Source organism: Micromonospora sp. LOL_014 (genome assembly GCF_048060245.1).
In the GTDB taxonomy this organism is placed as follows: domain Bacteria; phylum Actinomycetota; class Actinomycetes; order Mycobacteriales; family Micromonosporaceae; genus Micromonospora_E.
This window is the reverse complement of the sequence record NZ_JBHMIP010000011.1, coordinates 1-57,671: the sequence shown is the minus strand read 5'-3', so window position 1 is coordinate 57,671 and position 57,671 is coordinate 1. Positions and strand designations below refer to the sequence as shown.

48 protein-coding genes, 1 tRNA gene and 2 pseudogenes (1 of these 51 running past the window's edge) are annotated in these 57,671 nt (G+C 71.0%); 21 read left to right on the top strand and 30 right to left on the bottom strand.

What is annotated here, in order from left to right; translation table 11 throughout:
• The 4 genes in view from ACFHW1_RS11965 to ACFHW1_RS11950 are tightly spaced (at most 3 nt apart) and all read right to left on the bottom strand, a layout consistent with a single transcriptional unit that may run on beyond the window.
• Positions 1-921, bottom strand: the 5' end (the start) of a protein-coding gene (locus ACFHW1_RS11965) for a glycoside hydrolase family 13 protein (protein ID WP_416615400.1). The gene continues 963 nt to the left of window position 1, outside the view; 921 of the gene's 1,884 nt are visible here — the first part of the coding sequence; its start codon is at positions 919-921; its stop codon lies beyond the left edge, outside the window.
• Positions 922-924: 3 nt separating this feature from the next.
• Positions 925-1,785 carry a sugar ABC transporter permease gene (locus ACFHW1_RS11960; protein ID WP_416615398.1) on the bottom strand — a complete coding sequence of 287 codons (861 nt, stop codon included), beginning with the start codon at positions 1,783-1,785 and terminating at the stop codon, positions 925-927.
• Entirely contained in the window at positions 1,782-3,323 is a 1,542-nt protein-coding gene (locus ACFHW1_RS11955; protein WP_416615397.1) for an ABC transporter permease subunit, read from the bottom strand. The genes ACFHW1_RS11960 and ACFHW1_RS11955 overlap by 4 nt, the downstream gene beginning before the upstream one ends.
• Positions 3,323-4,582: a sugar ABC transporter substrate-binding protein gene (locus tag ACFHW1_RS11950; RefSeq protein WP_416615396.1), complete on the bottom strand. Its 1,260-nt coding sequence runs from the start codon at positions 4,580-4,582 to the stop codon at positions 3,323-3,325. Before ACFHW1_RS11950 ends, ACFHW1_RS11955 begins: the two co-directional genes overlap by 1 nt.
• A 153-nt stretch (positions 4,583-4,735) precedes the next feature.
• Between ACFHW1_RS11950 and ACFHW1_RS11945 the strand changes: the two genes are divergently transcribed.
• Entirely contained in the window at positions 4,736-5,788 is a 1,053-nt protein-coding gene (locus tag ACFHW1_RS11945) for a LacI family DNA-binding transcriptional regulator (protein ID WP_416615395.1), read from the top strand.
• 131 nt (positions 5,789-5,919) lie between these two features.
• Entirely contained in the window at positions 5,920-7,563 is a 1,644-nt protein-coding gene (locus ACFHW1_RS11940; RefSeq protein WP_416556922.1) for a glycoside hydrolase family 13 protein, read from the top strand.
• A gap of 204 nt (positions 7,564-7,767) precedes the next feature.
• Here the strand turns inward: ACFHW1_RS11940 and ACFHW1_RS11935 are convergent, their stop codons facing one another.
• The 4 genes and pseudogenes from ACFHW1_RS11935 to trpS all read right to left on the bottom strand — a co-directional run bounded on the left by ACFHW1_RS11935 (position 7,768) and on the right by trpS (position 10,800).
• A complete protein-coding gene (locus ACFHW1_RS11935) occupies positions 7,768-8,187 on the bottom strand; it encodes a hypothetical protein (RefSeq protein ID WP_416556921.1) in 420 nt (139 codons plus the stop codon).
• A 108-nt stretch (positions 8,188-8,295) separates the two neighbouring features.
• Positions 8,296-9,153, bottom strand: a pseudogene (locus ACFHW1_RS11930) (YihY/virulence factor BrkB family protein); the annotation flags it as partial.
• Positions 9,154-9,223: 70 nt separating this feature from the next.
• Positions 9,224-9,772 (bottom strand): 2'-5' RNA ligase family protein, encoded by a 549-nt coding sequence (locus ACFHW1_RS11925; RefSeq protein ID WP_416556909.1) that lies wholly within the window; start codon positions 9,770-9,772, stop codon positions 9,224-9,226.
• 2 nt (positions 9,773-9,774) lie between these two features.
• The gene (trpS, locus tag ACFHW1_RS11920; protein WP_416569001.1) at positions 9,775-10,800 is read right to left on the bottom strand and encodes a tryptophan--tRNA ligase; all 1,026 of its coding nucleotides are present in this window, start codon (positions 10,798-10,800) and stop codon (positions 9,775-9,777) included.
• A gap of 169 nt (positions 10,801-10,969) precedes the next feature.
• On the opposite strand from trpS, the gene galK reads away from it, so the two are divergent.
• Complete coding sequence (gene galK, locus ACFHW1_RS11915; RefSeq protein ID WP_416569000.1) at positions 10,970-12,202, top strand: galactokinase; 1,233 nt, start codon at positions 10,970-10,972, stop codon at positions 12,200-12,202.
• Between the two features lie 23 nt (positions 12,203-12,225).
• Complete coding sequence (locus ACFHW1_RS11910) at positions 12,226-12,795, top strand: hypothetical protein (RefSeq protein ID WP_416556906.1); 570 nt, start codon at positions 12,226-12,228, stop codon at positions 12,793-12,795.
• A gap of 58 nt (positions 12,796-12,853) precedes the next feature.
• On the opposite strand, the gene ACFHW1_RS11905 is transcribed toward ACFHW1_RS11910, so the two are convergent.
• The 8 genes from ACFHW1_RS11905 to ACFHW1_RS11870 all read right to left on the bottom strand — a co-directional run bounded on the left by ACFHW1_RS11905 (position 12,854) and on the right by ACFHW1_RS11870 (position 20,421).
• Positions 12,854-14,143 (bottom strand): sulfate adenylyltransferase subunit 1, encoded by a 1,290-nt coding sequence (locus ACFHW1_RS11905; RefSeq protein ID WP_416556905.1) that lies wholly within the window; start codon positions 14,141-14,143, stop codon positions 12,854-12,856.
• On the bottom strand, positions 14,143-15,054 hold the full coding sequence (cysD, locus tag ACFHW1_RS11900) for a sulfate adenylyltransferase subunit CysD (RefSeq protein ID WP_416556904.1): 912 nt from the start codon (positions 15,052-15,054) through the stop codon (positions 14,143-14,145). The genes ACFHW1_RS11905 and cysD overlap by 1 nt, the downstream gene beginning before the upstream one ends.
• 84 nt (positions 15,055-15,138) lie before the next feature.
• Positions 15,139-15,981, bottom strand: a complete 843-nt coding sequence (locus ACFHW1_RS11895; protein WP_416556903.1) for a 3'(2'),5'-bisphosphate nucleotidase CysQ — start codon at positions 15,979-15,981, stop codon at positions 15,139-15,141.
• A 113-nt stretch (positions 15,982-16,094) separates the two neighbouring features.
• On the bottom strand, positions 16,095-16,682 hold the full coding sequence (pth, locus tag ACFHW1_RS11890; protein WP_416556902.1) for an aminoacyl-tRNA hydrolase: 588 nt from the start codon (positions 16,680-16,682) through the stop codon (positions 16,095-16,097).
• Positions 16,683-16,756: 74 nt separating this feature from the next.
• On the bottom strand, positions 16,757-17,371 hold the full coding sequence (locus ACFHW1_RS11885) for a 50S ribosomal protein L25/general stress protein Ctc (RefSeq protein WP_416556901.1): 615 nt from the start codon (positions 17,369-17,371) through the stop codon (positions 16,757-16,759).
• A gap of 295 nt (positions 17,372-17,666) precedes the next feature.
• A complete protein-coding gene (locus ACFHW1_RS11880; protein ID WP_416556900.1) occupies positions 17,667-18,647 on the bottom strand; it encodes a ribose-phosphate diphosphokinase in 981 nt (326 codons plus the stop codon).
• 64 nt (positions 18,648-18,711) lie between these two features.
• Positions 18,712-20,202, bottom strand: a complete 1,491-nt coding sequence (gene glmU / locus ACFHW1_RS11875) for a bifunctional UDP-N-acetylglucosamine diphosphorylase/glucosamine-1-phosphate N-acetyltransferase GlmU (RefSeq protein WP_416556920.1) — start codon at positions 20,200-20,202, stop codon at positions 18,712-18,714.
• A 147-nt stretch (positions 20,203-20,349) separates the two neighbouring features.
• Positions 20,350-20,421: transfer RNA gene (locus ACFHW1_RS11870), tRNA-Gln, on the bottom strand.
• A 237-nt stretch (positions 20,422-20,658) separates the two neighbouring features.
• Here ACFHW1_RS11870 and ACFHW1_RS11865 point away from each other — a divergent pair.
• Both ACFHW1_RS11865 and ACFHW1_RS11860 read left to right on the top strand, forming a co-directional pair.
• The gene (locus ACFHW1_RS11865) at positions 20,659-21,624 is read left to right on the top strand and encodes an acyl-CoA desaturase (protein ID WP_416556899.1); all 966 of its coding nucleotides are present in this window, start codon (positions 20,659-20,661) and stop codon (positions 21,622-21,624) included.
• Positions 21,625-21,807: 183 nt separating this feature from the next.
• Positions 21,808-22,413 carry a TetR/AcrR family transcriptional regulator gene (locus ACFHW1_RS11860; protein WP_281555416.1) on the top strand — a complete coding sequence of 202 codons (606 nt, stop codon included), beginning with the start codon at positions 21,808-21,810 and terminating at the stop codon, positions 22,411-22,413.
• Positions 22,414-22,442: 29 nt separating this feature from the next.
• On the opposite strand, the gene ACFHW1_RS11855 is transcribed toward ACFHW1_RS11860, so the two are convergent.
• From ACFHW1_RS11855 to metG, 8 genes are all read right to left on the bottom strand, one after another.
• Complete coding sequence (locus tag ACFHW1_RS11855; protein WP_416556898.1) at positions 22,443-22,925, bottom strand: DUF4383 domain-containing protein; 483 nt, start codon at positions 22,923-22,925, stop codon at positions 22,443-22,445.
• 125 nt (positions 22,926-23,050) lie between these two features.
• Entirely contained in the window at positions 23,051-23,503 is a 453-nt protein-coding gene (locus tag ACFHW1_RS11850; RefSeq protein WP_416556897.1) for a DUF4383 domain-containing protein, read from the bottom strand.
• 91 nt (positions 23,504-23,594) lie between these two features.
• Positions 23,595-25,457 carry an ABC-F family ATP-binding cassette domain-containing protein gene (locus tag ACFHW1_RS11845; protein WP_416615394.1) on the bottom strand — a complete coding sequence of 621 codons (1,863 nt, stop codon included), beginning with the start codon at positions 25,455-25,457 and terminating at the stop codon, positions 23,595-23,597.
• On the bottom strand, positions 25,457-26,413 hold the full coding sequence (locus ACFHW1_RS11840) for a 4-(cytidine 5'-diphospho)-2-C-methyl-D-erythritol kinase (protein WP_416556895.1): 957 nt from the start codon (positions 26,411-26,413) through the stop codon (positions 25,457-25,459). Before ACFHW1_RS11840 ends, ACFHW1_RS11845 begins: the two co-directional genes overlap by 1 nt.
• 63 nt (positions 26,414-26,476) lie before the next feature.
• A complete protein-coding gene (gene rsmA / locus ACFHW1_RS11835) occupies positions 26,477-27,361 on the bottom strand; it encodes a 16S rRNA (adenine(1518)-N(6)/adenine(1519)-N(6))-dimethyltransferase RsmA (protein WP_416556894.1) in 885 nt (294 codons plus the stop codon).
• 4 nt (positions 27,362-27,365) lie between these two features.
• On the bottom strand, positions 27,366-28,250 hold the full coding sequence (locus ACFHW1_RS11830) for a TatD family hydrolase (RefSeq protein ID WP_416556893.1): 885 nt from the start codon (positions 28,248-28,250) through the stop codon (positions 27,366-27,368).
• A gap of 103 nt (positions 28,251-28,353) precedes the next feature.
• Positions 28,354-28,629: a hypothetical protein gene (locus tag ACFHW1_RS11825; RefSeq protein WP_416556892.1), complete on the bottom strand. Its 276-nt coding sequence runs from the start codon at positions 28,627-28,629 to the stop codon at positions 28,354-28,356.
• Between the two features lie 3 nt (positions 28,630-28,632).
• A complete protein-coding gene (gene metG, locus ACFHW1_RS11820; protein ID WP_416615393.1) occupies positions 28,633-30,435 on the bottom strand; it encodes a methionine--tRNA ligase in 1,803 nt (600 codons plus the stop codon).
• Between the two features lie 120 nt (positions 30,436-30,555).
• Here metG and ACFHW1_RS11815 point away from each other — a divergent pair, with 120 nt between their 5' ends.
• The gene (locus tag ACFHW1_RS11815) at positions 30,556-31,437 is read left to right on the top strand and encodes a hypothetical protein (RefSeq protein ID WP_416556890.1); all 882 of its coding nucleotides are present in this window, start codon (positions 30,556-30,558) and stop codon (positions 31,435-31,437) included.
• Positions 31,438-31,553: 116 nt separating this feature from the next.
• The gene (locus tag ACFHW1_RS11810; protein ID WP_416556889.1) at positions 31,554-33,218 is read left to right on the top strand and encodes a dolichyl-phosphate-mannose--protein mannosyltransferase; all 1,665 of its coding nucleotides are present in this window, start codon (positions 31,554-31,556) and stop codon (positions 33,216-33,218) included.
• Positions 33,219-33,546: 328 nt separating this feature from the next.
• Here the strand turns inward: ACFHW1_RS11810 and ACFHW1_RS11805 are convergent, their stop codons facing one another.
• Genes ACFHW1_RS11805 through ACFHW1_RS11795 form a run of 3 tightly spaced genes read right to left on the bottom strand, consistent with a single transcriptional unit; the run spans position 33,547 to position 37,839 of the window.
• Positions 33,547-35,424, bottom strand: coding sequence for a PAS domain-containing protein (locus ACFHW1_RS11805; protein ID WP_416556888.1), 1,878 nt, complete (start codon positions 35,422-35,424; stop codon positions 33,547-33,549).
• A 58-nt stretch (positions 35,425-35,482) separates the two neighbouring features.
• Positions 35,483-37,075 carry an ATP-binding protein gene (locus ACFHW1_RS11800; protein WP_416556919.1) on the bottom strand — a complete coding sequence of 531 codons (1,593 nt, stop codon included), beginning with the start codon at positions 37,073-37,075 and terminating at the stop codon, positions 35,483-35,485.
• An 8-nt stretch (positions 37,076-37,083) separates the two neighbouring features.
• Positions 37,084-37,839 carry a response regulator transcription factor gene (locus ACFHW1_RS11795; protein ID WP_416556887.1) on the bottom strand — a complete coding sequence of 252 codons (756 nt, stop codon included), beginning with the start codon at positions 37,837-37,839 and terminating at the stop codon, positions 37,084-37,086.
• 188 nt (positions 37,840-38,027) lie between these two features.
• Here ACFHW1_RS11795 and ACFHW1_RS11790 point away from each other — a divergent pair, with 188 nt between their 5' ends.
• The 10 genes and pseudogenes from ACFHW1_RS11790 to ACFHW1_RS11745 form a co-directional block, all read left to right on the top strand.
• Positions 38,028-38,921: a polyphosphate polymerase domain-containing protein gene (locus ACFHW1_RS11790; RefSeq protein ID WP_416556886.1), complete on the top strand. Its 894-nt coding sequence runs from the start codon at positions 38,028-38,030 to the stop codon at positions 38,919-38,921.
• A 1-nt stretch (position 38,922) separates the two neighbouring features.
• Positions 38,923-39,600: a DUF4956 domain-containing protein gene (locus ACFHW1_RS11785; protein WP_416556885.1), complete on the top strand. Its 678-nt coding sequence runs from the start codon at positions 38,923-38,925 to the stop codon at positions 39,598-39,600.
• The gene (locus ACFHW1_RS11780) at positions 39,600-41,243 is read left to right on the top strand and encodes a CotH kinase family protein (protein WP_416556884.1); all 1,644 of its coding nucleotides are present in this window, start codon (positions 39,600-39,602) and stop codon (positions 41,241-41,243) included. The genes ACFHW1_RS11785 and ACFHW1_RS11780 overlap by 1 nt, the downstream gene beginning before the upstream one ends.
• A gap of 160 nt (positions 41,244-41,403) precedes the next feature.
• The gene (locus ACFHW1_RS11775) at positions 41,404-44,382 is read left to right on the top strand and encodes a glycine--tRNA ligase (RefSeq protein ID WP_416556918.1); all 2,979 of its coding nucleotides are present in this window, start codon (positions 41,404-41,406) and stop codon (positions 44,380-44,382) included.
• Between the two features lie 147 nt (positions 44,383-44,529).
• Positions 44,530-45,126 carry a CDP-alcohol phosphatidyltransferase family protein gene (locus ACFHW1_RS11770; RefSeq protein ID WP_416556883.1) on the top strand — a complete coding sequence of 199 codons (597 nt, stop codon included), beginning with the start codon at positions 44,530-44,532 and terminating at the stop codon, positions 45,124-45,126.
• Complete coding sequence (locus ACFHW1_RS11765) at positions 45,123-45,740, top strand: hypothetical protein (protein WP_416556882.1); 618 nt, start codon at positions 45,123-45,125, stop codon at positions 45,738-45,740. Before ACFHW1_RS11770 ends, ACFHW1_RS11765 begins: the two co-directional genes overlap by 4 nt.
• A gap of 249 nt (positions 45,741-45,989) precedes the next feature.
• A complete protein-coding gene (locus ACFHW1_RS11760) occupies positions 45,990-51,800 on the top strand; it encodes a ThuA domain-containing protein (RefSeq protein ID WP_416615392.1) in 5,811 nt (1,936 codons plus the stop codon).
• 94 nt (positions 51,801-51,894) lie between these two features.
• Entirely contained in the window at positions 51,895-52,428 is a 534-nt protein-coding gene (locus tag ACFHW1_RS11755) for a hypothetical protein (RefSeq protein ID WP_416615391.1), read from the top strand.
• 201 nt (positions 52,429-52,629) lie between these two features.
• Positions 52,630-53,529: a sulfotransferase domain-containing protein gene (locus ACFHW1_RS11750; RefSeq protein ID WP_416556879.1), complete on the top strand. Its 900-nt coding sequence runs from the start codon at positions 52,630-52,632 to the stop codon at positions 53,527-53,529.
• Between the two features lie 274 nt (positions 53,530-53,803).
• Positions 53,804-54,107 (top strand): annotated as a pseudogene (locus ACFHW1_RS11745) (non-reducing end alpha-L-arabinofuranosidase family hydrolase); the annotation flags it as partial.
• 148 nt (positions 54,108-54,255) lie between these two features.
• On the opposite strand, the gene ACFHW1_RS11740 reads toward ACFHW1_RS11745, so the two are convergent.
• Positions 54,256-54,663, bottom strand: coding sequence for a hypothetical protein (locus ACFHW1_RS11740; RefSeq protein WP_416556878.1), 408 nt, complete (start codon positions 54,661-54,663; stop codon positions 54,256-54,258).
• 172 nt (positions 54,664-54,835) lie between these two features.
• Positions 54,836-55,009 (bottom strand): hypothetical protein, encoded by a 174-nt coding sequence (locus tag ACFHW1_RS11735; protein WP_416615390.1) that lies wholly within the window; start codon positions 55,007-55,009, stop codon positions 54,836-54,838.
• Between the two features lie 109 nt (positions 55,010-55,118).
• Between ACFHW1_RS11735 and ACFHW1_RS11730 the strand changes: the two genes are divergently transcribed.
• Together ACFHW1_RS11730 and ACFHW1_RS11725 are read left to right on the top strand one after the other, a co-directional pair.
• Positions 55,119-55,415: an alpha/beta fold hydrolase gene (locus ACFHW1_RS11730; protein WP_416615389.1), complete on the top strand. Its 297-nt coding sequence runs from the start codon at positions 55,119-55,121 to the stop codon at positions 55,413-55,415.
• A 2-nt stretch (positions 55,416-55,417) separates the two neighbouring features.
• Positions 55,418-55,987 carry an alpha/beta hydrolase gene (locus ACFHW1_RS11725; RefSeq protein WP_416615388.1) on the top strand — a complete coding sequence of 190 codons (570 nt, stop codon included), beginning with the start codon at positions 55,418-55,420 and terminating at the stop codon, positions 55,985-55,987.
• Between the two features lie 183 nt (positions 55,988-56,170).
• Here the strand turns inward: ACFHW1_RS11725 and ACFHW1_RS11720 are convergent, their stop codons facing one another.
• Positions 56,171-56,905, bottom strand: a complete 735-nt coding sequence (locus ACFHW1_RS11720; protein WP_416569010.1) for a helix-turn-helix domain-containing protein — start codon at positions 56,903-56,905, stop codon at positions 56,171-56,173.
• A 147-nt stretch (positions 56,906-57,052) separates the two neighbouring features.
• Between ACFHW1_RS11720 and ACFHW1_RS11715 the strand changes: the two genes are divergently transcribed.
• The gene (locus ACFHW1_RS11715; protein WP_416615387.1) at positions 57,053-57,550 is read left to right on the top strand and encodes a VOC family protein; all 498 of its coding nucleotides are present in this window, start codon (positions 57,053-57,055) and stop codon (positions 57,548-57,550) included.
• The last annotated feature ends 121 nt before the right edge of the window (positions 57,551-57,671 follow it).

Sequence of the window (57,671 nt, the reverse complement as noted above, 5' to 3'; positions counted from 1 at the left end):
GTTGAGTTTCGGCAGCGACTTCACGCCCAGCCACGACTCGTAGTCGCCGTCGTCGCCGAAGTAGTACAGCTCCCGCTCCGGCGACGTTACGTCCGACACGGCGGCGGTGAACCACGGGTGGGCGTCGCCGGTGTGGTTGCTGGTGATGTCGCCGAGCAGCCGCCACCCGCGAGCGTGCACCGCCGCCGACAGCCGCGCCAACGCCTCGTCCCCGCCGAGCAGCGGGTCGACGTGGTCGAACGCGGCGGCGTCGTACCGGTGATTGGACCGGGCCGGGAAGATCGGCGTCAGGTAGACGGTGTTGACGCCGAGCCGCTCCAGGTGGTCGAGCCGCTCCCGGATGCCGTCCAGGTCACCGCCGTAGAACTGGTACGGCGTCTCCGGCCCGCGCCCGACGACCGGGGTGTCCCAGTCGCACCGGATCGCCCACTCCGGCAGCTCCCGCCCGTCAGCGGCAGCCGACCGGGCGAACCGGTCCGGGAAGATCTGGTAGATCACCGCGTCGGCGGCCCAGGCCGGCGGCGCATCATGGGTGACGAGCCGGAAGTCGGTGGCGTCCGGCACGTCGTGGTCGACCTCGCCGACCCCGGTCAACCAGCGCCGCCCGCCGCCGCCACCAGCAGACCCGCCACCAGCAGACCCGCCGCCGGCCAGCAGGAAACGGTACGGCGTGACCGGGTTACGGGCCTGCACCTCGCCCCGCCACCACACGTCCCCGTTCGGGTCCTGCCAGTCGACCACCGCCTCGGTGAAGCGCGGCTCACCGTCGGCTGTGGAGCGTACCCACAGCTTGTCGACCGGCCGCGCACCCGCCGGCACCCGGACGAAGACCGACACCCGATCACCCAGGTTTACCCCGGCGGCGGCACCCGGCGCATACAACGATGATCCGTCGTGATGCGCCTCGAACAGCTGACCCACAAGCTAACCCTTCACAGACCCGGAGGTGAGACCGGAAACGATGTAACGGCTGAGCAGCTGGAACACCAGCACCGTCGGGACCGCCGTCAGCAGCGTGCCGGCGGCGAAGATCCCGAAGTTGTTGTTCCGCTCCCCCGCCACCAGGCCGTACATGCCGACCGCCAGCGTCTTCGCCTCCGGGTTGGTGAGGAAGACGTTGGCGATCAGGAACTCGTTGATCGTGTTGATGAACGCCAGCAGCCCGGTGACCGCCAAGATCGGCGCCACCAGCGGCAGCATGATCCGGAAGAACACCTGGGCGTGCGACGCCCCGTCCATGGTGGCCGACTCGTCCAACTCCCTCGGCAGGGTGTCGAAGAAGCCTTTCATCAGCCACGTGTTCACCCCGAGCGCGCCACCGAGGTAGAGCAGCATCAGCCCCCACGGGGTGTTGAAGCCGATGGTCGGCCACAGGTCGGTGATCGTCGAGAAGATCAGGAAGATCGCGACGATCGCCAGGAACTGCGGAAACATCTGGATCAGCAGCAGCGACAGCAGCCCGACCCGGCGGCCCCGGAACCGCATCCGGGAGAAGGCGTACGCCGCCAGCGACGACAGGAACACCGACGCGAACGACGCCAGCCCGGCGATCAGCAGCGAGTTGCCGAACCACCGGCCGAACGCCGTGTCGGCGAACAGCCGCCGGAAGTTGTTGCCCGACGCCCCGGTCGGAAACAGGTCGGTCGACGACAGGGTGCCCAGCGGGTTCACCGCCGCCGACAACACGAACACGATCGGGAACAGCGAGAACGCCACGGCCAGCAGCGCCACCAGGTGCCGCCAGCCGACCCGACCCAGCCAACGGGTGAACGTGCGCCGGTTCACGCGTACACCTCTTCCTGTTGCCGGGTGCGCCGGAAGCTGACCGCGGAGATCACCGCGACGAGCGTGAAGATGAAGATCGAGATCGCGGCGGCGAAGCCGTAGTCAGCGCCGGCCGCGCCGAACGCCAACCGGTACGTGTAGGTGATCAGCAGGTCCGTCGCGCCGACGCTCGGGTTGTCCGCCGGAAACGGCCCACCCTCGGTCGTCAGATAGATCGCGTTGAAGTTGTTGAAGTTGAACGCGAACGAGGCGATCAGCAGCGGCGTCAACGCCACCAGCAGCAGCGGCAGCGTCACCCGTCGGAACGCCTGCCACGGGTTCGCGCCGTCGATCGAGCTGGCCTCGGTCAGCTCCTTCGGGATGGCCTGCAACGCGCCGGTGGCGACCAGGAACATGTACGGGTACCCGAGCCACAGCTGTACGCCGATCACCGCCAGCCGGGCCGACCAGTCCTGCCCGAACCAGTCCACAGTCAACCCGAAGAACTGGTTGATCAGCCCGAAGTCGGTGTTGAACATGTCCCGCCAGACCAGCAGCATCGCGAACGACGGCATCGCGTACGGCAGGATCAGCAGCACGCGGTAGAGGTTGCGCCCGCGCACCCGGTCGGAGTGCAGGGCGATGGCGCAGAGCAGTCCAAGGGCGAAGGTGCCGCCGGTGGAGCCGATCGCGAAGGCGAAGTTCCAGACCAGGGTGCCGAGGAACGGCCCGGAGATGCTCCGGTCGGTCAGCACGCGGGTGAAGTTGTCCAGGCCGACGCCGACCCGCCAGCCCTGCAGCAGCCGGTCGCCGTCGGCGGAGACGAACGAGCCGGCGTCGTCGTCGGCCGTCCACACCGTGCCCGTCACGGTGTCGGTGACACAGTCACAATCGTTGTCGTACGCCCGGACGGCGACCCCTTCGTACGCCCGCGACAGCCCGATGGAGCGGATCGCCCCGTCGTCGGTCGGCACCGCCAGGTCGGTGATCTCCTGGCTGCGGGCGCTGGCCTGGCCGGCGTTGAGCAGCGTGTACCCGTCGGCCGACGTCACCTTGCCTGCGTCGGTGACGGTGACGTCGCCGGCCGGCAGCTCCCGCAATCCGGAACCGTCACCGGCATGGACGACCGCGTCGGCCGGGTCGACGACCAGCAGCACCAGGTCACCGGTGGCCGGGTCGCCGACCGTGGCGACGGTCATCGCGTACTCGATGGATCCTGGCACCTGGACCACCGACGTGGCCTGGATGGCCGCGATCGCCTCGGTTTTGCTGCCCCGGTGTCCGTCGCCGAAGTTGGTGAACGCGGTGGAGGCGGTGTAGAGCACCGGGAAGATCTGGAAGGCGATCAGGAACAGGGTGCCGGGGATCAGGTACTTCGCCGGCACGTGTCGCCGACCCAGGTAGAGGTAGCCGATGCCGGCGGTCGTGGCGACCAGGATGCCGAGCCCGACCCACGCCTCGGCGGCGATCAGCGGGAACGCCGCCCAGATCGCGATCGCCGCGACCAGGCCGAGCAGCAGCGCCTTGGCCAGCAGAGCGCCGGCTCCGGTGTCGCGCATTACTTGATCTGTTCGGCGATCGTCTGACCGGCGGCGGTCATCGTGCTCGCCACGTCGGCACCGCCGACGATCGCGGCCTCGGCCTTGCCGAACGGGTCCCAGATGGCGGCCATCTCGGGGATCGCCGGCAGCACCGCGCCGCCCTGCCCGGCCTGCTGGAACTTCGCCAGGTCCGGGTCGGCACCGGCGACCTGGTCGAGGGCGGCGGTCAGCGCCGGCGGGCGCGGCTCGGCCTCGTAGAGGGCGACGGCCAGGTCGGTCCCGGTGGTGTAGTTGGCGACGAACTCCTGCGCCAGCGCCTTGTTCTCACCCTTGGCGGCGACGTAGAAGGTTTGCACGCCGACGAACGGCTGCGCGGGCGCGCCACCGGCGAAGCCGGGGACCGGGCTGATGTCGTACGCGATGTTCGCGCCCTTGGCGTCGGTGATCGCCCACGGCCCGGAGACCAGGAAGGCGCATTTGCCGCTGGTGAAGGTGGCGATGGAGTTCTCCGGGGTGATGGACCGCTTCAGCGCGCCTGCGCCCTTCTCGCCCAGCGTGGCGATCTTCTCGAACGCGGCGATCGACTCGGGCGTGCCGACGCCGAGCTGCGCCGGGTCGTAGTCGCCTTCGGCGGTGGTGCCGAAGAGGCTGCCACCGGCCGAGGTGTAGAGCGGGTACAGGTGGTAGGCGTCGCCGTTCTGCCCGACCTGCAGGCAGAGGATCTCCGAGACCTTGCCGTCGGCTTTGAGCTGCTGGCCGGTGGCGATGAGCTCCTCGATGGTGGCGGGGGCGTCGGGGGCGAACGCGGTGTTGCGGATCAGGGCGAGGTTCTCCATGGCGTACGGGACGCCGTAGAGCTGGCCGTTGAAGGTGACGGCCTGGATGGCGACGTCGGCGAAGCCGGCGGTCTGGTCGGCGGTGAGCTGGACCGGCTCGATGGCACCGTTCTGCACCAGGTTGCCGATCCAGTCGTGCGCGCCGACCATCACGTCCGGGCCGCTGCCCTGCTGCGACGCGGTGACGAAGGTGGTCTGCTGGTCCTTGGAGATGGCCTGGACCTCGACGGTGACGCCGTTGTCGGCGCCGAACTTCTCGGCGAACGGGGCGAGGGCGGCGCTGCGCTTGTCGTCGGCCCAGATCACCAGGGTGCCGCCGGTGGCGGCGGCGTCGGGGCTGTCGGTGCTGGCGGGTTCGCCGTCGCTGCTGCCGCAGCCGGCGGCGGCCAGCGCGAGCACGGCGGCCAGCCCGGCGGCCACCGTCGTGGTACGGACGCGCATCGGGACTCCTGTCCTGGAAGTTATTGCAGTACGGTGCCGTGTTTCAGCACGCAGCCTGTCTTGTGTTGCCGGGACGTTAGCAAGACGTTGCAAGCAATGGAAGGGCTTGCAGGCGCAACCGCAAGAACTTGCCGGTGCGCTACCGTGAACGCCATGCGCGCACGACTGTCCGACATCGCCCGCCAGGCCGAGGTCAGCGAGGCCACGGTGTCCCGGGTGCTCAACGACCGCCCCGGGGTGGCCACCGAGACCCGCCAGGCGGTGCTGACCGCGCTCGACGTCCTCGGCTACGAACGCCCGGCCCGGCTGCGCAAACGCAGCGCCGGCCTGGTCGGCCTGGTCGTGCCGGAGCTGGACAACCCGATCTTCCCGGCGTTCGCGCAGACCATCGAGTCGGCGCTGGCCCAGTCCGGCTACACCCCGGTGCTCTGCACCCAGACCCCCGGCGGGGTCACCGAGGACGAGTACGTGGAGATGCTGTTGGACCGCCAGGTCGCCGGCATCGTCTTCGTCTCCGGCCTGCACGCCGACACCACCGCCGACCACGACCGCTACCGCAAGCTGATCGTCCGGCCGCTGCCGATCGTGCTGATCAACGGGTACGCCGACGGCATCGAAGCCCCGTTCGTCTCCTGCGACGACCGGGAGGCCGGCGAGCTGGCCGTGGAGCATCTCGTCGCCCTCGGCCACCGGCGGATCGGGCTGATCACCGGGCCGGACCGGTTCCTGCCGGTGCAGCGCAAGCTTGCCGGCTTCCGCGCGGCGATGCAGCGGCTGGTCGGCGCCAGCGACGCCGAGATCGACGAGCTGACCGCCCTGTCACTGTTCGGTGTGGAGGGTGGAAAGGCGGCGGCGAACCGGTTGCTGGACAAGGGGGTCACCGGGATCACCTGCGGCTCCGACCTGATGGCGCTCGGCGCGATCCGGGCCGCCCGGCAGCGCGGCCTGTCGGTGCCCGGCGATGTGTCGGTGGTCGGCTACGACGACTCGCCGCTGATGGCGTTCACCGATCCGCCGCTGACCACGCTGCGCCAGCCGGTGATCGCGATGGCGGTGGCGGCGGTCCGGGCCCTGGTCGACGAGATCAACGGGCACGCCGCCCCGAACTCGGAGTACGTGTTCCGCCCCGAGCTGGTGGCCCGTGGCTCCACCGGGATCGCTCCACAGGTCACCCACCTCGCCGCCGCCGCTGCCACCACCGGCTGATTGCCTTGCGCAAGGCTTGCTTGACGCTTGCAGCAACTGCCGGGCATCCTCGATAGGGAGCCCAGCACCCGCAGCGCGCTGACTCAACGGCGAGGCCAGCATCGCACCGACAGGACGGGGAACCCGTGACGATCGATCCTGCCCAGGCCCACCCGCGCACCGCCCGGGACGACTGGTGGCGCACCGCCGCCGTCTACCAGGTGTACGTGCGCAGCTTCGCCGACTCCGACGGCGACGGCATCGGCGACCTGCAGGGCATCCGCAGCCGCCTGCCGTACCTGCGAGACCTTGGCGTCGACGCGCTCTGGCTGACCCCGTTCTACCGCTCCCCGATGATCGACGGCGGCTACGACGTCGCCGACTACCGCGAGGTCGACCCGATGTTCGGCGACCTCACCGACTTCGACGAGATGATCGCCGACGCGCACGCGCTCGGCCTGCGGATCATCGTCGACATCGTGCCGAACCACACCTCCGACGTACACCCGTGGTTTGTCGCGGCGCTCGCCGCCGCGCCCGGGTCGGCGGAGCGTGACCGGTACATGTTCCGCGACGGCCGCGGCGACAATGGCGACGAGCCGCCCAACGACTGGGAGTCGATCTTCGGCGGGCCGGCCTGGACCCGGCTGCCCGACGGCCAGTGGTACCTGCACCTGTTCGACCCGGCGCAGCCCGACCTCAACTGGCGCCACCCCGAGGTCCGGGCCGAGTTCGAGCAGATCCTGCGCTTCTGGCTGGACCGGGGCGTCGACGGGTTCCGGATCGACGTCGCCCACGGGATGATCAAGGCCGACGGGCTGCCGGACATCGGCTGGACCTCGGCCACCACCGGCCGCCGGCAGATCGAACTGCTCGGCAAGGGCCGGCTGCCCTACTTCGACCAGGACGAGGTGCACGACATCTACCGCACCTGGCGGCCGATCCTGGACAGCTACCCCGGCGGGCGGATGGCGATCGCCGAAGCGTGGGCGGAGACCCCGCAGCGGCTGGCCCGCTACATCGGCCCGGACGAGCTGCACCAGGCGTTCAACTTCGACTTCCTCGACGCCACCTGGTCGGCCGACTCGTTCCACAAGGTGATCGACACCGCGCTCGCCGAAGCGACGATCGTCGGCGCGCCGACCACCTGGGTGCTGTCCAACCACGACAAGCAGCGGCACGTCACCCGGTACGGCGACGGCGAGGTCGGGCTGCGGCGGGCCCGCGCCGCCGCGCTGCTGATGTTCGCCCTGCCCGGCAGCACCTACCTCTACCAGGGTGAGGAGCTGGGCCTGCCGGAGGTCCTCGACCTGCCCGACCACCTGCGGCAGGACCCGGCGTTCGGCCGTACCGGGGCCAGCCGCGACGGCTGCCGGGTGCCGCTGCCGTGGCGCGGCGACACCCCGCCGTACGGCTTCGGGCCGGCCGGCTCGGTCGAATCCTGGCTGCCGGCCCCGGCCGACTGGGCGCCGCTGACCGCACAGGCCCAGGCCGGCGACCCGGACTCGACGCTGCAGCTGTACCGACAGGCCCTGGCCGTCCGGGCCGAGCATCCGGCGCTGCGCGACGCCCCGGCCGGCGACGGCACCGGGCTGACCTGGGTGGAGGCCGGGCCGGGCGTGTTGGCGTTCCGCCGTACCGGCGAGGCGACGCTGGTCTGCGTGGTCAACCTCAGTGGTGCGCCGGTGGCGGTCGACGGGTACGGCGTACCGCTGATCACCAGCGCGCCGCTGGACGGACCGCCCGGTCGCCGACTGCTGCCGGTCGACGCCGCCGCCTGGTTCCAGCCGGCCTGACACCCGTTTCGCCCCGGCCGGCTGGCAGGGTGCGGCCAGGTTTACGACAGCCTGCCGCCGGGTATGGCTCGGGCAGGAAACACCGGTCGTTCGTCGAGCCGGAAGCGCCGCCGGGCGGCTGGGCAAGGACCCCTTGTGGTGGGGGGCGAAGGTGGTGACGGTGCCCCGGGACCAGAAATGGTCCCGGGGCACCACCACTGACGGTCAGCTTTTGGCGGTCAGCATGTTGGCGATGCGGACCATGCCGGCGCGTACCTCGTCCGGTGACGGCGGCGGCGACGGCTCGACATGCCGCTCCTGCGGTTCGGCGTCGTTGCCGCCGACCAGGTCCTCGAAGTCGTCGTACTCGGCGACGTCCTCGTCGGCGGAGGCCTGGGCGGCGGCCAGTTCGCCGCGGATCTCTTCGACGGTGACCAGGGTCAGCAGCGGCTCGACCACCGCCATCAACTCCTCGTCGGCGACCACCGTCTCGGCCAGGGCCAGCGCGTGCGCCCGTTCGTACGGCCCGCACACCACCGGTTCCCACTCGCCGTCCTGGTCGCCGAGCGGCCCGAAGGTGATGATCCATGGCATCGTGTGCGCCGGCGAGTCGTCCGGCAGCTCAAGCGTGACTAGTGCCCCCACCTGACCGATCATCGTCGTACGCCGGAGACCGTCGACGGCTTTTGCGGCTTTTACTGCTTTTGGCGGTGCCGATCCGGCCGTCCATGGCGTACGCCCCGCCGCCCGCCGGGCTGTCAGGTCGACCACCCGGCCGTGCCGGCTGGTTGCGGCCAGCGCCGCGCCGAACAGCAGCAGCTGGTTGAGCAGGTAGAGATAGATCAGCAGACCGACCGCGCCGGCCACCACGGTGTACGCGGGATTGCGCTCGAACCGGCCGACGTAGAACCGCCCGGCGGTGTTCAGCACGGTCAGCCCGAGCGCCACCACGAGAATCGGGGCGACCAGCCGCCGGGCGGACATCCGTAGCCGGGGCACCGCGACCAGCAGCGCCGAGGCGAGCACCAGGTTGATCACGAAGGCGAGCAGCACGCTCGCGACGGCCGCAGCGGCCGATCCTTCGCCGAGCAGCCAGCCGAGTAGCGACCGCAGCGCGTCGACCGCACCGACCGAGATGCCGATCAGCAGGAACGCCCCGACGAGTACGGCGAGGTCGACGATCTGCCGTACCCCGAAGTAGCCGGGCTGCTGGTCGAGCCGGTAGACGAACCGCTGCGAGGACCGGATCGCCTCCACCCAGCCGATGCCGGTCAACGCGAGCAGCACCAGGCCGACGACGCCGACCTGGCCACTGTTGCGCTGGATCTGGGCCAGGTCCAGAAACGGCAGGTTCTGCAGCAGGAAGTCGGCGACCGCCGCGCTGACCTCGGCGTTGGCCTCCACCAGGGCACCGAACACCCAGTACGCGACCAGACCGAGGGCGAAGACGGCGAAGAACCCGTAGTACGCGATCGCCGCAGCCAGCCGCCCGCCCAGCACCTGGTTGTAGCGTTCCACCGCCCGCCAGAGGTGATCCAGGCGCGGGTACCGCCGCCGGGACCGGTCCAGCGCCCGCTGGGTGCCGGACCAGGCCCGGCCGAAAACGTTCACCCCGTCATCCTGGTGCACCGGTCATCCCGGTGCACCCTTCATCCTGGTGCGCCGGGACGCCGCCGGGTGGTCAGCCGCCGAGTGGGAAATCCCGGCGCGGACGCCACCGCCCCTCACCGCTGTGCGAGAAGAGCGTGAACGAGTCGACCTCGAACTGCGCCTCGAAGCCGGCGAGGTCGTCGTACACCTTGTCCATCGCGTCGGTCGGCACGTCCTGGGCGACGGTCACGTGCGGGTGGTACGCGAACCGGCTCTCCCGGATGAGCTGGTCGGCGGTGCCGATCGCCGAGGCGAGCAGCTCACACTCGCTGATCCCGGCCGCCACCGCGACGAAGACCACCTCGGTGATCGGCCGGAACGTGCCGGTCCCGCGCAGGTGCAACGGGTACGGCGGATGCGCGGCGGCCACCGCCGCCAGGTGCGCCTCCACCTCGGCCAGCTGATCTTCGACGATGTCGGTCGGGCCGAGCAGGGTGATGTGCGCGGGCACGTACTCGGCGGCCGGGTCGCCGGCCTCGGCCCGGCGGCGGGTCAGCTCCTCGCCCCAGGGCTGCGGGATGTCGATGGCGACGCCGATCCGCACCTGACCGGGAGCTGGTCGCGCGCCGATGACGGACACTGTCAGACAGTCCCCGCGGGTGCCAGGAAGCCGACCCGGTCGTACACGGCGGCGAGCGTCGCGGCCGCCACCGCCTCGGCCTTCCCGGCGCCGATCGCCAGGATCTTGTCCAGCTGGGCCGGGTCGTCGAGGTAGCCGCGGGTGCGCTCCTGGATCGGCCGGACGAACTCCACCGCCACCTCCGCCAGGTCCTTCTTCAGGTCACCGTAGCCCTTGCCCTGGTACGCGGCGGTCAGCTCGTCGAGCGTCCGGCCGCTGAGCGCGGCGTAGATGGTGAGCAGGTTGCTGATACCGGGCTTGCTCTCCGGATCGTAGATGATCTCGCGGCCGGTGTCGGTGACCGCCGAGCGGATCTTCTTCGCCGATTTGGCCGGGTCGGCCAGCAGGTCGATGATGCCGGCCGGGGAGGACGACGACTTGGACATCTTGGCAGTCGGGTCCTGCAGGTCGAGGATCTTGGCGGTGTCCCGGACGATGTACGGGGCCGGCACGGTGAAGGTGGCGCCGAACCGGGTGTTGAACCGCTGGGCCAGGTCCCGGGTGAGCTCCAGGTGCTGCCGCTGGTCCTCGCCGACCGGGACCGCGTCGGCCTGGTAGAGCAGGATGTCGGCGGCCTGCAGCACCGGGTACGTGAACAGCCCCACGCTGGCCCGCTCGGCGCCCTGCTTGGCAGACTTGTCCTTGAACTGGGTCATCCGGCTCGCCTCGCCGAACCCGGTGATGCAGCCCATGACCCAGGCGAGCTGGGCGTGCTGCGGAACCTGGGACTGGACGAACAGGGTGCACCGGCCCGGGTCGAGGCCGGCGGCGAGCAGCTGGGCGGCGGCCACCCGGGTCCGCTGACGCAGCACCTGCGGGTCGTGCCCGGCGGTGATCGCGTGCAGGTCGACCACGCAGTAGAAGGTGTCGTGGGTGTCCTGCATCGCCACCCAGTTGCGCACCGCGCCGAGGTAGTTGCCGAGGTGAAACGAGTCGGCGGTGGGCTGGATGCCGGAGAGCACCCGGGGGCGGGAGGCGGGCTCGGACATGTCGACAATTCTGACAGCACCGGTGGATCGATGTCTCGCCGGTATCCGACCGGCGGCCGCCGGTCGGCAATGTTCGGCTCTGTTGGATTTACCCGTAGCCACTGTTGATTCCTGGCCGGATGTGGTGGAATCTTCACCGGACGACCGGCGGAGTGAAGGGACACCGATCGTGACACTCCCGGTAGCCGGCGGCGGCGCAGGCGACAGCGACGCGGGGCCGGTCACCCGCCGCGCTCACGACGGCTTCCAGCAGCGGTACGGCGTACCGCCAGCCGGTTCGTGGGCGGCACCTGGACGGGTCAACCTGATCGGCGAGCACACCGACTACAACGACGGCTTCGTGCTGCCGTTCGCCCTGCCGCACCGCACCGTCGTCGCGGCGAGCCTGGCAGAGGCAGCCGGAGAGGCCGGCCCGGCAGAGCCCGGCTGGACCGTCTGGTCGGAGCAGTCCGGCGAGGAGATCGCGTTCAGCGCCGCCGACGCGGACCGGCCCGGCGCGGTCGACGGCTGGGGCGGCTACGTCGCCGGCGTGGTGTGGGCGCTGCGCGAGGCCGGGTACCCCGTACCGGCCGTCCGGATGGCGATCGCGTCCGACGTACCGCTCGGCGCCGGTCTGTCGTCGTCGGCCGCGCTGGAGGCCGCGGTGCTGACCGCCCTGGCCGACCTCGGCGGCATCGGCACCGACCAGCTGCCGGTGGCCCGGCGGCCGGCGCTGGCCCAGCGGGCGGAGAACGGCTACGCCGGGGTGCCCTGCGGGATCATGGACCAGTCGGCGTCGATCCGTTGCCGGGCCGGGCATGCGCTGTTCCTGGACTGCCGGTCACTCGACGTCGACCACGTCCCGTTCGACCTGGCCGCCGCCGGGCTGGCCGTCCTGGTGGTCGACACCCGGGCCCCGCACCGGCACGTCTCCGGCGAGTACGCCGCCCGGCGGGCCGCCTGCGAACGGGCGGCCGGGCTGCTCGGCGTGCCGGCGCTGCGCGACGTGCCGGTCGATGGTCTGCCAGCCGCCCTGGACCGGCTGCCGGACGACCCGATACGACGCCGGGTCCGGCACGTGGTCACCGAGAACCACCGGGTCCGGGAAACGGTCACGCTGCTGCGGGCCGGCCGGATCCGCGAGATCGGTCCACTGCTGACCGCCTCGCACGCGTCGATGCGTGACGACTTCGAGATCACCGTGCCGGAGGTGGACGTCGCGGTGACCGCGGCGTTGGCCGGCGGCGCGTACGGTGCCCGGATGACCGGCGGCGGCTTCGGCGGCTGCGTGTTGGCGCTGGTCGATGCGGATGCCGCCGACCGGGTGGCGGCCACAGTGGGCGCGGCGTACGCCGAGCACGGCTTCCCGCCACCGACGTTCTTCACCGCCCTGCCCTGCGCGGGAGCCAAACGGATCCACTAACCTCGCCGCGACACATTAGACCAGTGGCGGCGGAGGTGCCCGTGGTGCAGGAGATGACCGACCGGCCGGCGGAGGACACCCCGTTCCTGGTCCGGATCGACGGACGCCGGTTCCTGATCTGGGCCGGCGGGCTGGCCGCCGTCTGCTGGTTGCTGGCCGGTGGGCTGCTCGGCGGGGTGGCGTACCTGGCCGCGAGGGAGGCGGCGGCCGGCCGCACGGCGACAATGGCGTTGGCCGGTCTGCCGGTGCTGCTGCTCGGCGGGTTGCTGGCCGCGACGGTTGTCATGTGGCACGGCCGGTTCACCGGCCGGGGCCCGGTGCTGGCCGCCGACCGGACCGGGGTCTGGGTGGCGAACGGAAGTTTCCGCGCCAACCCGGTCTGGCTGCCGTGGGACGCGGTGTCGGCGGTGCAGGTCCGCCGGACCGGGATCGAGGACTTGATCTTCATCGACGCGCAGACGCCGCACCCGGCGGTGCCGCCGGGTGCCCGGCTGATGGTGCCGACCATGCTGCTGGACTGCGGCAGCACCCAGATCGTCGCGGCGCTCGGTGCGCTGGCCGCCGGCCGGGCCCCGGTCTACGGACGCTGGTGAAACTCAGCCACCGGGTCGGGCCCGCCGGTGACAGCGGACCCGACCCGTCGACCCTGGGTCAGCCGGCTTCGATGATCATGCCAGCGGCGGCGGTCCGGTTCGTCGACTCGTCGATCAGGATGAAACCGCCGGTGGTCCGGTTACGCCGGTACTCGTCGGTGAGCAGCGGGACCGTGGTCCGGAAGGTGACCCGACCGATGTCGTTGAGGCCGAGCTGGCTGGCCGCCTCGTCGCGGTGCAACGTGTTGACGTCCAGCCGGTACTGCACGCCACGGACCACGGCGCGGGCGCTGCGGGTGGTGTGCTTGATGGCGTACTTGCCGCCCAACTGCAGCGGCCGCGTCTCGTCCATCCAGCAGATCATCGCCTCGACGTCCTGAGCCGGGGTGGGCGCGTTGTGCGGCCGGCAGATCAGGTCGCCCCGGGAGATGTCCAGCTCGTCGGTGAGCCGTACGGTCACCGACATCGGCGGGAACGCCTCGTCGACCGGGCCGTCGGCGGTCTCGATGCTGGCGATCGTGCTGGTCAGCCCGGACGGCAGCACCATCACCTCGTCGCCGGGCTTGAGCACCCCGGAGGCGACCTGGCCGGCGTAGCCACGGTAGTCGGTGACGGTGGTCGACTGCGGCCGGATCACGTACTGCACCGGGAACCGTACGTCGACCAGGTTGCGGTCGGAGGCGATGTGCACGTGCTCCAGGTGGTGCAGCAGCGACGGTCCTTCGTACCAGGGGCTGCGCTCGGACCGGGTGGCGATGTTGTCACCGTTCAACGCCGAGATCGGGATGACCGACAGATCGGGCACCTCCAGCTTGGCGGCGAACGTGGTGAACTCGTCGGCGATCGCCTCGAAAATCGACTGGTCCCAGTCGACCAGGTCCATCTTGTTGACGCAGAGCACCAGGTGCGGCACCCGCAGCAGCGAGCAGAGGAAGGCATGCCGGCGGGACTGCTCGACCAGACCCTTGCGGGCGTCGACCAGGATCAGCGCCAGGTCGGCAGTGGAGGCACCGGTGACCATGTTGCGGGTGTACTGAGTGTGCCCGGGGGTGTCGGCGATGATGAACTTTCGCCGCGGGGTGGCGAAGTAGCGGTACGCCACGTCGATGGTGATGCCCTGCTCCCGCTCGGCGCGCAGGCCGTCGGTGAGCAGCGCCAGGTTGGTGTACTCGTCGCCCCGGGCCGCACTGACCGCCTCGACCGCTTCCAGCTGGTCGGTGAAGAGCGACTTGGTGTCGTAGAGCAGCCGACCGATGAGGGTCGACTTGCCGTCGTCGACGCTGCCGGCGGTGGCGAACCGCAGCAGGTCCATGGTCCGGGTGGTGGGGGCGTCAGCCGTCACCGTCATCAGAAGTAGCCCTCCCGCTTGCGGTCTTCCATGGCGGCCTCACTGACCCGGTCGTCGCCCCGGGTGGCCCCGCGTTCGGTGATCCGGGTCGCGGCGACCTCGTCGATCACCTTCTCGACGGTGTCCGCCGGGGAGCGGACCGCCGCTGTGCAGGAGGCGTCGCCGACGGTACGGTACCGAACCTTCTCGACGAACGGCGTCTCGCCGGAGCGGGGCTGGATGAACTCGTTGACCGCGTACAGCATGCCGTCGCGCTCGATCACCTCGCGCTCGTGGGCGAAGTAGATCGGTGGCAGCTCGATCCGCTCCCGCGCGATGTAGTGCCAGACGTCCAGCTCGGTCCAGTTGGACAGCGGGAAGACCCGGATCGACTCGCTTGGGTGGTGCCGGCCGTTGTACAGCGACCACAGCTCGGGGCGCTGGTTCTTCGGGTCCCACTGGCCGAACTCGTCGCGGAACGAGAAGACCCGCTCCTTGGCCCGGGCCTTCTCCTCGTCCCGGCGGGCCCCGCCGAACAGGGCGTCGAACCGGTACTTTTCGACCGCGGCCAGCAGCACCGGGGTCTGGATGCGGTTGCGCATCCCGTCCGGCGACTCGCGGACCAGCCCCGATTCCAGGGCTTCCGGCACGCTGGCGACGACCAGCTGCAGGCCGAGCTCGTCGACCCGGCGGTCCCGGTAGTCGAGCACCTCTTGGAAGTTGTGCCCAGTGTCGACGTGCATCACCGGGAACGGGATCCGGGCCGGGGCGAACGCCTTCTGCGCCAGTCGCAGCATGACGATCGAGTCCTTGCCGCCGGAGAAGAGCAGCACCGGCCGCTCCAGCTCGGCGACGACCTCGCGCATGACGAAGATGCTCTCCGCCTCCAGCGCGTCGAGGTGGGAGACGCGGTACGCGGTCGCGTTGGTCATCACACCCACCCCTGGTTGTGGGTCATCCGAAGCTTGGTCATCCGAATACCAGACCTTTCCGGTTGGCAAGCTGGAGATAGAGGGTCAGGATACCTGCAGATGCTGTCGCAACGCTGCGAGCAGTTTGCTGGCAAGATCCCGTCGGCAGACCACCAAATCTGGCAGCCGCGGGTTGGCCTCGTTGTATTGCAGCGCAGATCCGTCGATCCGGGAAGCGTGCAGACCGGTGGCGGTCGCCACGGCGACCGGCGCGGCCGAGTCCCACTCGTACTGGCCGCCGGCGTGCACGTAGGCGTCGGCGTCGCCGGCGATCACCGCGGCGATCTTGGCACCGGCTGAGCCCATCGGCACCAGCTCGGCACCGAGCTGCTCGGCGAGGGCGGTGACGAAGGCCGGTGGCCGGCTGCGGCTGGCGGCCAGCCGGATCGCGCCGCCGGCCGACGCCGCCGCCGGCATCGGCGGGTACGGCGGCGGGTGCTCGGTGCTGATCGTGCGGTGCTGGGCGGGCAGTCCCACCGCGCCGGCGACCAGCCGGTGCGGGGTGGAGCCGCTGCGGGACCAGAGCGCCACGTGCACCGCCCAGTCGGCGCGGCCCTCCTCGGAGAACTCCCGGGTGCCGTCGAGCGGGTCGATGATCCACACCCGGTCGGCGGTGAGCCGGGACGGCCCGGCGTCCGTCGAGATCTCGGCGTCCGGGTCCGGCAGCGCCTGGCGGGCGCCGTCGTCCTCCTCCGACAGCACCGCGTCCGCCGGCCGCCAGCGGGCCAGCTCGGTACGGAGCAGGTCGTGGGAGACCTTGTCACCGGCTGCCTTGAGCGCGGTCGGGTCGGCGTACCCCAGCTCCTCACGGACCTGGAGCAGCGACTCGCCGGCGCGCCCGGCGAGCCATCGGGCGAATGCGGCATCGGTTACCGGCGGCGTGCTCATCTGGCTCCTCTCGTACCTGCCCGGCGGACGCCGGGCCGTCCACCGGAATCCACGGGCGGTGTGCTGCCCGGTTCACGATCCAGCTGTCCCAGATGTAACGCCACAGCCGCCGCTCAGCTGCTGTGGTACGTGTTCTGGGCCCACTCGAGCCCCCGGACGACCACCGCTTCCACCAGGTCAGCGGCCCGATCGACGAGAAAGTCGAGTTCCTTGCGTTCAGTTGTCGAGAAATCTGACAAAACATAATCTGCTGGATCCTGTCGACCGGGCGGACGCCCGATCCCGAACCTGACCCGCAGGTACTCCTTGCTGCCGAGCGACCGGGACATGGAGCGCAGCCCGTTGTGGCCGCCCTCTCCACCGCCCTGCTTCACCCGCAGTCGACCGTAGTCGATATCCAGCTCGTCGTGCACTGTGACGATCTGCTCGACCGGCACCTTGTAGAACTTCGCCAACGCGGCCACCGGGCCGCCGGAGAGGTTCATGTACGTCAGCGGCTTCGCCAGCACCAGCTTCGGGCCGCCCAGGCCGAGTCGCCCCTCGCCGGACTCGGCCGCCGCCCTACGGTGCCGGCTCAACCGGACACCCAGCCGACCGGCGAGCAGGTCCGCGACCATGAACCCGACGTTGTGCCGGTTGCGGGCGTACTCCCGGCCCGGGTTACCCAGCCCCACGACCAGCCACGGCGCCGTCTCCACCACACCTCCTGAAACGGATCAAGGCGTCACGCCGCGGCAGGGCCGGCAGCGGGACGCCCGGATCGTCGAACGGCAGGTCAGACCGGCTGCTCCGCGGCGCCCTCGGCGACGGGCTCCTCGGCCGTCTCCTCGCCGGTCTGGGCGGCGGTCGGTGCGGCGGAGATCACCACGAGCACGGTCGTCGGGTCGACGGCCAGCTCGACCCCGCCCGGCAGCTGAACGTCGCCAGCGGTGACGTGCGAACCGGGCTCCAAGCCCTCGATCGAGACCTCCAGCGACTCCGGCACCCGGGTCGCCTCGGCGCTGACCGACAGCGTGTCGTGCTCGTGCATCACCAGGGTGCCCTTGGCCGGCTCGCCGGCCAGTTGCACCGGGATGTCCACGGTGACCTTCTCACCACGGCGGACCAGCAGCAGGTCGACGTGCTCGAAGGTGTCCTTGACCGGGTCACGCTGGATCGCCTTGGTCAACGCCAGCGCCTGGGTGCCGTCGGTGATGTCGATGGCGAACAGCTGGTTGGCGCCACCGTGCCGGATCGCGGCGGCGAACTCACGGGCGGGCAGCGCGATGTGCTTGGGCTTCTCGCCGTGGCCGTACAGCACGGCGGGCACCTTGCCGGCCCGGCGGGTACGGCGGGCACCACCCTTACCGAACTCGGTGCGGGGCTCGGCGCTGATCTTTACCTCGGACACGGGAGTACTCCTGGAGTTTCGGCAGTGCGTGCGGGGGAACCTGATCCGGCTCCGGAGAGACGGACGCGATGTCGGCGGTGCCGGGCGAAGGGGCACGCTGGGCGCTCGTCCAACTGGGCAGTGCCCGGAGCACCGCGTCGATCACGGTGCTCCGGGCGGCAGCGCTTCGTCAGCAGCGGCCCGCAGGGCACCCTCGCCGTGGCAACCGCACCAGTCTACCCGAGGCTGGTGAACAGATTCAGGCAGTACCCCTGTCCCTGTGCGGGCGGCCCAGCCCGCGGGCGCGGGCCATGAATCAGCTCAGCCCGCCGAACAGCGTCGTCACCGAGCCGTCGTCGAAGACCTCGCGGATCGCCCGGGCCAACAGCGGCGCGATGGACAGTACGGTGAGTTTGTCCAACTGCTTCTCCGCGGGCAACGGCAGGGTGTTGGTCACCACCACCTCGCTGATCCGGCTGTTCTTCAACCGCTCGGTCGCCGGGTCGGACAGCAACGCGTGGGTGGCCGCCACCGCGATGTCCGACGCACCCGCGTCGTAGAGGATCTCCGCCGCCTTGGTGATCGTCCCACCGGTGTCGATCATGTCGTCGACGATCAGGCAGACCCGGCCCTCGACGTCGCCGACCACCCGGTTCGCCACCACCTGGTTCGGCTTGAGCGGGTCCCGGGTCTTGTGAATGAAGGCCAGCGGGCAGCCGCCGAGCCGGTCGGTCCAGCGCTCGGCCACCCGGACCCGGCCGGAGTCCGGCGCGACCACGGTCATCGGCCGCCCGGCGAACCGGCTCTCGACGTAGCCGGCCAGGATGTCCATCGCGAAGAGGTGGTCGACCGGGCCGTCGAAGAAGCCCTGGATCTGCGCGGTGTGTAGATCGACGGTGAGGATCCGGTCCGCGCCGGCGGTGCGCAGCAGGTCGGCGATCAGCCGGGCGGAGATCGGCTCCCGGCCGCGGTGCTTCTTGTCCTGACGCGAGTACGGGTAGAACGGCAGCACCACGGTGATCCGCTTGGCCGAGCCACGTTTCAGCGCGTCGATCATGATCAGGGTCTCCATCACCCAGCGGTTGACACCGTGGGTGACCGACTGGACGACGAACGCGTCCGAGCCGCGGACCGACTCCTTGTACCGGACGAAGATCTCGCCGTTGGAGAACTCGTACGAGTCGGCCGGGGTGGGTGCGATGCCGAGCACTTCACCGATCTCCTCGGCAAGCTCGGGGAAACCCCGGCCGGTGAAAAGCATCAGGCTCTTGCGGTTCTCGGCGACGATGCTGCCCATCGAGACGTCTGCTCCCGTCAGGGTGGTTGCGGACGCCGACCTGGCTGGGCCGTGCGCCGCTGGACTAGTCAGACGCAGTATCTCCCGGAACCGGGTCAGTGGCACCGTGATGGTGGGCCGCTTCACCGTTCCCAGCCCCGACCTGCCCGTTCCCGGCGTCGGCCGGCCCGTTCCCGGCACCGACCGTACCGGCCGTGGCGCGTTCGGCGGCCGTCGCGGCGGCGGTGCCCGGCCGGCGGGACCGCACCCAGCCGTCGACCGTGCGCTGCTGGGCCCGGGTGACGGCGAGCGCGCCGGGCGGCACGTCCCGGTTCACCACGCTGCCTGCTCCGACGTACGCACCGGCGCCGATCTCGACCGGGGCGATCAGGCTGCTGTCACAGCCGACGAAGGCGGACTCCCCCACTGTGGTGTGGCTCTTGTGCACCCCGTCGTAGTTGACGAAGATCGTCGCCGCACCAATGTTGGCCCGGGCGCCGATCGTGGCGTCCCCGACGTAACTCAGATGCGGCACCTTGGCGCCCGCGCCAATCTGCGACTTCTTCACCTCGACGAAGGTGCCGACCTTGGCCCGCTCGTCGAGCTGGGCGTCCGGGCGCAGATAGGCGTACGGCCCGACGCTCGCGCCGGCGCCGATCCGGGCCTGCACGGCGTGCGACCGCAGCACGGTCGCGCCCGCGCCGACGGCGGTGTCGATCAGCGTGACGTCCGGCCCGACGGTGGCCTCGGCACCGACCGTGCTGGTGCCGTACAGCTGGGTGTTCTGCTCGACGACGGCGTCGCGTTCCAGGTGCACTGTCACGTCGATCCAGGTGGTGGCCGGGTCGAGGATGCTCACCCCGGCGCGCATCCAGCCCTCGTTGACCCGGTCGGCGAGCAGCCGGCGCAGCCGGGCCAGCTCCACCCGGTCGTTGCAGCCCAGGGTCTCGGTCACGTCGGTGGCGATGTGCACGCCGACCGGTGCTCCGGCGGCGGCGAGCAGGCCGACGGCGTCGGTCAGGTACTCCTCGCCCTGGTCGTTGTCGGTGGTGAGCTTGCCGAGCGCGTCGCGCAGTCCGGCCGCGTCGAAGGCGTAGATCCCGGCGTTGATCTCGCGGATCCGGCGCTGCTCCGGGCTGGCGTCGCGCTCCTCGACGATGCGTTCCAGGCCGCCGGTTGGGTCGCGGACGATCCGGCCCAGCCCGGTTGGGTCGGCGACCTCGGCGGTCAGGACGGTGGCGGCCGCCCCGGCCGACTCGTGCGCCTCGATCAGCTCGGCCACCGTCTCCGGGCGCAGCAGCGGCACGTCGCCGTTGAGCACCACGACCGTGCCGGTGGCGTCGGGCGCGGCCGCCATCGCCAGCCGGACCGCGTGCCCGGTGCCGTGCTGCTCGGCCTGCAGCACCGGTACGGCCGCCGGGGCGATCTCCGACAGGTGGGCGGTGACCTGCTCGGCGCGGTGTCCGACGACGACCAGGGTGCGCTCGGCGGCGGCGGCCGTGGCGGCGGCGAGGACGTGCCCGACCAGGGTCCGGCCGAGCAGCGGGTGCAGCACCTTGGGTAGCGCCGATTTCATCCGCTTGCCTTCGCCGGCAGCGAGGACGACCACGGTACGGGACCGGGGCTGGATCACGAGAAATGCTCCCGTCAGGGCGGCGGCACGTTCTACTTGACCAGACGAGACATTCAGCGTCACGACAGCGAGGCTGAGTGCCACGGGAAGCTCGGCCGCTAGGACTCGAACCTAGAATATCGGGACCAAAACCCGAGGTGTTGCCAATTACACCACGGCCGATCGTGCTACGGAGACAGCCTAGCGTGCCGGGCGGAGTCCGGCGTACTCCCGTCGCCCGGCACGGGCGGGCCGGGTGGACACGCACGCCGACCCGGCTCCGGAACTCGACCGTAGAAAACTACGGCTCCGTAGGTTACGGTGACGTAGGCGTAAGTTCCCGTTCTTTCACCGCTGGCCGCCGCACCGGCTGGAACGCCCCGGCGCACCGCGGTCGAACCGTCACCGCTGCGAGGTGCCATGTCAACCGCCCTACTCGAGCCACCACAGACCAACCCCGGACCCGCCCCCAAGCCGCTGACCGTCGGCAAACAGTCGATCGGTGTGCTGATCGTCCTCGGTGCCTTCGTGACCGTCCCGTTCCTGGCGCTGATCGCCGCCGTACCGGTCGCCTGGGGCGGCTGGCTGGGCTGGACCGACGTCGCCATCGGGCTGGTCTTCTACGTGGTGGCCGGACTGGGCATCACCGTCGGGTTCCACCGGTACTTCACCCACGGCTCGTTCAAGGCGAAGCGGTGGCTGCGGATCACCCTGGCGCTCGCCGGCTCGCTGGCGATCGAGGGCAACGTGATCCAGTGGGTCGCCGACCACCGCCGCCACCACGCCTTCAGCGACATCGAAGGTGACCCGCACTCCCCCTGGCGGTTCGGCACCAGCGTCTGGGGGCTGACCAAGGGCCTGCTCTACGCCCACGTCGGCTGGTTGTTCCACCGGGACCTGACCAACCAGAAGCGGTTCACCCCCGACCTGCTCGCCGACAAGGACATCCGTCGCATCGACCAGTTCTTCCCGGCGCTGGTCGTGTTCACCATGCTCGCCCCGGCCGCGATCGGCGGCCTGGTCACCTGGTCCTGGCAGGGTGCGCTGACCGCGTTCTTCTGGGCCGGCCTGGTCCGGGTGGCGATGCTGCACCACATCACCTGGTCGATCAACTCGGTCTGCCACGTCTACGGGGAACGGCCGTTCGAGGTGCGGCAGGGCGACAAGGCGTCGAACTTCTGGCCGCTGGCCATCCTGTCCTTCGGCGAGAGCTGGCACAACCTGCACCACGCCGACCCTACCTGCGCACGGCACGGCGTACTGCGCGGGCAGATCGACATCTCCGCGCGGGTGATCTGGCTGCTGGAGAAGACCGGCGCGGTCTCCAACGTCCGCTGGCCGAAGCCCGATCGGATCGCGGCCAAGCTGGTCAAGCCGGCCGGCTGAGCCGGTCCGCGGCCGGTACGGTTACCCACCGGGTCGGTGCGGGCACCGACCCGGTGGCCCGGCACTGGCAGGATGAGCCAAGTGACGGACAACCCAACCACCAACGGTGACCCTTCACCGGGCGGCACACCGGCACCGCCACCACCACCGGCGGTGCCGGCCAAATCGAACTCCCGGGTCCGCATGTCGGCCGCGCAGCGGCGGGAACAGCTGATCACCATCGGGCGGCAGCTCTTCGCCGAACGGGGGTTCGACGCCACCTCCATCGAGGAGGTCGCCTCCCGGGCGAAGGTATCCAAGCCGGTGGTGTACGAACACTTCGGCGGCAAGGAAGGGCTGTACGCGGTCGTGGTGGACCGGGAGGTCCGCGCCCTGCTCGACCGGATCACCAACGCGCTGACCGCCGGGCACCCACGGGAGCTGCTGGAGCAGGCCGCGCTGGCGCTACTGGACTATATCGAGGCGGAGACGAACGGCTTCCGGGTGCTGGTGCGCGAATCGCCGCTGCTGTCGGCCGCCGGCAACTTCTCCAGCGTGATGAACGACGTGGCGCACCAGGTGGAGCACATCCTCGGTGCCGAGTTCAAGAGCCGGGGGTACGACCCGAAGCTCGCCGAGCTGTACTCCCAGGCGCTGGTCGGGATGGTCGCGCTGACCGGGCGCTGGTGGCTGGAGGTACGCAAGCCGCGCAAGGAGACGGTCGCCGCGCACCTGGTCAACCTGGCCTGGAACGGCCTGTCCCACCTGGAAGCGAAACCCACCCTGCTGACCCGACGCCGCAACCACTGACCGCCGGGTCAGGTCGGGTCTGGGTACGCTCACCGCCGGGCCCGCTCGGCCGGTCGGTGCGCGCCGCGCCGGTAGCGTTCCTCGTCGCCGGCCGCCTCGACCGGCCCCACCTTGTCGTACAGGCCGGTGGCCAGGAAGACCAGCCCGAAGATCAGCGACACGATCACCGTCGACATCGAGAAGTTCAGGAAGTTGGCGTCGGTCTGCAGCAGGGCCATCATCAGCAGGCCGGTGACCATGAAGACCACCGCGATGGTGAGGTTGGCAAGGTGCCCGGCCCGGCCGCCGATGATCGCCCCGATCAGGATCAGCCCGCCGTAGACGATCGAGGAGATTGAGAACGCGAGGTTGGTGCGCAGCCCGAGCACCCAGACGTCGTCCCGGGCAAAAAGCGGATCACCCCAGGTCGCCACCGTTCCGACGATGCCGAAGATCAGCACGTAGAGGCCGGTCAGCCCGGCGATCGTCCGGTAGACCGGCCGCAGCGGGTGATTGACCGGGATGTGCGCCATGGCTGCCGCTCCTGTCGCCGACCAGGGGCCCGCGTCGCGGCGACGCGGGCGTCTTTCCCCGGATTCTCCCGCCGGGAGTGGGCTGCGCGCAGCAGAACCGACCGGTAGGCGGCCGCAGGACCAGGTCAGAGCACCAGCCGGCCGTCCCGCCACGCCTGGGCCTCCTGCTCGGTGCCGGTCCGGCCGTACATGGCGGCCATCAGCAGCACCAGGCCGATGACCATCACGACCAGGCAGGTGCTCACCGTGAAGTTGAGGAAGTTGGCGTCGGTGCGCAGCACCGCCAACTCGGCCAGGCTCAACGCCATCAGACCGTACGCCAGCACCTTGTTGATCGCCGTGTCGATGTTGCGGCCGAGCCCCACGCCGGCCAGTACGGCCACGCCCAGCACCAGACACAGCCCGGAAAAGCCGAGGTTGGCGCCCTGACCGAGCACCCGGCTGTCGTTCTGCGCGAAGAGGGCGTCACCGCTGGTGACGATGATCCCGACGACACCGAAGATCACCAGGTAGAGGCCGGTCAGCGCAGCGACCGCCCGGTAGATCGGCCGGGCGGGGTGGTTGACGGGGGTGTGCATGGGGTCTGCTCCAACGCCGACGGGGGGTGGTCGCCGACGATTGTCGCTCATCGCCCGCGACCAGCGGGGGGTGGCCCCGGCCACCTGCCGTCTAACTCACCTGCTCGGCCAGGGCAAGCCACTGCTCCTCGGTGCGGCTGCGCTGCGCCTGTACCTCACGTAGTCGGGCATCCAGCTCGGCGAGCCGGTTGAAGTCGGTGGCATGCCGGGCCAGCTCTTCGTGCAGCGCTGCCTCTTGCTGCTCCAGCTTGCCGACCTGGCGCTCCAGCCGGGCCAGCTCCTTGCGGGCCGCCCGCAGGTCACCGGCGGACAGCCCGCCACCGGCGGCGTCACCCACCGACCGATCGCCGGCCCCCGCCGGGCCGGCCGTACCCGAACCGGCCGGCCGAGCCGCCCCGGAGCCGGCACCGGCGGCCCGCGCCGCCCCGGCACCGGCGGCGCCGCCGGCTCGGGCCAGGTACTCGTCGACTCCGCCCGGCAGGTGCACCAGCCGGCCGTCGCCGAACATGCCGTACGCCTCGTCGGTGACCCGCTCGATCAGGTACCGGTCGTGGCTGGCCACGATCAGCGTGCCCGGCCACGAGTCGAGCAGGTCCTCAAGCGCCGCCAGGGTGTCGGTGTCCAGGTCGTTGGTGGGCTCGTCGAGCAGCAGCACGTTCGGCTCGGCGGCCAGCAGTCGCAGCAGCTGCAGCCGGCGACGCTCGCCACCGGACAGATCTCCGACCGGGGTCCACAGCCGTCGGTCGGTGAAGCCGAACATCTCCGCGAACTGGGTGGCGGCCAACTCCCGGTCGCCGAACACCACCCGGCGCGCGACCTCCTCCACCGCCTCCAGCACCCGCAGCTCGCTGGGCAGTTCGGCCAGCTCCTGGGACAGGAACGCCGGCCGGACCGTCGCCCCGGTGATCACCCGGCCCTGCTGCGGGGCGCGGACCCCGGCCAGCAGCCGCAGCAGTGTGGTCTTGCCGGCCCCGTTGGCGCCGACGATCGCGCACCGGTCCCCCGGACCGATCTGCCAGGTCAGCCCGTCGAGGATCAGCTTGTCCCCGGCGTACGCGGTGACCTCGTCCAGCTCGTAGACCTGCTTGCCGAGCCGGGCGGTGGCCAGCCGGTGCAGCGACACGGTGTCGCGCGGCGGCGGCACGTCGGCGATCAGCGCGTTCGCCGCCTCGATCCGGAAGCGCGGTTTGGAGGTACGGGCCGGCGGGCCACGGCGCAGCCAGGCGATCTCCTTACGCAGCAGGTTCTGCCGGCGGGCCTCGGTGGCCGCCGCGACCCGCTCCCGTTCGGCGCGGGCCAGCGTCCAGGCGGCGAACCCGCCCTCGTAGGCGCGGACTGTCTGGTCGGCGACCTCCCAGGTGTCGGTGCAGACCTCGTCGAGGAACCACCGGTCGTGGGTGACCACCACCAGCGCGCCCCGGCGACGCTGCACCAGGTACGCGGCGAGCCAGGCCACCCCGGCGACGTCCAGATGGTTGGTCGGTTCGTCCAGGATCAGCAGCTCGGCCGGACGGATCAGCAACGCGGCCAGGGCGATCCGGCGCCGCTCGCCGCCGGACATCGGCCCGACCGGCTGGTCCAGGCCGAGGTGCGGCATGCCGAGACCGTCCAGGACGGTACGCACCCCGGCGTCGCCGGCCCACTCGTGCTCGGCGCCGAACCCCTCGGCCAGCCACCCGGTGCCGAGCACCACGTCCCGTACGGTGGCGTCGCCAGCCAGCTCGAGCGTCTGGGGCAGCGCGGCGACCCGCAGGTCCCGGCGGTGGGTGACCCGCCCGGCGTCGGGTTCCTCGGCCTTGGTGAGCAGCCGCAGCAGGGTCGATTTACCGGCACCGTTGAGACCGACGACGCCGATCCGGTCGCTGTCGTCCAGGCCCAGCGAGACCTCGGTGAGCAACTGCCCGACTGCGCCGTAGCCCTTGGACACCCGGTCCAGATTGACGATGTTCACCATCAGACCAGCCTCGCCCCGGCGACGGCGCCGTGCGCGAGGTGTACGTCCCGGCAGACTCCGGCGTCGTCGAGCGCGGCCGCGACGGTGCCCGCACCGGCCGCGTCCGCCGCCAGAAAGACACAGGTCGGGCCGGACCCGGAGACCATGCCGGCCAGCGCCCCGGCGGCCACCCCGCTGTCCAGCACCTGCTTTATCGCCGGACGCATGGACAGCGCGGCCGGCTCGAGATCGTTGCCGAGCGCGCCGGCCAGCACCTGCGGATCCCGCTGGCGCAGCGCGGCCAGCAGCTCGTCGGCGGCGCCGACCGGCGGCGGCGCCGCACCGGCCGCCCGCAGCCGGTCCAGCTCGGCGTACACCTCGGGGGTGGACAGGCCGCCGTCGGCGACCGCGACGACCCAGTGCCAGGTGGTGGGTCGGGCCAGCACCGGGCTGATCGCCTCGCCCCTGCCGGTGCCCAGCGCGGTGCCGCCGTGCAGCAGGAACGGCACGTCCGAGCCGAGGCCGGCGGCCAGCCCGGCCAGGTCGTCACGGGACAGCCCGGTCCCCCACAGTTCGTCGCAGGCGACCAGCGCGGCGGCGGCGTCCGCGCTGCCGCCGGCCAGGCCGGCGGCGAGCGGGATCTGCTTGCGCAGGTGCAGTCGGGCGTGCGCGGGGACCCGGGCGTGCGCGGCCAGCGCCCGGGCGGCGCGCAGCACCAGGTTGGAGTCGTCCAGCGCCAGCTCGCCGGTGCCCTCACCGTCCATGGTCAGGATCAGGGTGTCGGCCCGCCGGGCGGTCAGCTCGTCGTAGAGCGCGATCGCGTGGTAGACGGTGCTCACCTCGTGGTAGCCGTCCGGCCGGAGCGGGCCGACGGCCAACCGCAGGTTGATCTTGGCTGGCACCCGTACCTTGACCGAGTTGCGCGCGCCGCGACGGAAACCGTCGTCCTCGTCGCCCGGCCGCCACGCCTCGGTCACCGGGAAATACCCCGGCTGAAGTGGGCCGCGCGGGTACCTCTCGTCACGATCACGGGCGCCAGCCTACTCGGCCACCGTTTCGGCCAGCGGCGCCGCCGCAGCGATCGCCGCGAACTGCGCCACGGTCAACGCCTCGCCCCGCGCACCCGGGTCGACCCCGGCCATGGCCAGCACCGCCGCCGCCCGGTCCGCCCCGCCGGCCCAGCCGGCCAGCGCCGCCCGCAGCGTCTTGCGGCGCTGCGCGAACGCGGCGTCCACCACGGCGAAGACCCGCCGCCGGAACCCGTCCACCGGCTGCCCCGCCGGCACCGACGGTGGCTCCCGGCTGGTGAACGCGACCAGCCCGGAGTCGACGTTGGGCACCGGCCAGAACACGCTCGGCGGGACCCGACCCGCGGTGCGGGCGGCGGCGTACCAGGCCAGCTTCACCGACGGTACGCCGTACGTGCGCGAGCCCGGACCGGCGACCAGCCGGTCGGCCACCTCCTTCTGCACCATCACCAGCCCCTGCCGCAGGCTGGGCAGCTCGGCGAGCAGGTGCAGCACCACCGGCACCGCCACGTTGTACGGCAGGTTGGCCACCAGCGCGGTCGGCTTGGGCCCGCCGAGGCCGGCGGCGGTGATCCGCAGCGCGTCGGCGGTGTGCACGGTCAGCCGGGCGAGGTCACCGCCGCAGCCGGCGACGGTCGGCGGCAGCGCGCCGGCCAGCACCGGATCGATCTCCACCGCGTGCAGGTGGCGTACCTGGTCGAGCAGGCCAAGGGTCAGCGAGCCGAGCCCGGGGCCGACCTCCAGCACCACCGCGTCCGGTGGCAGATCGGCGGCGGACACGATCCGCCGGACCGTGTTCGGGTCGTGCACGAAGTTCTGCCCGAGCCGTTTGGTGGGCGCTACCGCCAGCCGGCCGGCCAGCTCCCGGATCTGCGCCGGGCCGAGCAGCTCGGTCACCGGCTCACCACGGCCCGAACACCCGGTCACCGGTGGCCGAGATCGCGGCGCACAGCTCGGCCAGGTCGGTGCCGGTGACCTCGGCCAGCAGCCGGACGGTGTGCGGGATCAGGTAGGAGGCGTTCGGCCGGCCCCGGTGCGGCATCGGCGTCAGGTACGGTGCGTCGGTCTCCACCAGCATCTGCTCGACCGGCGTCACGGCGGCTGCGGCGCGCAGCCCGGCGGCGTTGCCGAAGGTGACCGTACCGGCGAAGCTGAGCACGAAGCCGCGCCGGACGCAGTCGGCGGCGAAATCCGCGTCGCCGGAGAAGCAATGCATCACCACGGTCTGCGGGGCGCCTTCGGAGTCGAGCACCCGCAGCACGTCGGCGTGCGCGTCCCGGTCGTGGATCACCAGCGGCTTGCCGTACCGCTTGGCGATCGCGATGTGCGCCCGGAAGCTGGCCTGCTGCGCGACGAGTCCGTCCGGCCCGGTCCGGAAGTGGTCCAGCCCGGTCTCGCCGACGCCGCGCACCCGGTCGGCGGCGGCCAGCGCCTCGATCTCGCGCAGCGCCTCATCCAGGTCGGTCAGTCGGGGTGCCTCGTTGGGATGCAGGGCGACCGTGGCGACCACCGCCGGCGATCGCGTGGCGAGGTCCGCGCCCCAGCGCGACGACTCCAGGTCGACACCGACCTGGACCAGCCGGTCGACGCCGACCGACGCGGCCCGGGCGATCAGGGTGGCCACCGGGTCACCGCTGTCCCGGCCGGGCACCGCCGGTTCGGCGACGGTCAGGTCCAGGTGGGTGTGGCTGTCGATCACCGGTACGGGCAGCGGGTCGGGTGGCGGCGGGAACTCCCCGGCCCGGCGGGCGGCCCGCTGCCGGCGGGTCTCGGCTGGCTGCGTCATCATCGGACAGCATCACACGTCCCGGTCCGGCCGGTTCACCGGCCCACCCGGGCGGCGTCGCCGATGCCCCGGCCGGCCGGCACGTCCGCTTCGAGGGGGCGGTCTACCCGGCTGAGGAGCTGCCAGCTGGGCGGACGTGCACCAGCTGAGCCAGACGCCGACGGCCGCCGATCACCCGGCGATCACCGTGGTCCGGCGCACGGTCCAGCGTGGCACCCGGATGAGGAAGGTTCTCTCCGGCCGGCAGGTGGCCGGATTCCGCCCACAGCGCACGCGGCAGGCCGGCCGCCGGCCCCTGGCTGACCACGAAGACGTTCTGCGGCCCGATCGGCATGATCAGGCCGAGGCCGAGCAGCAAGCCGGCCAGGTAGTCGGTCACCGGTCAGCCGGTGAGTCGGGCCAGCTCCTCGTCGACGATCGACTCGTCGAGCTTGCGGAACACCGGCTTCGGCGCGGCCAGCGGCCGACCGACCTCGACCGGAGTGGACTCCCACCGGGCACCGTCGCGGTAGTCGCCGGTGAGGATCGGGTAGGCCGGCCCGACGTCGAGGTCGTCAACCTCGACGATCCGGGGCATCGGCGCGTGTACGCCGGTGCCGCCGAGCAGCTCGTGGATCTTCTGCGCCGAGTGCGGCAGGAACGGGGTGAGCAGGGTGTTCGCGTCGGCGACCACCTGCAGGGCGACGTGCAGGACGGTGCCCATCCGGGGCTTGTCCGCCTCGCCCTTGAGCTTCCACGGGGCCTGGTCGGACAGGTACCGGTTGGCCTCGGCGACCACCCGCATCGCCGCACCGATGGCCTGCTTCTGCCGGTGCCGTTCGATCAGCGCGCCGACCGTGCCGAACGCGGCCCGGCTGGTCGCCAGCAGCGCTTCGTCGGCGGCGGTCAGCCCGGCCGGGTCGATCGGCGGGATGGCGCCGAAGTTCTTGGCGGCCATCGAGATCGACCGGTTGACCAGGTTGCCCCAGTCGTTGACCAGCTCGTCGTTGTTGCGGCGCCGGAACTCGGCCCAGGTGAAGTCGGTGTCCTGGCTCTCCGGACCGGCTACGGCGATGAAGTAGCGCAGCGCGTCGGCGTCGTAGCGGGCCAGGAAGTCCCGCACGTAGATGACCACCTGGCGGGAGGAGGAGAATTTGCGCCCCTCCATGGTCAGGAACTCGCTGGAAACCACCTCGGTGGGCAGGTTGAGCCGACCGAGCCGACCGGGCTCGCCGCCGTGGTCGCCCTCGCCGGAGTAGCCGAGCAGCAGCGACGGCCAGATCACCGAGTGGAAGACGATGTTGTCCTTGCCCATGAAGTAGTAGCCACGGGCGTCCTCGCCGTCGGTGTCCGCGATCCACCAGCGGCGCCAGGCGTCCGGGTCACCGGACCGCCGGGCCCACTCGATCGAGGCGGAGAGGTAGCCGATCACCGCGTCGAACCAGACGTAGATCCGCTTGTCGCCGCGCTCGCGCCAGCCGTCCAGCGGAATCGGCACGCCCCACTCCAGGTCCCGGGTGATCGCCCGGGGCTGCAGGTCGTCGAGCAGGTTGCGGGAGAACCGCAGCACGTTGGGCCGCCAGCCGTCGCGGGTGTCCAGCCACTTGCCGAGTGCCTGGGCGAACGCCGGCAGGTCGAGGAAAAAGTGCTCGGTCTCGACGAAGTTCGGCGTCTCCCCGTCGATCTTGGAGCGCGGTTCGATCAGCTGGACCGGGTCGAGCTGGTTGCCGCAGTTGTCGCACTGGTCGCCCCGGGCGGCGTCGTAGCCACAGATCGGGCAGGTGCCCTCGATGTAGCGGTCCGGCAGGGTGCGACCGGTCGATGGGGAGATCGCGCCGAGGGTGGTCTCCGCAACGATGTAGCCGTTGCGGTGCAACGTCTCGAACAGCTCCTGGACCACCCGGTAGTGGTTGCCGGTGGTGGTCCGGGTGAACAGGTCGTAGGACAGACCGAGCCCGTGCAGGTCCTCGACGATCACCCGGTTGTACCGGTCGGCCAGCTCGCGCGGCTTGAGCCCTTCGCTGTCGGCCTGCACCTGGATCGGCGTGCCGTGCTCGTCGGTGCCGGAGATCATGAGCACGTCGTGACCGGCCATCCGCATGTACCGGCTGAACACGTCGGAGGGCACCCCGAAACCGGAGACGTGGCCGATGTGGCGGGGCCCGTTGGCGTAGGGCCAGGCGACCGCCGCGAGAACGTGACTCATGCGACCAGCCTAGTTAGTGTCACCAGGCGTACGCGAACGGGTTGCCGAGCCGCCCGACGGAGCGCGACACGCCCGGAGGGGTTCGCCCCGGCTTCACGTACCGGGGTGTGGAATGGCGAGGTGACCGGGGAACCCAGCATGCCGGAGTCCGACGGGCCGACGACCGCCCGGCCCACCCGGGAGCCGGCGAGCGCTCCCGGGCAGCGTCGGCGGCGGCCGAGCCCCTGGGCGACTACCGGGCCGGAGGGCACCTGGTGGCACGGCGGCGAATCAGCCGCCGCCCAACCGGCCACGCCGGTGACCCCGGACGCCGACGAGCCGGCCGACACCGGCGCACCAGCCGACACGGACACACCAGCGGACACCGGCGGACCGGCCGACACCCGCGAACCGGGTGCCGGCGCAGCGACCCGGGACGGCAGACCGGTGCGGACCGTGACACCGGTAGCGGAGCGGCCGCTGGATCGCCCGGTCGCCCAGCAGCGGCGGACGCGGACCCGGCGGACCCGGCGGCCGGCGACCGGCATCGCCTGGATCGTGGTCGTCGCGGCGGCGGCGGCGTTCCTCGGCTGGGTCAGCGCCGAACCGCTGTGGCTGGCCGTCGGCCGGGGCGTCCCCGGCACCGCCACGGTCACCGACTGCACCGGCGACGGGTTGGGCCGACGGTGTCTCGGCGAGTTCGCCGCACAGACCGGCTTCACCGTCGACCAGGTACGGCTGTTCGGCGTACCGCCGGTGGACCAGGCCGTCGGCGCCGAGCTGACCGCCCGGATGTTGCACCGGGAACGGGACACCGCGTACGTCGTGGCCGATCTGGTCGTGCTGCACCTGCGGTGGTCGGTCGGCTGGGGGCTGACCGTGCTGCTCGGCGTACTGCTGATCTGGGGCAGCGGTGCCCGCCGGCTGGCCAGCGCGGCGGCCCGCCGGGGCGCCACGGTCGCCGCGTTGCTGGCACCGGTCCTGCTGGCCGCCGGGTTTCTGGCCGCCGCCTGGAGCGTCTGACATCGACCGACCGGGGCACGACGGCGACCACCCGAGGACACAAAGCATCGACGACCCGAAATATATTCTTCGGCGGGGAGGTCCCGCGACATCGGGCGGCGGCCTACGATCACGGGGTGATCTCGGCGGCAGACTCGGATGCGGCAAGCGGTGAACCAGCGGTGACGGTGACAGCGGACCGGCCGGTCCGTCCACCGGACGCCGGCCCGACGGGCCCCCACCCGGGCGGCGCCGGGGCATCGGGGCCGTCGGGGCCGACCGGCGGGGTCGGGCTGCCGGCCGTGGTCCGCCGCCGGCTGGCACCGCTGGACAACTGGCTGGAGCCGTGGTCCTGGCTGGCCACCGCCGTGGTGGTGACCATCGCCGGCGTACTGCGGCTGGTCAACCTGAGCCACCCGCCGGGCCTGATCTTCGACGAGCTCTACTACGCCAACGAGGCCAACGAGCTGCGCCAGTACGGCTTCGAGTGGGACGAGACCAACAACACCCCGGCGTACGTGGTGCATCCGCCGCTCGGCAAGTGGATCATCTCGCTCGGCGTCCGCTTGTTCGACTTCACCGAGTTCGGCTGGCGGATCTCGGCGGCAGTGGTCGGCATCCTGATGGTGCTGATCATCACCCGGACGGCTCGGCGGTTGTTCCGCTCCACGGTCCTCGGCTGCACGGCCGGGCTGCTGCTCGCCCTGGACGGCTTCCATCTGGTGCTGTCCCGGACCGCCCTGCTCGACATCTTCCTCGCGTTCTTCGTGCTCGCTGCCTTCGCCGCGCTGGTCGTCGACCGGGACTGGAGTCGGCGGCGGTGGCTGCGGGCGGTCGACGCCGGGCTCGACCCGACTCTGCCGGGCCGGGCCGGCCGACCGCCGTTCGCCGTACCGTGGTGGCGGCTGATCGCGGCCCTGCTGCTCGGCTGCGGTCTCGCCGTCAAGTGGAGCGCGCTGTGGTTCATCCCGGTGTTCGGCCTGCTGGTGATCTGGTGGGAGGCCGGTGCCCGCCGGTCCGCCGGGGTCCGCCGGCCGTGGCTGGACGCGGTGCTCGGCGAGATCGGCTGGCTGGTCCTCGGCGGGGTGCTGATCCTCGGCACCTACCTCGCCAGCTGGTCGGGCTGGCTGGCGACCGACGGCGGCTACCTGCGGCACTGGCGGGCGGACAACGGCATGTCCGAGGCGCCGGTCATCGGCGCCCTGCAGAACCTCTGGCACTACCACACCCAGGCGTACGGCTTCCACAGCACATTGGAGACGGAGCACCGCTACCAGTCGTGGCCGTGGCAGTGGCTGCTGCTGGGCCGCCCGGTCGCCTTCCACTGGACCGACCAGACCGCCTGCGGAGCACCCAGCTGCGCCGAGGAGGTACTGCTGCTCGGCACTCCGCTGCTGTGGTGGTCGTTCCTGCCGGCCCTGGCTGCGCTGGTCTGGCTCGGTATCGCCCGGCGGGACTGGCGGGCCGGTGCGATCCTCGCCGGAGTGACCGCCGGGCTGCTGCCGTGGTTCTACTACGCCACCGAGGGCCGGACGATGTTCTCCTTCTACACCGCGCCGGCGCTGCCGTTCCTGATCCTCGCGGTGACCTATGTGCTCGGCGCGATCGTCACACCGTCGGGTGGGACGGCGGTCGCCGATCCGGCCGGCAACGACCGGCGGTTGGTCGGCGCGGTGGTCGCCGGCACCTACGTTCTGCTGGTCGCCGTCTGCTTCGCGTACTTCTACCCGATCTTCGTCGGTGAGCCGCTGCCGTACGAGGACTGGTCGGCGCGGATGTGGCTCGGCGGGCGCTGGATCTGACCATCGCGCCGGCTGCTCCCGGCCCGCTGCCCGTCCGGTGGTCGACGACCGCCGGACGGGTGCCGTCAGCCGATCATGGACGCTCCCGGCCCAAGTCTCCACTGTGATCAGTAGCGTCGGCTGAGACAGCAGGTGGGCGAGGGTGCCGGAGAGTGTTGAAAGACAAAAGAAGCGCGCCCCGATCGCCTGCCACGGGGGAAGCGGGCGATAGGGGCGCGCATGAAAAGCTTAACCAGGTCGACCCCTGCCGCACAACGGGCCAGGCAAGGCTAGTTTGCGGTTCAGCACGGAACGGAACAACCACCAAAAGCGACATCCACTGTCATAGTCAGCGAAAGCGGCGGCGGAGACTGCGTCGGTTCTGCCCCGGCGCGCTGCGGTCGATCCGGCGAAGCGCCAGCTCCGAGTCACGGCGACGCTGATCAGCCAGATCACTGAAGGTCAGCACCAGGCCGCGTACCCCCGGCACCCGCCGCAGATCCCGGCACCGCACCTCGAGCAGCACATGGCTGCCGTCCGGCCGGCGCAGCACCCACTGGTCACCCACCGCCGAACCGTCGTCCCGGTCACCGGCCGCGCCGAGGGTCCGGGACACCTGCGCCTGATCGGCGGGGTGCACCAGGTCCCGCCAGTCGGCGAGGACCGCCGGCTCGAGGCCGAACAACCGGCTGCACGGCGGACTCGCGTACCGGATCCGGTCATCCGCTCCGACGATCACCACCGCGTCGCCGGCGGTGCCCGCGACCAGATTGAGGTAGCGGTCCCGGTCCCGCCGGGCGGCCTCCTCGGTCGCGGCGATCCGGTGCAGGGCCAGCGCCGCCTGAGCGACGACCACCTCGATCGCGTCCTGACAGGCGGCCAACACCCCGCCCGCCGCCCCGACCAGCAGCGCGGTACCGGTCCCGGCGGACGGGGCCGGCGCGGCCAGGCCGGCCACCAGGGCGGCCGGTGCCGGGGTGAGCCGGTCAGCCAGGTCGGGATGCAACAGCCGGGTCGGCATGATCCGGGTACGCCGCCGCGCCGCGTCCACCGGCAACGGGTCGCCGACGACGACCTGTGGCTGCCAGTCGGCCACCGACTCCGGGTCGGGCGGCTCGCCGCCGGCCCCCGCCACCGGGCGACGCACGGCGAACAGGATCTGATGATCAGTCCCGGCCGGCAGCAGCTCACCGACCGACCGGCGGACCATCTCGGCCACCTGCGCGGTCGTGGTGGCCGACAGCAGCCGCATCCCGGCGCTGCGCAGTGACCGTTCCCGGTGCACCGCGGCCCGGTGCCCGGTCACCGAATCGACCACCCGGGCCACCGCGAGCAACATGGTGAGACCGGCCGCCGCAGCGGTGACCAGCCCGTCGGGCAGCTCGGCCGGCTCTGCGGCGAACGCCTGGATCACCAGCAGGAACGGCACGGTCAGACAGGTGATCGTCAACAGACCGACCCGCATCGCGACGATGTCGTCCGGGCCCGGATCGGACCGGGTGGCCAGCCGGGCCATGTTCGGATGCAGGGCGGCGACCCCCCAACTGACGTAGAAGACGTACCAGCCGAGTTCGGCCGGGTGCCCCGGCTGCCAGCCGCCGTTGAGTTCGGCGGTCGCGTACCAGACGTCGGCGGCGAACATGCTGGTCGCGCCGACGGCCAGCCCGATCACCGTCGGATCCCGCCAGGCGGCGGCCGCCAGCCGCAGCATCACCACGACGACCAGCACCCCACCGAGGCCCTGTACGGCCAGCAGTGCCTTCTCCGTCGCCGGCAGAGCCACATCGGTGACCGCCGGGCCGACCACCAGGGTCCAGGTGACCAGGCCGGTCATCACGACCAGCACCAGCGTGTCCAGCAGAGCGGACCGGTCCCGCGACGCCGCCGTGATCCGGGTCAGGCTGAGCACCCCGGCGGCGAGCAGACCGAAAGTCGCCAGGTAGGCGAGGTCGGCGATCAGCGACAGAACGTCGCCGGTGGCGCCCACCGTACGCCGCGACAGCTCGTAGTGGACATCGCCGACCGCCAACGCCCCGGCACCGCCGGCCAGCAGCAGCCAGGGAAGCCGACGAGGCGGCCGGTGCCGGTGGATTCCCCAACCGACCGCGGTCACGCTGACGACGCCGATCGCCCCCCACCAGGCGGCGGCGACAGCCGGGGCCCCGAAGACCGCCGCGCCGAGGACAGCCTGCACCGCGAGGTAACCGGTCAGGACGCGCCGTGGCACCGGGACTCCTCCAACAAACTGGCCGGCCGCCCGGACCGCGGACCGCACCGACCCCCGGCTACAGCATGAGGGCCGGCGCGGGCCGGCACAACATCGGCCCGGGCAGCAGTACGCGGAACACGGCACCACCGCCCGGCCGGTCGTACAGCTCGATCCGGCCGGCGTGACCGGCCACGATCGCCGCGACGATCGCCAGCCCGAGGCCGGAGCCGCCGCCCCGCCCCCGGGTGCGGCTGGGATCCACCCGGTACAGCCGCTCGAAGACCCGCCCGGCGTGCGCCGCCGGCACGCCGGGACCGGTGTCGGTCACCTCGATCACCGCCAGCGGTGCGTCCGCCGGCAGGTCCCGCCCGACCGCCGCGAGCGGTCGGTCCGACACGGCACCGCCAGCGCCGGCCGGCAGATACCCCACCCGTACGGTGATCTCGGCCGTCGGCGGGGTGTGCTGCAGCGCGTTCGCCACCAGGTTGGCTGCCACCTGGCGCAGCGCCGGCTCGTCCCCCGGCACCGAGACCGGCTGCAGTTCGGGTGCGACCGGCTGCAGTTCGGGTGCGGTGGAGCCGACCGGTCCGGCCGGTGCCATCCGGACCCGACGATCGGGGGCCCGTGCGGACGCGTCGCGGATCGTGTCGGCGGCGACCGCGAGCAGATCCACCGGTCGACGCACCGGCTCCCGACGCTGGTCGAGCCGGGCCAGCAGCAGCAGGTCCTCCACCAGCAGCCCCATCCGGGCCGCCTCCGCCTCGATCCGGCGCATCGCCTCGTCGAGTTCCGGGCCGGGCGTCGCCCCGCCCCGCCGGTACAGTTCGGCGAATCCCCGGATCGAGGTGAGCGGGGTGCGCAGTTCGTGCGACGCGTCCGCGACGAACTGCCGGAGTCGCTGCTCCGAGGCGGTCCGGGCGGCAACCTCGGACCCGATCCGGTCGAGCATCGAGTTCAGCGCGCCGCCGAGCCGGCCGACCTCGGTGTGCGGGTCGGCGTCGAGGACCCGCCGGGCCAGGCTGCCGCCGGTGATCTCGGCGGCGATGCGTTCCATCCGGGTCAGCGGGCGCAGCCCGAGCCGGACCGTCGCGGCGGCGACCATACCGAGCAGGACCAGGATCAGCAGCACCACCGCGACGTCGATCATGAGCAGCGTGTCGGCGGTCGCGTCGACCTGGCGCAGCGAGACGCCGACCACCGCGAGCCCGCCGTCGGCACGCGGCACCGCGAGCACCCGCCAGGACCCGTCACCGTCGACGGCGGGCACTGTGTAGGAACGCCGGGCAGCGGCCCGCTCGACCAGCGCCGGATAGTCGTCCACCTCCGGCAGGGCGGCATCCGGGTCGGAGGAGAACTGCTGGGTGAGGGTCCCGTCGGCGGCGTACAGCAGGACCGACTGGGCCGGTTGCAAAGAGGCACCGGGGAACAGGCGGGGTCGGTGACCGTCCGGGTCGAGGGCGGGCGACGCGGACCCCGCGTACGGTCGGCTCATCAGCCGCAACTGCTCGTCGAGCCGGTCGGTCAGGCTCTGCCGCAGCAGCACCAACCCGGCCGTGTTGGCCAGCAGCAGGGCGACGGCGGTGAGGACCGCGGTGGCCAGCACCAGCCGGGACCGCAGCGTCCAGTGCGACCACCGCCGCACGGTGATCCGGGAGCGGAACCGGTTCAGGTGCCGCATCAGGCGCCGCCCGACCGGGGTAGTCGCAGCGTGTAGCCGACCCCCCGGACGGTGTGGATCAGCGCCGGCTCATGCTGGTCGATCTTCTTACGCAGGTAGTAGACGTACGACTCGACGATCCGGCCGTCGCCGTCGAAGTCGTAGTTCCACACCCGGTCCAGGATCTGGCTCTTGCTGACCACCCGGCCGGCGTTGACCAGCAGATACCGCAGCAGGTTGAACTCGGTCGGCGACAGGTCCACACGCTGGCCGGCCCGGCGTACCTCGTGGGCGTCCTCGTCCAGCTCCAGGTCGGCGTAGCGCAGCACCCGGTCGGTCGGCTCGGGCTCGTCGGCGACGCCGCTACGCCGCAGGATCGCCCGGATCCGCAGCACCACCTCTTCCAGGCTGAAGGGCTTGGCGACGTAGTCGTCGGCTCCGACGGTCAGCCCGGCGATCCGGTCCTGCACGGCGTCCCGCGCGGTCAGGAACAGCACAGGGACATGCCGGCGGCCGCCCCGGCGCATCGTCCGGGCCACCTCGAAGCCGTCAAGATCCGGCATCATCACGTCGAGGACAACCAGATCCGGCTCGAACTCCTCGATCGCCACCAGAGCGGCTCGGCCACCGTCGACCACCCGGACGTCGAACCGAATCAGCCGCAACGTGGCGGCGAGCAGGGCACAGATGTTCGGCTCGTCGTCGACGACCAGGATCCGGGGAGCCCGGTCCGGTCCGGCGTCGGCTGCCTGGCCGATCTCGGCGGATGAGGTCATCCGCCATGCATACCGGCGGAGTCTCGGAGCCGGCTGGGAGCCGGCTGTGGGGTGGCCGAGCAGCGGCCACCTTTCCGACATCTGCCGTCCGCTGTGAGTTCGCAGTCCGTTCCGAGGTTGTTTTGATCTGCGCGGTGTTTCCTCACCTTCACACCGAATCCGCCCTACCTGAAGGTGAGGACCTGCCCATGCGACCCGATTCGGCACCGCCGACGGCCACTGGCCACGGCACGGACGACCGGGCCGGCCACGCGCTGCGGGGCGTCACCCGGCTGCACGCGTTCAACCGGTACGAGATCAAGTACCTGGTCGACAACGCGGCGGTACCCGCCCTGCGTGACCAGCTCGCCCGCCGGCTCGACCGGGACAGCCATGCGGGGACCACCGGGTACGGGGTGTGGAGCCTCTACTACGACACCGACGACCTGCGCTTCTACTGGGAGAAGATCGAAGGGCTGCGGTTCCGCCGCAAACTGCGGATCCGGCACTACGGCGACCGGACCGGCATCGACGACGACACCACCGTCCACGTCGAGATCAAGCAGCGGGTCAACCGGGTCACCCAGAAACGGCGGATCGCGCTGCCGTACCGACTGGCCCGTCAACTCTGCGACGGCCGCGCCATGATCGACCACGCCGAGCCGCAGCGGGGCTTCGTGCAGGAGGTCCTCGGCCTGGTCAGCGGTCTGGACCTGCGCCCGGTGGCGATCACCGGCTACCACCGGCAGGCGTTCGTCGGCACCGGTGCCGATCTCGGCCTGCGGGTCACCCTGGACACCCGGGTCCGGGGTCGGGACCGTGACCTGCACCTGGGCGTCGACGCCGAAAACCGGTTCATCGTCCCGCCGTGGCGTTCGATCATGGAGGTGAAGGCGAACGAACGGGTCCCGTACTGGCTGACCGACCTCGCCGCGCAGGCCAACCTGTCGGTCGTGCGGGTCAGCAAGTACTGCCAGTGCGTCGAGGCGTTCGGGCGGGCCCCGCGGTCGGTGTTCCACCTGCCGGCCGACGCGCCACCGGCGGAGCCGGACCGGCCGGCCGGCGAGCTGCTGCCCGTCGGCGCGAGCGGCGGGCGGGCCTGACATGGACATCACCTTCCAGGACCTGTCCAGCACGTTCAGCCTCGGCGACATCGCCGCGTCGCTGGCGCTTTCCTTCGTGCTCAGCGCGATCATCGGCTGGGTCTACCGGGCCACCCACCGCAACGTGTCGTACAGCCAGTCGTACGTTCAGACACTGATCATCCTCGGCATGCTGATCTCGTTGATCATGCTGGTCGTCGGCTCCAACATCGCCCGGGCCTTCGCCCTGGTCGGCGCGCTGTCCGTGGTCCGGTTCCGCAACGCGATCAAGGAGACCCGCGACGTCGGCTTCATCTTCCTGGTGATGGGCGTCGGCATGGCCTGCGGCACCCGGTTCTACCTGCTCGCGGTGATCGCCACGGTCGCGATCTGCCTGATCATCGGGGTGATGTACCGCTTCAACTGGTTCGCGCTCAACGTGCAACGCCAGGTGGTGAAGGTGCAGGTGCCACCGGACCGCGACCACACGCACGCCGTACAGGACGTGCTGCTGCGGCTGACCACCGAGTTCGAGCTGGTCAGCATCGAGTCCATCCGGGGCGGAGCGCTGACCGAGCTGATGTACACGGTCAGGTTGAACAAGGGCAGCGAGCCGGGTGAACTGATCGCCAGTCTGAGCGAGCTGACCGGCGGCCAGCGGGTCACCGTGCTCACCGGCTACGACCAGACGGACCTCTGATGCGCGGTACGCCGTCCGCCCCGAATCCACCGGCCGGGCCGCCGGTCGCTGCGCCGAAGCGTCGGTTACGGCACCGGATCCCGCTGCGGATCCGGCACAACTACCGGCTGCTGGCCAGCTGCGCCGTATTCCTGCTGGTGGTCACGGTCGCGCTGGGCAGCACCCGGATCCGGCCGTACGTCACCAGCGCGGCGAACGCCGCGACGGACGTGGTGACGGTCGACATCGCCGGCACCGTCGACCTGTTCGACTCGACGGTGGCACACGAGATCTCCCTGGTCTTCCGCGACGACGACTACCAACGGATGCTCGACGCCTACTTCGACGACGGCGAGAAGGAGTACGTCGAGGCGGACCTGGTGATCGACTCGACCACGATCCCGAGCGTGGGAATCCGGCTCAAAGGCAACTCCACCCTGTCCGGTCTGACCCGCGACGGTGAAACCGCGCAACGCGGCGGGGCCGCCCCCGACGGCGGCCGGTTCGACGGTGGCCAGCGACCCGACGGCGGCCAGCGACCCGACGGTGGGCAGGGACAGCGGCAGGGCGCAGGCGGGCCGGGCGGCGGCATGGGCCGGGCCGGGCTGGCCGCTGAGGAGCCGGAAACCCTGCCCTGGCTGATCAGCTTCGACACGTTTGTCGAGGGACGGCGCTACCAGGGACTGCAGGAGATCGCAGTGCGGGTCGGCGGAATGGGCGGCGGCAGCGCCGTGGCCAACGAGGCCCTCGCCCTGTCGCTGCTGGCCACCGCCGGTATGGCCACCCAGCGGTACGCGTACAGCGCGTTCACGGTCAACGACCGGCCGACCACCGCCCGCCTCGTGGTGGAACACCCCGACGAGCACTACGCCGCCGGGCTGGGCGACAGTGGCGTGCTCTACAAGTCGTTGGCCGGCGGTTCGTTCACCTACCAGGGCGAGGATCCGGTCGAGTACCAGGACGACTTCAAGCAGATCAACCTCACCGGAAGCCAGGACCTACAGCCGGTGATCAACCTGACCCGCTGGGTGTCCGAGGCGTCCGACGACGAGTTCGACGACGAGCTGGCCGATCACGTCGACGTCGAGTCGTTCGCCCGCTACGTCGCCGCCCAGAACCTGCTGCTCAACTTCGACGACATGGCCGGTCCCGGCCGCAACTACTACCTTTGGTATGACCTGGCCACCCGGAAGTTCACGGTGGTCAGCTGGGACCACAACCTGACGTTCAGTGGCGACGCCAACCTCGGGCCGCAGGACGCGGTGACCATGGGCGGTGGCCGGTTCGGTGGTGGCGACGGCGGGGCCACGCCGCAGAACGGCACGGCACCACGGGACAGGTTCGAGCCACCCGACGGATTCCAGCCACCCGACAGGGCCGGCTCCGGGGCGGCGCCGCAGGGCGGCGGTCCCGGCCGGTCGACAGGGCACCCGCTCAAGGAACGGTTCCTGGCCAGCGACGCGTTCACCGAGGTGTACGAGGCCGCGTACCGCGATCTCTATCAGCGGATGTTCGCCAGCGGCGCGGCGACGGCCGCGCTGGACGACCTGGCCGCCGTCCTGGCAACCGTCGACGGTCAGAACGGCTCGGTGGTCGCGACCGAGCTGGAACAGCTGCGGACCACGGTTGAGCAACGGACGGAAGGCCTGCGCGATCAGGTGTGAGTGCTGAACCTCCGCTCCCAGCGGACCGCCCACCGGTGCACGGTCACGGCCCGTTCAGGTTGGTCGCGGCCGGGCAAATAGAATGGCCCGGAATCAACCGCCGCCGGCCGGTACCCGACGTACCGTCCGTCACCGACCTTGGGAGCAATTCGTGCTGACGATGCAGGACGCGCTGGCCCGCCTCGCGGCGTACTGGGCCGAGCAGGGTTGCCTGACGGTCCAGCCGATGAACACCGAGGTCGGCGCCGGCACGCTCAACCCGGCCACGTTCCTGCGGGTGCTCGGTCCTGAGCCGTGGCGGGTCGCCTACGTCGAGCCGTCGGTGCGCCCGGACGACGCCCGGTACGGCGAGAACCCGAACCGGATCCAGACCCACACCCAGTTCCAGGTGATCCTCAAGCCGGAGCCGGGCGACGCGCAGGAGCTCTACCTCGGCAGCCTGGCCGCGCTCGGCATCGACGTGGCCGCGCACGACGTCCGGTTCGTCGAGGACAACTGGGCCTCACCGGCGCTCGGCGCCTGGGGTCTGGGCTGGGAGGTCTGGCTGGACGGGCTGGAGATCACCCAGTTCACCTACTTCCAGCAGGCCGGTGGGATCAACCTCGAGGTGCCGTCGGTGGAGATCACCTACGGCATCGAGCGGATCATGATGGCGTTGCAGGGGGTCCGGCACTTCAAGGAGATCGCGTACGCGCCGGGCATCTCCTACGGCGAGATCTTCGGCCCCGGCGAGTACGAGATGTCTCGCTACTACCTCGACGACGCCGACGTCACCACCAACCGGCAGCTGCTCGACCTGTACGCCGCCGAGGCGCAGCGGATGATCGACGCCGGGCTGCCGGTCCCGGCGCACAGCTTCGTGCTCAAGTGCTCGCAGGCGTTCAACGTACTGGACGCGCGGGGCGCGGTCTCCACCGCCGAGCGGGCGACGGAGTTCGCCCGGATGCGCCGGCTGGCCGGCGAGGTGGCGCAGCTGTGGGTGCGCCGCCGCGACGAGCTGGGCCACCCACTCGGCGTGGTGCCGCCGGCACCGGCCGGGCAGGCCGACGGGGCAGCCGTGCCGTCCGGTGAGTCGGCCCCGGCCCGGCAGCTGGTCTTCGAGATCGGCACCGAGGAGTTGCCGCCGTCGGAGGTCCGCTCGGCCCGCCAGCAGGTCGCCAAGCTGGTCGCCGACCGGCTGGCCGCCACCCGGCTGGCGCACGGCGACGTCCGGGTGCTGGCCACCCCGCGCCGGCTGGTCGCCGTCGTCGACGCGGTCGCCGCCCGCGAGCCCGACCACACCCGCACGGTACGCGGCCCGAAGGTCGCCGCCGGGTTCCGCCCGGACGGCACGCCCACCCCGGCTGCGGCGGGCTTCGCCCGTTCCCAGGGGGCCGAGGTGGCCGACCTGGCCCGGGTGGAAATCGGCGGCGTACCGCATCTGGCGGTGCTGCGCGACGAGCCCGGCCGCACCGCGACGGAGGTCCTCACCGAGGTGCTCGCCGGGGTGGTGACCGGCCTGCGCTCGGCGAAGAACATGCGATGGCGGGATCCGCAGCTGGCGTTCACCCGTCCGGTCCGGTGGCTGCTGGCGCTCTGGGGTGACGTGGTGGTGCCGGTCGAGGTGTCCACGCTGGCCGCCGGCCGGACCACCCGGGTGCACCGGACCGCCGCGACGTCGACCGTCGAGGTGGCCGACGCGGAGAGCTACCTGGCGACGGTCCGTGACGCCGGCATCGTGGTGGACCCAGAGGAACGCCGGGCGATCGTCACCGCCGCCGCCGGTGAGCTGGCCGCTGGCGTAGGCGGTCAGGTCGACCTGGCCGCCGAAGCCGGTCTGCTCACCCAGGTGGTGGACCTGATCGAGCAGCCCACGCCGCTGCTCGGCGGGTTCGAGGAACGCTACCTGGAGCTACCTGAGGCGGTGCTGGCCACCGTGATGCGCAAGCACCAGCGGTACCTGCCGGTGCGTGGTGCGGACAGTGCCCTGTTGCCGCACTTCGTGGCGGTCGCCAACGGCGCGATCGACACCGATCTGGTACGGGCCGGCAACGAGGCGGTGCTGCGGGCCCGGTACGAGGACGCGGCGTTCTTCTACCGCGCGGACCGGGCGACCCCGCTGGCCGAGCTGCGGTCCCGACTGAACCGGTTGACCTTCACCGACAAGCTGGGGTCGATGGCGGACCGGGCCGACCGGATCGCCGGGCTGGCCGGCGACCTGGCCGAGATGATCGCACTGTCCGATGCCGACCGGGCGACCTTGGACCGCGCGGCCGAGCTGGTCAAGTTCGACCTCGGCTCGCAGATGGTCACCGAGATGACCAGTCTCGCCGGGGTGATGGCCCGTGACTACGCCGAGCACGCCGGGGAGCCGGCGGCGGTCGCGCAGGCGGTGTTCGAGGCCGAGCTGCCGCGCAGCACCGGTGACCAGCTGCCGCAGTCGCTGCCGGGGGCGCTGCTGTCGCTGGCCGACCGGCTGGATCTGGTGACCGGGCTGGCTGCCACGGTCGGCATGCCGACCGGCAGCAGCGACCCGTTCGCGATCCGGCGGGCGGTGCTGGGGCTGTTGGCGGTGCACCGGAGTCAGCCAGGGCTGGCCGGGGTCTCGCTGGCCGCCGGGCTCGCGGCTGCCGCCCGGCGGCAGCCGGTGCCGGTCGACGATCCGGTGCTGGCCGAGATCGTCGAGTTCCTGACCCGCCGGGTGGAGCAACTGCTGACCGAGGAGGGCCAGCCGGTGGACCGGGTCCGCGCGGTGCTGGCGCACGCCGACCGGCCGCAGCTGGTCGACCGGCTGCTGAGCCAGCTGGACCGGCTGCTGGCCGACGAGCAGTTCCGGGCACTCGCCGAGGCGCTGCAGCGGGCCCGGCGGATCGTCCCGGCCGACGTGCCCGCCGAGTACGACCCGGCGCTACTCACCGAGCCGGCCGAGGTGCGGCTCCACGAGGTGGTCAAGCAGGTGCGGGCCGACCTGGACCACAGCACGGACCTCGACCGGTTCACCAGGATCGCCGGGCAGCTGACCGCGCCGGTGAACGCCTTCTTCGACGACGTCTTCGTGATGGCCGAGGATCCGCAGCTGCGTCAGGCCCGGCTGGGTCTGCTCGCCACGGTCGCGGCGCTCGCCGCCGACGTGCTGGACTGGCCACAGCTACGGATGTGACTCGGGGGCGGGGTCCGCCGGCCGTGCTACCGTCTGTCAGTCCACACTCGGTGTCGACGAGGAAGGCGGGGGCCGGCCATCACGTCTCCGGGAGCCTGCGACACGCACCCGTCCGCCGGTGCCGTTACGGCCGCGCCGCACGGTTGGGTGGACGGGCCTGCCGGGCCGGTCCGCAACGTACCGAATCTGATCACCACGGTCCGGACCGTGGTCGCCGTCGGCCTGGCCGTGCTGGCCGTCGTCGGCGGCAGCGCGGTGCTCACCGGTGTCGCGATCGCCTGCTACTGGATCGGTGACATGGCGGACGGTCTGGCCGCCCGGCGGCTACGGCAGGAGACCCGGTTCGGCGCCGTCTATGACATCGTCTGCGACCGGATCTGTTGCCTGGCGGTCGCCGCCGCGCTGATTCCGCTGCTGCCGTCGATGGGCGTACCGCTGGGCATCTTCGTCGTGCAGTTCGTCGTGGTGGACCTGGTGTTGAGCCTGAGTTTCCTGCGGTGGCCGTTGCTGAGCCCGAACTACTTCCATCTTGTGCACACCCAGGTGTACCGGTTCAACTGGTCGCCGGTGGCGAAGGCGTTGAACACCGGCGGCCTGGTGCTGCTGGTGGTGCTGGCACCGTCGCCGGTGCTTCCGGTGGCTTTCACCTTGGCGATCGCCGCGGTGAAGCTCGCTTCGCTCGTCGTGGTGGCCCGGATCCCGCTCGCTGTCGACCTTCCGGGTCTGCGCGCCGCCTCCTCGTGATCGCGGTTCTGCTGGCCACCGTCGCGGTGGGTGCGTTGTCGGCGGTGTCGCCGGTGACTCCGATCGAGCCGTACCTGATCGCGTTGACCGCCACCACGTCCCATCAGCCGGTCGCGTTGGGCGTCGCTGCGGCGCTCGGTCAGACCGCCGCCAAGCTCGCCATGTTCCTGGCGTCGCGGGGGGTGATCCGGTCGCCGTGGCTACGCCGGTGGCTGGACAAGCGGACCGCGCCGAAGGCGGCGGCCACGGCCAGCGCGGTAGCGGCCGACGGCACGACGACGGCGGACCCGACGACGGCGGACGGCAGGTCGCGGGTCCAATGGTTCCGCCGGATCGGTCCGGCGATCGGCGACCGGCTGCCGCAGGGGCTGCGCAGCAGGTTGTCCGGCTGGGCGGGCTGGGTGGCCCGGGAGCACCGCCGACTGTACGAGCCGGCGTTCGTCATCCCGACCCTGTTCGCGAGCAGCGTGATCGGCGTGCCTCCGCTACTGGTCACGACGGTGGTGGCCGGTGGCACCCGGATGCCGGCCAGCGTGTTCACAGTGGTCTGCTTCATCGGCAGATCGATCCGATTCGTCGCACTTGCGATGGTTCCCAGCTGGTTCACCGGCTGAGCGTTTATCAAACCGTTACACGCATAGCACTTGCCGGAAACAGAGCCGGCAGTCCCTAATTTGTCCAACGGCTTAACAAAATCTCGGTGACCGCGTCGTGGCAGCGCGTTCACCGGGCCAGACGGGACGGCCATCGGCGGGTCGGCCCACCCGACAGTGTGTTCACCAGGACTAGGAGACCACGTGTCCCGAACCCGCCGACGCCACCTTGAACGTGGCCCGCTAACCGCTGCAATACTTTCGCTCTCCATGTTGTCTACCGCCCTGCTCGGTGCCCCCGCCGCGCAGGCCGCACCGGGCACCCCGGGCACCCCTGGCAACCCGGTCGATCCGGCCCCCGCCGTGCAGGCCGGCACGGGCGATTTCGAGACGGCCGCCGACGAGCCGTACTCGGTGCTCGTCTTCTCCAAGACCGCCGGCTTCCGGCACGGCTCCATCCCGGCTGGCATCGCCGCGATCGAGCAGCTCGGTGCCGACAACGGCTTCACCGTCGACACCACCGAGGACGGCGCCGACTTCACCGACGCCAACCTGGCCAACTACCGGGCGGTCATCTGGCTGTCCACCACCGGCGACGTCCTCGACACCGCCCAGCAGGCCGCCTTCGAGCGCTACGTCCAGGCCGGTGGCGGGTACGTCGGAATCCACGCCGCCTCCGACACCGAGTACAGCTGGCCCTGGTACGGCGAACTGGTCGGTGCCTACTTCTCCGGCCACCCGGCCAACCAGAACGCCGTGGTGAAGGTCGAGGACCCGGCCCACCCGTCCACCGACGGACTGCCCGCCGAGTGGGTCCGCTACGACGAGTGGTACAACTTCCAGACCAACCCGCGCGGCGACGTGCACGTACTGGCCAGCCTGGACGAGACCAGCTACACCCCCGGTGCCGGCGCGATGGGCGCCGACCACCCGATCGCCTGGTGCAGCGACTACGACGGCGGCCGGGCCTGGTACACCGGCGGCGGCCACACCAACGAGTCGTTCGCCGAACCGGAGTTCCTCGACCACCTGCTCGGCGGCATCCAGACCGCCGCCGGGGTCGTCGACTCCGACTGCGGCGCCTCGCTGACCGAGAGCTTCGAGAAGATCACCCTGGACAACAACACCAGCAACCCGATGGAGCTGGACATCGCCCCGGACGGGCGGGTGTTCTACATCGAGCGGGACGGCCGGGTGCAGATCGTCAAGCCGGACACCGGCAACACGGTCACCGCGATCGACCTCGACGTATTCACCGGCAACGAGGACGGCCTGATCGGTATCCGGCTCGACCCGGACTTCGCCGACAACGGCTGGGTGTACCTCTACTACGCCCCCAACGACGGCGTGGCCCGCAACCTGCTGTCCCGGTTCACGGTGGTCGGGGACAGCATCGACCCGGCCAGCGAAAAGGCCGTGCTGCAGGTCGACACCCAGCGCAACACCTGCTGTCACGCCGGCGGCACCATGACCTTCGACAGCCAGGGCAACCTCTACCTGGCCACCGGGGACAACACCAATCCGTTCGAGTCCAGCGCCTACACTCCGATCGACGAGCGGACCGGACGGCAGGACTACGACGCGCAGCGTACCTCTGGCAACACCAACGACCTGCGCGGCAAGGTGATCCGGATCCACCCGGAGGACGACGGGACGTACAGCATCCCGGAGGGCAACCTGTTCGCGCCGGGCACCGCGCAGACCCGCCCGGAAATCTACGCGATGGGTTTCCGCAACCCGTTCCGAATCGGCGTGGACCCGGCCACCGACACGCTGTATGTGGCGGACTACGGCCCGGACGCCAACTCGGACAACCCCGACCGGGGTCCCCGGGGCCTGGTCGAATGGAACATCGTCGACACCCCCGGCAACTACGGCTGGCCGTACTGCACCGGGACGAACGAGGCGTACAACGACTATCAGTTCCCGTCCGGCCCCAGCGGCGCGAAGTTCGACTGCTCGGCACCGGTCAACGACTCCCCCAACAACACCGGCCTGACCGAGTTGCCGCCGGTGATCCCCGCCACCGTCGACTACGGCTACAGCGGTGACCCGCGCTACCCCGAAATCGGTGGCGGCGGTGCGCCAATGGGTGGACCGGTCTACCGCTACGACACCGAGCTGGCCTCGGACCGCAAGTGGCCGGCGTACTACGACGGCAAGGCGCTGCTGGGCGAGTGGAACCAGTCGAAGATGTACACCATGCAGGTGTCCACTGGCGGCACCGAGCTGGTGGACATCAACCAGCTGCTGACCGGGATGAGCTTCATCCGCCCGATGGACTTCGAGTTCGGCCCCGACGGCGCCCTGTACCTGATCGAATGGGGCAGCGGCTTCGGCGGTAACAACGACGACTCGGGGGTCTACCGGATCGACTACATCGCCGGTAGCCGGGCACCAATCGCGGAGGCCAGCGCCACCCCGACCTCCGGCCAGGCACCGCTTACCGTGCAGTTCTCCAGCGCGGGCTCGCGCGACCCGGACGGGGGCACGCTGACCTACGCCTGGGCGTTCGGTGACGGCGGGACCTCCGCCGAGGCCAACCCGACCCACACCTACACCGAGGCCGGCAACTACACCGCGCAGTTGACGGTGACCAACCCCAACGAGCGCACGGCGGTTGCCAACGTGCCGGTGACAGTCGGTAACACCGCACCGACGGTGACCATCGACTTCCCGCCGGCCGGCGGCTTCTTCAACTGGGGCGACCAGGTCGAGTACACGATCACCGTGACCGACCCGGAGGACGGCGAGATCGACTGTGACCGGGTGGAGCTGCAGGTGCTGCTCGGCCACGACGAGCACGCCCACCCGTTGGAGCAGCACACCGGCTGCTCCGGCACAGTGCAGACCCAGCTCGCCGCCGGCCATGGCGCCGAGGCGAACGTCTTCGGCGTGTTCGAGGCCACCTACACCGACGACGGCGGTGTCGGCGGTGCCGCACCACTGACCGGCCGGGCGATCGAGCTGCTGCAGCCCAAGCGCAAGCAGGCCGAGTACTTCAGCTCGACCGGACGGGTGGACGGCGCCACCGGCGACGACGACCCGGGCGTACGGATCGAGACCACCAGCGACCCGGCCGGTGGCGGCGAGAACATCGGCTTCATCGAGGACGGCGACTGGTGGTCGGTCGACCCGGCCAACCTGACCAACGTCGACTCGATCCGGTTCCGGGTCGCGTCGGCGACGGCCGGCGGCCGGATCGAGGTCCGCGCTGACGCCGTCGACGGTCCGGTGGTCGCCTCCGCTGACATCGCGGGTACCGGCGGCTGGCAGACCTGGACCGACGTGACCGCGCCAGTCACCGGCGGCGCCGACGCGGCGGTGCTGTACTTCGTCGCCCGGGATCCGGGTGGCGGTGCCGATTCGCTGTTCAACGTCAACTGGATGGACTTCCTCGGCCGCGGCGTCACCGAGAACGCGCCGCCGCAGGTCAGCGTCGCCGCGACGCCGACGTCCGGCACCGCGCCGCTCACCGTGGCGTTTGACGGCACGGCCAACGACGCCGAGGGCGACACCCCGTTGACGTACGCCTGGGACTTCGGTGACGGCGGTACCGCTGACACCCTGGACGCCAGCCACACCTACACCGCACCGGGCACCTTCGTCGCCACCCTGGTGGTGACCGACGCCCGGGGCGCGACCGCATCGGCGTACACGTCGGTGCGGGTCGAGGCGCCGAACACGTCCTGCTTCGGGGCGCGGTCGGACGACTTCCTCGGCGACGAACTGGACCGTGACCGGTGGACGGTGGTCCGGGAGAGCCAGGTGTACTCGCTGGCCGACGGCGCGCTGCTGTTGCCGACCGGCGTCGGTGACCTGTACGGCGGCCGCAACGACGCCACCAACCTGGTCCTGCAGCCCGCGCCGGACGGTGCCTGGCAGGCCACCACCAAGGTCACGTTGCCGGTGACCGCCAACTACCAGCAGGCTGGTCTGCTGGTCTACGGCGACGACGACAACTACGCCAAGCTGGATCTGCTGTTCAACGGCAGTCGCCGGGTGGAGTTCATCCGGGAGACTGCCGGCACCCCGCGCAACGAGGGTGCCGACGCCACCGACGCGCCCACAGGTGACACCCTCTATCTGCGGGTGACCAGCGACGGGACGAACCTGACGGCGGCCATGTCGGCCGACGGTCAGACCTTCACCCCGGTCGGCCGGTCGGCGGCGCTGGCTGGCATCGAGAACCCGCAGTTCGGCGTGTTCGCGCTCAACGGTGGGACCGAGGCTCCGGTGGTCGACGCCGCCTTCGACTGGTTCCAGGTGACGCCGGATGAGCCGGCCGGGCCGGTCGAGCCGTCCGACGAGTTCGACGGCAACGCGCTGGACAAGTGCCGGTGGGACGCCATCGTGCGGGAGGACTCGGCCGCCTACCGGGTAGTCGACGGGTCGTTGTTCATCGACGTGCCCAACGGCGACATCTACACCGGCGACAACACCGGGCCGACGAACTTCATCCTGCAGACCGCGCCGGAGGGCGACTGGACGATCGAGACGAAGATCGACGGCAGCCTGCTGAACGAGCAGTACCAGCAGGCCGGTCTGCTGGTGTACGCCGATGACGACAACTACCTGAAGTTGGACTTCGTCACCGACAACTCGCCCGGTTCGGCAGTCAGCCGGCGGATCGAGTTCCGTAGCGAGATCGACGCGGTGATCCAGAACCCGCAGCCGGGGGCCACCGGTTTGACCTCGGGTGTGTGGTACCTGCGGGTGTCCCGTGCCGGTGACGTCTTCACCGCCGCTTACTCGGCGGACGGCACCGACTGGACAGAGTTCGAGTCGCTGACCAGCGCGGTCGTCGGGGCCACCCCGAAGATCGGTGTATTCACCCTCAGCGGCAACCAGACGGAGTCGAAGACCGCGTCGTTCGACTACTTCCGGTTGACCACGGAGGTTTCGGAGGAGGACACCACGGCGCCGGTGACCGAGGCCGAGGTCGTCGGGACCGGCGAGCCGGCTGGTCCGGTCGAGGGCTGGTACCCGGGGCCGGTCGCGGTCACCCTGACCGCCACCGACGAAGACGGTGGCAGCGGGGTGGCGGGTACCGAGTACTCGCTCGACGACGAGACCGGGTGGACGGCGTACACCGAGCCGGTAGCGGTGAGTGGGGACGGTAGCCACGAGCTGCGGTTCCGGTCCACCGACGCCGCCGGCAACGTGGAGCAGACCCAGTCGGTCACCTTCCAGATCGACGCCACGGCGCCGGTCAGCTCGGCGGAGTTCGCCCCGGCGAACGACAACGGCTGGCACGACGGCACCATCCCGGTGGTGCTCTCCTCCACCGACGACGGTTCCGGGGTCGAGCTGCTGGAGTGGTCGCTCGACGGCGGTGACTGGACGCCGTACGACGAGCCGGTCGAGGTGACCGGCGACGGTGACCACGAGCTGCTCTACCGGGCCACCGACCTCGCCGGCAACGTCGAGGCGCTGAAGTCGGCCGTGGTGAAGATCGACGGCAGCAAGCCGACCCTGCTGATCTCCGGGCTGGCCGACGGCCAGCTGTACGGCGACAGCCAGGACGTACGGGTGTCGTGGCAGGCGGTCGACCCGACCTCCGGCATCGACACCGTCGTCGGCACGCTGGACGGGCAGCCGTACGCGAACGACACCCTGCAGGTGATGTACGACCTGCCGCTCGGCCTGCACGAGCTGACCGTGACCGCGACCGACAAGGCGGGCAACGACACCACCTCGACGGTCCGGTTCTTCGTCACCACGTCGTTCCGGGACATGCAGAACCTGATCGACAGGTTCAAGTCGACCGGACGGTTGTCCAAGAAGGCGGACCGCAAGCTGTCCAACAAGCTGGACGCGGTCCGGCTGTCGGAGGCGGCTGGCAAGGACAAGCGAGCGATTCAGCAGCTGACCGCGTTCAAGGCCCTCGCCGCCGACCCGGATCTGGTCACCGACGCCGACGTTCGGGACACCCTGGTCCGTGACGCCGACGCCATGATCGAACGGCTCGGTGGCACGGCGAGCTCGGCCGGGGTGCAGGCGAACGGCGGAAAGCCGGTCACCGGTGCCGGTCGGCTGGCGGAGGACCCCACCCGGATCGACCCCGACCAGCAACTCTGATCCGCGGTGGCCCCGCCCGGTCCTCGGTGCCGGGCGGGGCCAGCGTCCTATCAACGGGTCACCGACCCGTCTACGAGACAGGAAGGAAGACACCATGCGTCGTACGCGTGGATCGGCCGCCGTTCTGTTCGGCCTGTTGCTGGCGGTGCTACCGGTAGCCGGTCCCGCGCAGGCGCACAACGGCAAACTTGACCTGGAGGTGGCCGGCGACGGCGCCACCGGGGTGACCGTGCAGGCCTTCCATGAGGACGGGCACCGGCTCGACCTTCCGGTCCGGCTGGTGCTGACCGCCACCGCCGACGGTGGGCGGTCGGTCGGCCCGCTGCAGCTCGAACCGGCCGGTGAAGGGCAGGGCTTCTACGCCAGCGGCCCGGTGCTCAGCCCGGGTGACTGGCAGGTGACAGTGAGCGCTCCGGCGCCGTACGACAGTGCGACGACGGCCGATGTACAGGCGGTGGAGGGTCAGGCGCCGCCGGTCGCCGATCTGGCCGCCGCAGCCGTCGAGGACGAATCCGGCGGTACGGCCGGAGCCGGTTGGTGGCGTTGGGCATGGCCGATCGGCCTCGCCGCCCTGGCGGTGGCCGCTCTGGCCGTGGCCGTCCGCCGGCCACGATCCAGACAGCCCTGATCACGATGGGGCCCAGGGCACAGACGGCGACGGGGCCAGCCGGGTTCGGCTGGCCCCGTCGCCGTCTGGTCAGGTGCCGTGTTCTTCACCCGACTCTGGACATTGCTACACTGTGGAGATTACGGTCTGGATTGGACGAGTTGACCAACTCAGGCTGGAGGGCCGGTGCGCCAACCCACGGTTCGGTACCACAATGCGATCATGGACAGCGCCCGATGGGAGGGGTTCCCCTTCCGCGACGGCGACATCGTGATCTCGACACCCGCCAAATGCGGCACGACGTGGACCCAGACGATCTGCGCTCTGTTGATCTTCCAGACACCGGAGCTGCCCCGCCCGCTGGACGACATCACCATCTGGCCGGACATGAAGACGCGCAGCCAGGCCGACGTGCTCGCGTTCTACGAGGCGCAGCAGCACCGACGCATCATCAAGACCCACACCCCGTTCGACGGTCTGCCGATCCACGACGGGGTCACCTACATCGCCGTCGGCCGGGACCCGCGGGACGTCGCCCTGTCCTGGGATGCACATTTCCGCAACACCGACTACGACGTGGTCCTGAAGCTGCGCGACGAGGCGGTCGGCAACGACGACCTGACCGGCGAGCTCACCGACGACGCGCCACCGCAGCTGGAGTCCGAGTACGACCGGTTCTGGGCCTGGATGGAACACCCCGACGTGCAGATCGGCCTGCCGTCGATGCTGCACCACATGTCGGGTTTCTGGGCGGAGCGTGAGCGGTCAAACGTCCTGCTGCTGCACTACGACGAGCTGAAGTCCGACCTTGAGGGCCAGATGCGGGCAATCGCCAAACGGCTCGACATCGAGGTGCCCGAACAGCGCTGGCCGGAGCTGGTGCAGGCAGCCACCTTCGATTCCATGCGCAACCGCGCCAAGGAGTTCGCCCCCGTCCTGGCGATGTGGCGGGACCCGAAGCAATTTTTCAACCGGGGCGCCACCGGTCAGTGGCGTGACCTGCTCGACGACGACGACCTGCGGCGCTACGAGGAGCAGGTCGCCAAGCTCGCCGTACCGGAGCTGGTCGACTGGCTGCACCGCGGCCCGATCACCGCCACCGCGACGACAGCGGGCCGCTGAGTGACCCACCGTTGACCCGGGGCCGCAGAACCGGCGGCGGCCTCGTCATGATCACGTGAGCGCCATGGACCTCAAGACCGTGCGGTGAGGTCCATGGCGCTCACCTGATTTTGGGAGGCACCGGCCGGCGCTACCGGTGGCCCGATCGCGGCATGTTACGGCTTGACGAGCGAGATTGCTCGCCCACAGCCTATGTCCAAGAGCGATGGCACCTGCGGCTCACCGGGCGAGCCCGCCTCGTCGGACCCTGCACCAGGTGTGCCGCCAGGGCAAGCGGTACATCTGGGTTCTCGCCTACCAGTGGGGCGGCCCCGCCTTCTCCTACCGCACCTCCACCAACCCGGCCGACGTCAACAGCTGGTCCGCCCACCAGCCCCCCTTCACCGGCAGCATCAGCAACTCCGGCACCGGACCCATCGACCAGGCACTCATCGGCGACGACCAGAACAGGTACCTCTTCTTCGCCAGCGACAACGGCCGCATATACCGCGCCAGCATGCCCATCGGCAACTTCCATCACGACCGACACCACCAACAACCTCTTCGAAGGCGTCCGGGTCTACAAACTCCAAGGCCAGGCGCCACCTGGACCCAACACCACACCATGACACGCCGGGCCCGCCCACGCCGGTGGGTCGTGATCAAGACGGCTCAGCCGACCTGGTGTCGGCGTGTCGAGTCGATAGGGCGTAGTGGATCAACCCTCACGGCAGCCGTCCCCCGGGATCAGCCACCGGGGCAGCTACGGCCACCGCTGGTCGGGATGCACTGCGTGACCTGCGGCGCTGGCTCGTTGCCGGTCGGCGTCCAACCGATCAGCGGCGTCGTGGCCGCCTGCCCGGCTATCGCGACAGCACAGTAGATCAGCGCCGCCCCCACCAGAGCCCCGACGAAGTGGCGAATCCAGTACCGGTCGCGGATGAGCCAGGCGAGCAACATCCCCGCCGCCGGGAGCACCAGGTTGAGCACCAGGGCCGTGGTCAGGATGGTGTCGGTGGTCGCGCCGAACGCCTGTGCCTGTGCACGGGTGTCGAGATAGGGCGACGACGTACGTCGAATCAGCCCGACGATGAGCAGGAACGGCACGCCGTAGAGCCAACCGAGGAGCAACACGCCGAGTCCGATGCGCTTCACGGGGCACCCTGCCAGACCGCGACGACTACCGCCACGACAGCGACGCTGCCCAGCACCGGAAGAGTGCCGACGACGATCGGAGAAGGGATCAGGCGGGCCAGCAGACCGGTGACCGCCAGTGTGCAGACCAGCAGGCCGAGGAGGACCGGACTGCCGACGAGCAGCAGCAGATCTATCCCTCCTGCGGTGTCAGGCAGCTGAACATCACCGAGCAGTCGGTGCGCAGCGCAGCCGGTATCCCTGACTGCCCGACGAGAACCGCAGTGATCACTGTGACGTACCAGCCGAGCGCGACGAGCAGGCTGCGCCCGTACGGTGCCCGACGCGGGGCATCATCGACATCCATGTACGACAATCTGCCACGAGCCTCACGGCGGGTACATCCGTCTTCGTACCCATTCGGCGGGTCGGCGGGTCGGTGCCTCATGCCCGACCGCCACCGCGACAATGACCCGATGAGCCTGGATGTCCGCAGCGACGACGGCTGTCGGTTGTGGGCCGAACAGTCGGGCACCGGACCGCCGCTGGTGCTCTGTCACGGCGGTCCGGGTCTGTGGGACTACTTCGACCCGCTCGCCCGGCTCCTCGAAGATCACGCTCGCATCATCCGGTGGGACCAACGCGGCTGCGGGCGATCGCAGCGGCGTGGGCCGTACCGCATCGCCCGCTTCGTCGCCGACCTCGACGCGGTACGCGACCAGCTGGCCGGGCCGCGCATGGCCCTGCTCGGCCACTCCTGGGGGCCCACCTGACGTTGCGGTACGCCATCGCGTACCCCGAGCGGGTCAGTCAGCTGATCTACGTGTCCGGGACCGGCATCGACCCTGGGCGGGACTGGCATCCGCACTACGAACGGAATCTGCGGCTCCGGCTCGGGGATCGTCTGGCCCGGTGGGAGACTCTGGGCGCCCGCTCCCGTACCCCCGCCGAGGAACGTGAGTGGGCGGTCCTGCAGTGGTCGGCCGACTTCGCCGACCAGGACACCGCGCTCAGTCACGCCCAACGCATGGCCGAACCATGGTTGGGCATCAGCTACGACTGCAGCCGGGCCATCAACGCCGAGGTCAAGCGGGAACTCGCCAAGACCGAGATAGCCGTACGCTGCCGGGCGCTCGATCTACCAGTGTTGATCATCGACGGCGCCGAGGACATCCGCCCTCGCTGGGCTGTGGACTCGCTGCACCGGACGCTGCCCAACAGTCAGCGCGTGATCCTCACCGGGTCCGCCCACCTGCCGTGGGTAGAGCGTCCGGACGACTTCCGCCTAGCGGTAACGACCTCCCTGACAGGGCAAAGGCCGCAGTCACCTGTCGTCCGGGAGTAGCCGGAACGCTGGATGCGGAGTCAGCGGTCGCAGCGCTCGAAAGTCCCGCCGATCCAAGGCCAACAGGGTGTCGGTCTGGTAGCGGGCGGCCAGCGCGACATTGACTGCGCTGACGAGCAGCGTCCAGCCTTCGTACGTCGGCTACGAGGACGCGATCCTCGTCGTCAAGCGGAGGCTGCGTCGTCAGGACGGCGTGGACTCCCGACGGTACGCGCTCGGGGTGTAGCCGAGCACCGTCCGGAACTCGTTGGCCAGGTGGGCCTGGTCGGCGTACCCGAGTTGGGCCGCCAGACCCGCCAGGTCGGTGGCCGGATCGGTCCGCAGCAGCTGCGCCGCCTCCTGCAACCGCCGTCGGCGGATCATCATCGACGGCGGCAGGCCGACGTGGCGGCGGGCCAGCCGCTGCACCGTACGGGCCGACACGTGCAGTCGGGCGGCGACGTCCTCGACCCGCAGCACCGTGTGGTCGGTGTCGACGAGCTCCGCCAAGGTGTTGGCCAGCAGCGCCTCCGGACCGGGCGGCCCGACCGTGGCGCTCAGCCAGTCGGCGAACGCCGCCACCGCACCAGCGTGCCGCTGCGGAGCGTCAACGGCACCAGTCATCGCGTCGACCACCGGCGGCCGAAGATCGGGCAGGTCCAGCCGGCGGGAGGCATCCCGCAGCGCCGCCGGCTCCGGGGTGAAGTGCGGCACCGCCGCCGGGCGCAGCAGCGCCCCGACCGCCCAGCCGGTGCCGGTCAGGTCCCGGTACGAGACCTGGGTCGTCGGACCGGCCAGCTCCACGCCGTCTGGGCCGACCACCAGATTGCAGGCCGGGAACGACAGGATCTGCTGCCGGGAGGTACGGCCCGGCGCGATCCGCCACTCGGGGATCCAGAACCAGCGGACCAGCGACGCGACCTGCTCCGGCGGCGGCAGCCGGGCGAAGGTCGGCAGCCGGGACGGGTACAGGATGCCGCGCTGCGCCGAGTCCACGGCTGCCAGGCTACGGCCTGCGGCACCGACGGCTGTCGGCTGTCGCGAATCTTCAAGTCACCACACCCGCACGCTGCCTAGGGTCGGGACATGTCCGACACTTTCCCGGCCGCCGACGGCCGATACACCACCAACGGTACGCCGCACGGCGTCACCAGCCTCACTCCGTTCCTGGCCCTTCCGGACGCACGCGGCGCTATCGCCTTCTACCGGGACGTGTTCGGCGCCCGAGTGGTCGACGTGACCGAGATGGGCGGCGCCGTGGTGCACGCGGTGCTCGACTTCGGCAACGGCCAACTGCAGCTCGGCGAGCCGTCCCCGGCGTACGGGCTGGTTGCCCCACCGGCTGGCGACGAGGACTGCTACTCGATTGGCCGGTACTGCCCGGACGTCGACGCCACGCTCACCCGCGCGGTAGCGGCCGGCGCAACGGTGCGGGAGCCGGCGACAATTTTCGTCTCCGGTGACCGGTTCGCCAGCATCCGCGACCCGTACGGGTTGCGCTGGTCGATCATGACCCGGGTCGAGGACCTCTCCGAGTCCGAAAGCGCCCGCCGGGTCGCCGAATGGGCCGCCCAGCAGGGCTGACATCCGCCTGCGGTAGAGCTGAGGAGTGCCCTGTTACCTTACTGATCGTCCCCACAGGGGACTGCTCGGTCGCCCGGCTCGGTATGACTGACTGCCCCTGTCGTGCGCATGATCCGGGGGG

Bases quoted from the DNA above. Each gene is read 5' to 3' on its own strand.
- ACFHW1_RS11955 (WP_416615397.1), bottom strand. From the start codon at position 3,323: ATGCGCGACACCGGAGCCGGCGCTCTGCTGGCCAAGGCGCTGCTGCTC.
- ACFHW1_RS11950 (WP_416615396.1), bottom strand. From the start codon at position 4,582: ATGCGCGTCCGTACCACGACGGTGGCCGCCGGGCTGGCCGCCGTGCTC.
- ACFHW1_RS11945 (WP_416615395.1), top strand. From the start codon at position 4,736: ATGCGCGCACGACTGTCCGACATCGCCCGCCAGGCCGAGGTCAGCGAG.
- trpS (WP_416569001.1), bottom strand. From the start codon at position 10,800: ATGTCCGAGCCCGCCTCCCGCCCCCGGGTGCTCTCCGGCATCCAGCCC.
- ACFHW1_RS11905 (WP_416556905.1), bottom strand. From the start codon at position 14,143: ATGACGGTGACGGCTGACGCCCCCACCACCCGGACCATGGACCTGCTG.
- cysD (WP_416556904.1), bottom strand. From the start codon at position 15,054: ATGACCAACGCGACCGCGTACCGCGTCTCCCACCTCGACGCGCTGGAG.
- ACFHW1_RS11895 (WP_416556903.1), bottom strand. From the start codon at position 15,981: ATGAGCACGCCGCCGGTAACCGATGCCGCATTCGCCCGATGGCTCGCC.
- ACFHW1_RS11880 (WP_416556900.1), bottom strand. From the start codon at position 18,647: ATGGGCAGCATCGTCGCCGAGAACCGCAAGAGCCTGATGCTTTTCACC.
- glmU (WP_416556920.1), bottom strand. From the start codon at position 20,202: ATGAAATCGGCGCTACCCAAGGTGCTGCACCCGCTGCTCGGCCGGACC.
- ACFHW1_RS11865 (WP_416556899.1), top strand. From the start codon at position 20,659: ATGTCAACCGCCCTACTCGAGCCACCACAGACCAACCCCGGACCCGCC.
- ACFHW1_RS11860 (WP_281555416.1), top strand. From the start codon at position 21,808: ATGTCGGCCGCGCAGCGGCGGGAACAGCTGATCACCATCGGGCGGCAG.
- ACFHW1_RS11855 (WP_416556898.1), bottom strand. From the start codon at position 22,925: ATGGCGCACATCCCGGTCAATCACCCGCTGCGGCCGGTCTACCGGACG.
- ACFHW1_RS11850 (WP_416556897.1), bottom strand. From the start codon at position 23,503: ATGCACACCCCCGTCAACCACCCCGCCCGGCCGATCTACCGGGCGGTC.
- ACFHW1_RS11845 (WP_416615394.1), bottom strand. From the start codon at position 25,457: ATGGTGAACATCGTCAATCTGGACCGGGTGTCCAAGGGCTACGGCGCA.
- ACFHW1_RS11830 (WP_416556893.1), bottom strand. From the start codon at position 28,250: ATGACGCAGCCAGCCGAGACCCGCCGGCAGCGGGCCGCCCGCCGGGCC.
- metG (WP_416615393.1), bottom strand. From the start codon at position 30,435: ATGAGTCACGTTCTCGCGGCGGTCGCCTGGCCCTACGCCAACGGGCCC.
- ACFHW1_RS11795 (WP_416556887.1), bottom strand. From the start codon at position 37,839: ATGACCTCATCCGCCGAGATCGGCCAGGCAGCCGACGCCGGACCGGAC.
- ACFHW1_RS11790 (WP_416556886.1), top strand. From the start codon at position 38,028: ATGCGACCCGATTCGGCACCGCCGACGGCCACTGGCCACGGCACGGAC.
- ACFHW1_RS11785 (WP_416556885.1), top strand. From the start codon at position 38,923: ATGGACATCACCTTCCAGGACCTGTCCAGCACGTTCAGCCTCGGCGAC.
- ACFHW1_RS11780 (WP_416556884.1), top strand. From the start codon at position 39,600: ATGCGCGGTACGCCGTCCGCCCCGAATCCACCGGCCGGGCCGCCGGTC.
- ACFHW1_RS11775 (WP_416556918.1), top strand. From the start codon at position 41,404: ATGCAGGACGCGCTGGCCCGCCTCGCGGCGTACTGGGCCGAGCAGGGT.
- ACFHW1_RS11760 (WP_416615392.1), top strand. From the start codon at position 45,990: ATGTTGTCTACCGCCCTGCTCGGTGCCCCCGCCGCGCAGGCCGCACCG.
- ACFHW1_RS11755 (WP_416615391.1), top strand. From the start codon at position 51,895: ATGCGTCGTACGCGTGGATCGGCCGCCGTTCTGTTCGGCCTGTTGCTG.
- ACFHW1_RS11750 (WP_416556879.1), top strand. From the start codon at position 52,630: ATGGACAGCGCCCGATGGGAGGGGTTCCCCTTCCGCGACGGCGACATC.
- ACFHW1_RS11735 (WP_416615390.1), bottom strand. From the start codon at position 55,009: ATGGATGTCGATGATGCCCCGCGTCGGGCACCGTACGGGCGCAGCCTG.
- ACFHW1_RS11730 (WP_416615389.1), top strand. From the start codon at position 55,119: ATGAGCCTGGATGTCCGCAGCGACGACGGCTGTCGGTTGTGGGCCGAA.
- ACFHW1_RS11715 (WP_416615387.1), top strand. From the start codon at position 57,053: ATGTCCGACACTTTCCCGGCCGCCGACGGCCGATACACCACCAACGGT.